Origin of the sequence: Streptomyces sp. NPDC059092 (assembly GCF_042756365.1) — a bacterium.
GTDB lineage: Bacteria > Actinomycetota > Actinomycetes > Streptomycetales > Streptomycetaceae > Streptomyces.
This window is the reverse complement of sequence record NZ_JBHZEJ010000021.1, coordinates 1-44,330: the sequence shown is the minus strand read 5'-3', so window position 1 is coordinate 44,330 and position 44,330 is coordinate 1. Positions and strand designations below refer to the sequence as shown.

The 44,330-nt window shown below is 69.5% G+C and carries 29 protein-coding genes and 8 pseudogenes; 17 read left to right on the top strand and 20 right to left on the bottom strand.

The annotated features are described in order from the left end of the window. Positions 1 to 131 precede the first annotated feature (131 nt). The 5 genes from upp to ACFXPL_RS15170 form a co-directional block, all read right to left on the bottom strand. Entirely contained in the window at positions 132 to 848 is a 717-nt protein-coding gene (gene upp / locus ACFXPL_RS15190; protein ID WP_384918245.1) for a uracil phosphoribosyltransferase, read from the bottom strand. Between the two features lie 58 nt (positions 849 to 906). After that, the gene (locus ACFXPL_RS15185; RefSeq protein ID WP_384918242.1) at positions 907 to 2,889 is read right to left on the bottom strand and encodes an HAD-IA family hydrolase; all 1,983 of its coding nucleotides are present in this window, start codon (positions 2,887 to 2,889) and stop codon (positions 907 to 909) included. After that, positions 2,886 to 3,839 carry a pseudouridine-5'-phosphate glycosidase gene (locus ACFXPL_RS15180; RefSeq protein WP_384918239.1) on the bottom strand — a complete coding sequence of 318 codons (954 nt, stop codon included), beginning with the start codon at positions 3,837 to 3,839 and terminating at the stop codon, positions 2,886 to 2,888. The genes ACFXPL_RS15185 and ACFXPL_RS15180 overlap by 4 nt, the downstream gene beginning before the upstream one ends. A gap of 34 nt (positions 3,840 to 3,873) precedes the next feature. Beyond that, positions 3,874 to 8,007 carry an amino acid adenylation domain-containing protein gene (locus ACFXPL_RS15175; RefSeq protein WP_384918236.1) on the bottom strand — a complete coding sequence of 1,378 codons (4,134 nt, stop codon included), beginning with the start codon at positions 8,005 to 8,007 and terminating at the stop codon, positions 3,874 to 3,876. Between the two features lie 365 nt (positions 8,008 to 8,372). Beyond that, a complete protein-coding gene (locus tag ACFXPL_RS15170) occupies positions 8,373 to 9,620 on the bottom strand; it encodes a CynX/NimT family MFS transporter (protein WP_384918233.1) in 1,248 nt (415 codons plus the stop codon). 91 nt (positions 9,621 to 9,711) lie between these two features. Between ACFXPL_RS15170 and ACFXPL_RS15165 the strand changes: the two genes are divergently transcribed. Continuing rightward, on the top strand, positions 9,712 to 10,365 hold the full coding sequence (locus tag ACFXPL_RS15165) for a FadR/GntR family transcriptional regulator (protein ID WP_384918230.1): 654 nt from the start codon (positions 9,712 to 9,714) through the stop codon (positions 10,363 to 10,365). A gap of 137 nt (positions 10,366 to 10,502) precedes the next feature. Here the strand turns inward: ACFXPL_RS15165 and ACFXPL_RS15160 are convergent. Beyond that, a pseudogene (locus tag ACFXPL_RS15160) lies at positions 10,503 to 10,784 on the bottom strand (SDR family NAD(P)-dependent oxidoreductase); the annotation flags it as partial. Between ACFXPL_RS15160 and ACFXPL_RS15155 the strand changes: the two are divergent. Further along, positions 10,785 to 11,441 (top strand): annotated as a pseudogene (locus tag ACFXPL_RS15155) (LysR substrate-binding domain-containing protein); the annotation flags it as partial. A 148-nt stretch (positions 11,442 to 11,589) separates the two neighbouring features. Here the strand turns inward: ACFXPL_RS15155 and ACFXPL_RS15150 are convergent. Beyond that, a complete protein-coding gene (locus ACFXPL_RS15150; protein ID WP_384918227.1) occupies positions 11,590 to 12,168 on the bottom strand; it encodes a TetR family transcriptional regulator in 579 nt (192 codons plus the stop codon). A 349-nt stretch (positions 12,169 to 12,517) separates the two neighbouring features. Between ACFXPL_RS15150 and ACFXPL_RS15145 the strand changes: the two genes are divergently transcribed. Together ACFXPL_RS15145 and ACFXPL_RS15140 are read left to right on the top strand one after the other, a co-directional pair. Beyond that, positions 12,518 to 13,294, top strand: coding sequence for an SDR family NAD(P)-dependent oxidoreductase (locus ACFXPL_RS15145; protein ID WP_384918224.1), 777 nt, complete (start codon positions 12,518 to 12,520; stop codon positions 13,292 to 13,294). Between the two features lie 91 nt (positions 13,295 to 13,385). Next, a complete protein-coding gene (locus ACFXPL_RS15140; protein WP_384918222.1) occupies positions 13,386 to 14,321 on the top strand; it encodes a zinc-binding dehydrogenase in 936 nt (311 codons plus the stop codon). Positions 14,322 to 14,944: 623 nt separating this feature from the next. Here the strand turns inward: ACFXPL_RS15140 and ACFXPL_RS15135 are convergent. Next, positions 14,945 to 15,199, bottom strand: a complete 255-nt coding sequence (locus tag ACFXPL_RS15135) for a hypothetical protein (protein ID WP_384918218.1) — start codon at positions 15,197 to 15,199, stop codon at positions 14,945 to 14,947. Between the two features lie 651 nt (positions 15,200 to 15,850). After that, positions 15,851 to 16,300 carry a hypothetical protein gene (locus ACFXPL_RS15130; protein ID WP_384918215.1) on the bottom strand — a complete coding sequence of 150 codons (450 nt, stop codon included), beginning with the start codon at positions 16,298 to 16,300 and terminating at the stop codon, positions 15,851 to 15,853. A 318-nt stretch (positions 16,301 to 16,618) separates the two neighbouring features. Between ACFXPL_RS15130 and ACFXPL_RS15125 the strand changes: the two are divergent. Further along, positions 16,619 to 16,726: pseudogene (locus ACFXPL_RS15125) on the top strand (hypothetical protein); the annotation flags it as partial. Between the two features lie 356 nt (positions 16,727 to 17,082). On the opposite strand, the gene ACFXPL_RS15120 reads toward ACFXPL_RS15125, so the two are convergent. The 5 genes and pseudogenes from ACFXPL_RS15120 to ACFXPL_RS15100 all read right to left on the bottom strand — a co-directional run bounded on the left by ACFXPL_RS15120 (position 17,083) and on the right by ACFXPL_RS15100 (position 22,583). Beyond that, a complete protein-coding gene (locus ACFXPL_RS15120) occupies positions 17,083 to 18,654 on the bottom strand; it encodes a hypothetical protein (protein WP_384918212.1) in 1,572 nt (523 codons plus the stop codon). 554 nt (positions 18,655 to 19,208) lie between these two features. Further along, a pseudogene (locus tag ACFXPL_RS15115) lies at positions 19,209 to 20,001 on the bottom strand (aminoglycoside phosphotransferase family protein); the annotation flags it as partial. A gap of 393 nt (positions 20,002 to 20,394) precedes the next feature. Beyond that, a pseudogene (locus ACFXPL_RS15110) lies at positions 20,395 to 20,550 on the bottom strand (HAD family hydrolase); the annotation flags it as partial. Positions 20,551 to 20,986: 436 nt separating this feature from the next. Beyond that, positions 20,987 to 21,316 carry an antibiotic biosynthesis monooxygenase family protein gene (locus ACFXPL_RS15105; RefSeq protein WP_384918209.1) on the bottom strand — a complete coding sequence of 110 codons (330 nt, stop codon included), beginning with the start codon at positions 21,314 to 21,316 and terminating at the stop codon, positions 20,987 to 20,989. A 196-nt stretch (positions 21,317 to 21,512) separates the two neighbouring features. Beyond that, positions 21,513 to 22,583 carry a medium chain dehydrogenase/reductase family protein gene (locus tag ACFXPL_RS15100; protein ID WP_384918206.1) on the bottom strand — a complete coding sequence of 357 codons (1,071 nt, stop codon included), beginning with the start codon at positions 22,581 to 22,583 and terminating at the stop codon, positions 21,513 to 21,515. A 144-nt stretch (positions 22,584 to 22,727) separates the two neighbouring features. Here ACFXPL_RS15100 and ACFXPL_RS15095 point away from each other — a divergent pair, with 144 nt between their 5' ends. From ACFXPL_RS15095 to ACFXPL_RS15085, 3 genes are all read left to right on the top strand, one after another. Continuing rightward, positions 22,728 to 23,453 (top strand): TetR/AcrR family transcriptional regulator, encoded by a 726-nt coding sequence (locus ACFXPL_RS15095; protein ID WP_384918203.1) that lies wholly within the window; start codon positions 22,728 to 22,730, stop codon positions 23,451 to 23,453. Between the two features lie 377 nt (positions 23,454 to 23,830). Further along, a complete protein-coding gene (locus tag ACFXPL_RS15090; protein ID WP_384918200.1) occupies positions 23,831 to 24,211 on the top strand; it encodes a VOC family protein in 381 nt (126 codons plus the stop codon). Positions 24,212 to 24,289: 78 nt separating this feature from the next. Then, positions 24,290 to 24,763, top strand: coding sequence for a nuclear transport factor 2 family protein (locus ACFXPL_RS15085; protein ID WP_384918433.1), 474 nt, complete (start codon positions 24,290 to 24,292; stop codon positions 24,761 to 24,763). 144 nt (positions 24,764 to 24,907) lie between these two features. Here the strand turns inward: ACFXPL_RS15085 and ACFXPL_RS15080 are convergent, their stop codons facing one another. Beyond that, positions 24,908 to 26,200, bottom strand: coding sequence for an MFS transporter (locus ACFXPL_RS15080; protein WP_384918197.1), 1,293 nt, complete (start codon positions 26,198 to 26,200; stop codon positions 24,908 to 24,910). A 297-nt stretch (positions 26,201 to 26,497) separates the two neighbouring features. On the opposite strand from ACFXPL_RS15080, the gene ACFXPL_RS15075 reads away from it, so the two are divergent. Then, the gene (locus ACFXPL_RS15075) at positions 26,498 to 27,349 is read left to right on the top strand and encodes a phosphotransferase enzyme family protein (protein WP_384918194.1); all 852 of its coding nucleotides are present in this window, start codon (positions 26,498 to 26,500) and stop codon (positions 27,347 to 27,349) included. Between the two features lie 208 nt (positions 27,350 to 27,557). On the opposite strand, the gene ACFXPL_RS15070 is transcribed toward ACFXPL_RS15075, so the two are convergent. The 3 genes and pseudogenes from ACFXPL_RS15070 to ACFXPL_RS15060 form a co-directional block, all read right to left on the bottom strand. Further along, positions 27,558 to 28,049, bottom strand: a complete 492-nt coding sequence (locus ACFXPL_RS15070) for a DUF6461 domain-containing protein (RefSeq protein ID WP_384918191.1) — start codon at positions 28,047 to 28,049, stop codon at positions 27,558 to 27,560. A gap of 158 nt (positions 28,050 to 28,207) precedes the next feature. Beyond that, positions 28,208 to 28,392 (bottom strand): annotated as a pseudogene (locus ACFXPL_RS15065) (aldo/keto reductase); the annotation flags it as partial. 126 nt (positions 28,393 to 28,518) lie between these two features. Continuing rightward, positions 28,519 to 29,367: pseudogene (locus ACFXPL_RS15060) on the bottom strand (family 16 glycosylhydrolase); the annotation flags it as partial. A gap of 257 nt (positions 29,368 to 29,624) precedes the next feature. Here ACFXPL_RS15060 and ACFXPL_RS15055 point away from each other — a divergent pair. From ACFXPL_RS15055 to ACFXPL_RS15045, 3 genes are all read left to right on the top strand, one after another. Continuing rightward, positions 29,625 to 31,070 (top strand): WGR domain-containing protein, encoded by a 1,446-nt coding sequence (locus tag ACFXPL_RS15055; protein ID WP_384918188.1) that lies wholly within the window; start codon positions 29,625 to 29,627, stop codon positions 31,068 to 31,070. Positions 31,071 to 31,252: 182 nt separating this feature from the next. Continuing rightward, a complete protein-coding gene (locus ACFXPL_RS15050; RefSeq protein ID WP_384918185.1) occupies positions 31,253 to 32,149 on the top strand; it encodes a 3-hydroxybutyrate dehydrogenase in 897 nt (298 codons plus the stop codon). Positions 32,150 to 32,286: 137 nt separating this feature from the next. Next, positions 32,287 to 34,218 carry a helix-turn-helix domain-containing protein gene (locus ACFXPL_RS15045; protein WP_384918183.1) on the top strand — a complete coding sequence of 644 codons (1,932 nt, stop codon included), beginning with the start codon at positions 32,287 to 32,289 and terminating at the stop codon, positions 34,216 to 34,218. 91 nt (positions 34,219 to 34,309) lie between these two features. Here the strand turns inward: ACFXPL_RS15045 and ACFXPL_RS15040 are convergent, their stop codons facing one another. After that, on the bottom strand, positions 34,310 to 35,719 hold the full coding sequence (locus tag ACFXPL_RS15040; protein WP_384918180.1) for an MFS transporter: 1,410 nt from the start codon (positions 35,717 to 35,719) through the stop codon (positions 34,310 to 34,312). A 1,665-nt stretch (positions 35,720 to 37,384) separates the two neighbouring features. Here ACFXPL_RS15040 and ACFXPL_RS15035 point away from each other — a divergent pair. After that, positions 37,385 to 38,770: a DUF6056 family protein gene (locus ACFXPL_RS15035; RefSeq protein ID WP_384918177.1), complete on the top strand. Its 1,386-nt coding sequence runs from the start codon at positions 37,385 to 37,387 to the stop codon at positions 38,768 to 38,770. A gap of 29 nt (positions 38,771 to 38,799) precedes the next feature. On the opposite strand, the gene ACFXPL_RS15030 is transcribed toward ACFXPL_RS15035, so the two are convergent. Next, positions 38,800 to 39,333, bottom strand: coding sequence for a hypothetical protein (locus tag ACFXPL_RS15030; RefSeq protein ID WP_384918174.1), 534 nt, complete (start codon positions 39,331 to 39,333; stop codon positions 38,800 to 38,802). A gap of 857 nt (positions 39,334 to 40,190) precedes the next feature. Between ACFXPL_RS15030 and ACFXPL_RS15025 the strand changes: the two genes are divergently transcribed. The 4 genes and pseudogenes from ACFXPL_RS15025 (at position 40,191) to ACFXPL_RS15010 (ending at position 44,299) form a co-directional block, all read left to right on the top strand. Beyond that, the gene (locus tag ACFXPL_RS15025; protein ID WP_384918171.1) at positions 40,191 to 41,480 is read left to right on the top strand and encodes a DUF4157 domain-containing protein; all 1,290 of its coding nucleotides are present in this window, start codon (positions 40,191 to 40,193) and stop codon (positions 41,478 to 41,480) included. Positions 41,481 to 41,753: 273 nt separating this feature from the next. Beyond that, entirely contained in the window at positions 41,754 to 42,200 is a 447-nt protein-coding gene (locus ACFXPL_RS15020; protein ID WP_384918168.1) for a transposase, read from the top strand. A gap of 676 nt (positions 42,201 to 42,876) precedes the next feature. Then, positions 42,877 to 43,877: pseudogene (locus ACFXPL_RS15015) on the top strand (DUF6192 family protein). A gap of 2 nt (positions 43,878 to 43,879) precedes the next feature. Continuing rightward, positions 43,880 to 44,299, top strand: coding sequence for a RacP protein (locus tag ACFXPL_RS15010; RefSeq protein ID WP_384918430.1), 420 nt, complete (start codon positions 43,880 to 43,882; stop codon positions 44,297 to 44,299). Positions 44,300 to 44,330 lie beyond the last annotated feature (31 nt).

Below are 44,330 nucleotides of genomic sequence, written 5' to 3'. Positions count from 1 at the left end.
GGGCGTGTAAACGGGCCCCCCCGGCGCCGGCTCACCCCTCCAACAATCTACCCCCGCTGTTTCCCGGGCCCCGCCTTTTCCCCCGGTGTGTCGCGGGGCCAACGGCCCCCACTTCTCCCCGGTTCGGCAGGCTAACGTTCCGTTCCGAAGTAGCGGTCGCCGAAGTCGCCTATGCCCGGCATCATGTAGGCGTTCTCGTTGAGCCCCTCCTCGACGGCGGACGTCACGATCCGGACCCCGGGGTAGCGCTCGCCCACGGCGGCGATGCCCTCGGGGCAGGTGATGAAGTTGACGAAGAGGATGTGTTCCTCAGGAACGCCGAGATCGCGCAGGACCTCGATGGCCGCGAGAGCGGTGCCGCCGGTCGCCAGCATCGGGTCGAGGAGGAGGACCTGGCGTGTGGCGATGTCCTCGGGGAACGCCGTGTAGTACAGGCGCGGCTGCTTGGTCGTCCTGTCGCGCTGGATGAGGATCTTGCCGATTCTGATACCCGGGACGACGGCGCGCAGTTCGGCCTCCATGCTCTCCCCGGCACGCACGATCGGCACCCCGATCAGGTTCTCGGCGAAGCGCAGCCCCCGGTAGGTCCGGCCGACAGGCGTGGTGATGTCGCAGGGCTCGAAGGGCAGGAGGTTCAGGGCCGCCTCGGTGAGCAGGCGGATGATCCGGCCGGCGTAGAAGACGAAGTCCTCGCGGCGGGCGTCCCGGTCCCGGACGACGGTGTGCAGGGCGCGCAACTGGTCGGTCTGCGGCAGCAGATGGACGTTGGCGCCGAAGCCGTGGTGGTACGTGCTCGTGGCAGCGGCCGGCTGCGCGACGGCGGTCCTGGGCTGTGTGGCAGTGGTCATCGGAGGCTCCTCGGGTGGGGGAGGGACGGGGGAGGACGGGGAGGACGGCGCGGACGGTTCAGTCGGCCGGGGGCTTCTCGAAGGTGGCCGGGAGCTCCGGTGTGGTGGTGAACTGCCCGGCGGCGACGCGGTACACGGACCTGCCGCCCGACCGACGCCACAACTCGCGCATCACGTAGACGAGTTTGGCGTTGTGCTCCTCTTCCTCCTCGACGGCCCGCGCGATGTGCCACTCCCATTCCCGGGCCCAGCGCGGGTCGTCCAGGTCGTCCAGGGCGGTGTCGAAGAGGTTGTCGATCGCCGTCAGCTTCGACGGGGTGACGAAGTGGCCCCGGGAGAAGAGCACACCGAGAATGCCGGTCCAATAGCACCCGACCGCGCGTCGGCGCTCCTCCACCGGCAGGGCGTCCGAGATGTGCCGCATCGCGTGGAGCGCGGTGACCAGGTGCAGCAGGAGGAAGTCTCCCGGCTCGGTCAGGTAGAGGACGGTGACGAGGTGGGCGAGCTGGTCCCAACTGGCGTCGGGGTCCTGCGCGGCGATCCAGGAGGGCGTCTCGTACATCAGCGGATGGCCTTCGCCGAGCATCCGGGCGATCCGGTACTGCAGCCCGGACCGCAGCAGTTCGGGGTGGATACCGGTGCTCCTGCCGTCGACCAGGTCCTCGACCCAGGCGCCGAGCCGGGGCTGGTTCTCCTCCCAGTGGCGGGCGATGCCCAGCAGCGAGTCCCCGGGCAGGTCGGTGCCGGAACCGTCCGAGGGCAGGGCGCGCTCGGGGTGGCAGTCGACGTACGCGAAGGCCAGGTAGGCGATGCCCTCGATGGTCATCCGGCGGTTGCCGGCGTCCAGGCCCCAGCCCAGGTGGATGGTCGCGTGCTGGAGCGCACCGGCCCAGCCCGCGAGCAGGTGCGGTACGTACCGCCGCAGCAGACCCGCCATGCCCAGTTCCTGTTCGCGGCGGTCGAAGAACGCGTAGTACGCGGCGAAGTCCTGCCGCTGACCGAGGAGTTCGAGCCAGTTGTCGTCGTCGATCACGCGCTGAGGAGCCCTGGCCGGCTCCACGCGGCAGCCGTACGGGGTGAGGGCGATGTAGTTGTCGTGGTACGCCTTGATCCGGCCGGGTTCGACACCGAGGCCTGAGAGGGCGACGACGGCGTGCTTGATGTGGTTGGTGAGGTGGCCGTTGAACTCGATGTGGTAAGTGCTGTCGTCCAGGAGGCCCTCGACGGTACGGGTGTCGGCAGGGCCGCCGTCGGCCGGTCCGCCGCCGCCCGGTTCGCCGTCGGCCGGCAGGAGGGCGAGGATCTCCTCCACGACCTGGGCGAACGTGTCGGCGACGTGGGTCGGTGAGACCGCCTCCAGCTCCGCCCGCTCGTGCACCCCGTAGGTGACCGCCACGGACGCCAGACCGGCCGCCGACGCCATCTTCAGGTCGTGGGTGGTGTCGCCCACCATCACGGCGTGCTCGGGCCGGGCGCCGAGCCGTCCGAGGATCAACAGGCCCGACTCGGGGTGCGGCTTGGGGCAGGTGACGTCGTCGGCGCCGACCAGCGTGGTGATGTGGTCGCGCAGGCCGGCCGCGGTGAGCAGGGCGTCGGCGCTGGCATGGAACTTGCTCGTGGCCACCGTCACCACCACGCCCCGTCGGCGCAGTTCGGCGAGGCCCTCGGGGACGCCGGGGAAGACCAGCGAGCGGGCGCGCGGCAGGATGACGGTGCGGAACGCCTCCTGGTAGCGAGCCACGCCGTCGGCGACCGAGGGGTCGTCCTGCTCCACCCCCAGCAGCTTCCCGAACGCCTGCTCCAACGGCAGGCCGATGGTGGCCCGGACGTCCGCCGGATCCCGGGGCGCCAGGCCCATCGCCTCGAAGGCGGCGGCGAACGCCTCCACGATCGCCCGGGGCGAGTCGACGAGAGTTCCGTCCAGGTCGAACATCGCGACACGGGTCGGCACCGCCTTCGCCGTACCGGCCGGGACCGCCGGGGCCGTTGCCGGGACGGTCGGGGCCGTTGCCGGGACGGCCTCGGTCAGGGTCGTGTTCACTGGTCTTCCTCTCGTCGGAGCCGGGCGTGGGCCGCCGCGAGCCGGCCGCCGATCCGCGCGGTGTGGATGAGTACGGCGGTGTTGGCCCGTGCGGAGCGTCCCTCGGTGGCGCGGTCCACCGCGCGCATGACGTACTTCGTGACGGCGCCGCCCCGGACCCCGTCCGCCGTGGCGCCGCGCAGGGCGTCGGCGATGGCCGCCTCGACGTCCTGTTCGTCGATGGCGTCCTCCGGGCGCGTCGGGCTGGTGACGAGGACGCCGCCGGGGTTGCCCAGTGCCCAGTGGGTCTCGACGGCGCGGGCGATCACGGCCTCGTCGTCCAGACGCTGGGGGGCGCGCAGCCCGCTGGAGCGGCAGTAGAAGGCGGGGAAATCGTCGGAGCCGTGGGCGATGACGGGTACGCCGTGGGTCTCCAGGAACTCCAGGGTCAGACCGAGGTCCAGGATCTTCTTCGCTCCGGCGCAGACCACCGCCACCCTGGAGCGGGTGAACTGGATCAGATCGGAGGAGATGTCCATGGTGGTCTCGGCGCCCCGGTGGACACCGCCGATGCCGGCGGAGGAGAAGAACGGGATGCCGGCCAGCTCCGCGGCGACCAACGAGGACGCGACCGTGGTGGCGCCGGTGCCGCCCGACGCCAGGACGACCGCCAGGTCCCTGCTGCTGACCTTGGGAATGCCCGGGGTGGCGGCGAAGCGCTCGATGTCGCCGTCGGTCATCCCGACCATGATGCGGCCGTCGTCGATGCCGATGGTGGCGGGCACGGCGCCGCCGGCCCGTACCGCGTCCTCCACCTTGCGGGCGGTGGCAGCGTTGTCAGGGTACGGGAGCCCGTGAGTGATGACGTTCGATTCCAGGGCGACCACGGGGTCGCCGTCGGCGAGCGCGGTGGCCACCTCGTCGGTGAACACCAGGGGCACCGAACGGTGCCGGGGGGCGGGGATCGTCATGGGAGGGGTCCTTCTCGTCGGCTGCGGGCGGCGGTCAGTAGTTGGGCGTCTTGCGCAGCAACTCCTGCCGGGCGACGATCTCGGGGATGTAGACCCGCTCGTTCCACACGTCCTGGGCGACGGGCTCCAGGGCGATGGAGACGACGTCCTCGTTGCAGCCGAAGGCGTTGCGCACGGCGGTGGTGACCGCGGCGACCAGCTCCAGCTCCTTCTCCTCGGTGATGGGCACCGGGAAGTGCTTGATGTTGATGTGGGGCACTCCGACCTCCTGGACCATGGCTTGCGCCGGCTGGTTGTGACGGGGGGACGCGCTGGGACCGGCGGGCAGCCGGTCGTTCAGGACAGCGGCGAGCTGAGCGACGTGCGGCTCGCGCAGCAGTTCGTAGTGGCCGGCCCGCAGTTGGTGGACGGCGGGCGGCCGGGCGGAGTACCCGCCCTCGTGCTCGATGAAGGAGTAGTTGTCGTCGACGGCCCTGACCAGGGTCACCGGGGCGTCGAGACGGCGTCCGCGCAGCTCGTGGAACTCGTAGGTGAGGGAGTACGTGCGCCGTACGATGCCGGTGACCGCCCGTACCAGGTCCTCGCCGAGCCCCGGGAAGCACGCGGTGACGAAGGCGACGAAGCCGTCCTCGTCGCCGACGGTGGACAGGCACTGGTCCAGTCGCGGACCGCTGAGCGTGCCGGCGAAGACGGAGAAGAGCAGGGCGAGGAAGGCACGGTCCCCGAAGTCGGGCCGGCCGGTCGCGCCGACGGCGTCCTCGGGGCGCAGCCGCGGCTGGCCGGGAGCCACGAGGAAGAGCTGCTCCACCCGCTCGCCCGCCTGCTCCAGTTGGCGTGCGGCCTCGAAGGCGACCCGGGCGCCGAAGGAGTAACCGCACAGCAGGTAGGGGCCGTGGGGCTGGATTTCCCGGATCGCCTCGACATCGGCGGACGCCATGGCGCGGACATCGTCGTAGGGGTGCTCGCCGCGGTTGATGCCGTGGGCCTGGACACCGAGGACGGGCCGCTCCGTGCCCAGGGCCGCGGCCAGCGGACGCAGGTTCATGGGGTAGCCGCCGAGGCCCGGCCAGCAGTACAGCGGGGTGCCCCTGCCCTCGGGCTGGAGCGGCACCAGGCGGGAAGCGGGCCGGGGGGACGCGGCTTCCAGGGCCGCGGCGAGCCTTTCCACGGTGGGGGCCTCGAACAGGATCTGCAGCGGGATCGCGCCGCCGAAGTCGGCGTTCAGACGGCTGACCAGGGCCACGGCGAGCAGGGAGTTCCCGCCCAGCTCGAAGAAGTCGTCGGTGACGGAGAGCTGGTCGCGCTTGAGCACCGCCTGCCAGACGTCGCGGATCCGCCGCTCCAGCGGGGTGCGGGGGGCCATGAACGCCCGGTCTCCGACGCTCAGTTCGGTCTCCTGGGTGGCCTGCAGGGCCTTCAGGTCGATCTTGCCGTTGGCGGTCTGCGGCAGCCGGTCCAGGACGACGATCCGGTTGGGCAGCATGTAGCGGGGCAGCAGCGCGGTCAGATCCTCCTTGATCAGCTCGGCGGGCCCCTGCATGTGGACCACGTCCTCCTTCATGTCCTCGCCGTGCCACTGCGCGTCGCTGACCCGCCCGCCGACGCAGAAGTACGACGGTCCGGCGGGCAGCGCGTGGTCGGCGAGGATCCGGCCCAGCCGCTTGGCCGACGGCAGGTCGTTGCCGGACTTCGAGCTGTAGCCCGACGACATGAAGCCGAGGTGCAGGTCGTTCATCTGGAGGCGTTGGAGCCTGCGGCCCAGGTCGAGGTAGTGCCGCCACGAGGCGGCACCGGTGGCGACGAGGCTGATACCGAAGTCGGAACGTTCGTAGACCCGCTGGTTGATGGCGATGACGTGCTTCTTGAGGATCACGTCGTCGCCGACGCGGACGAGGCCGGCGCCGGTGTACCGGTACTGACCCGGCGGCAGGCCCTCGACCCGGGTGGAGTGGGCCTGGACGTAGATGTCGAGGGCGTCGGATTCCTCGGACGCGCCCTGCCGCAGCGGAAGGAGATCGAAGCTGCCCAGGTAGTGGTCCTGCGGCGCGCAGTCGAGACGGTGCCTGACGGCGGGCCGGTACTCGGCCGCGGCGATGCGCAGGCCGTGAGCCGGCAGCACCTCGTCGAACAGGCCGATCATGTGGCCCGCCTCGATCTCCAGGACCTCGCGGACGTTGTTGCGGTAGACCGGCTCGATGGCGCCGTGCTTGCCGAGGAAGTGGATCCGTACCCCGGAGGCCGTCGCCCCGTCGGCGGGGCCGACGAGCACCAGCCGGTGGTGGAGCGGGTGGTAGTAGTACAGGCCCGTGGGGAGGTCGTGCCCGCCGCCGATCTCGACGTGGAGCTGCGTGGCGTACAGGGAGCCGGGTGAGGCGTAGGCGTACTTGGGCAGCAGCCTCTGGTCGCTGAGGTGGCGGCCGAAGTTGCGCAGGATCGTGCCGAGTTCGTCACGGCCGACGACATCGGAGGCACGGGCGGACGGCTGCGGCCGGGGCCGGGGGCCGAGCAGGTGCAGGATGTCGTCCCGGGTCACCGTGGAGCCCTCGTAGAAGCGGTACGTCTTGCGGGAGAAGGCGAGGGCCCGCTGCTCGAGGGTGGCCTCGGCGCCCGGAAGGTCCACGGCCGCCCGGCCGGCCAGGTCGGCGTCGTCGCGGCAGCCGGGGTGTGCGAGCTGGGCTCTGACCTGGAGTCTGCTGTGCTTGGACTGGTGGTGGGAGCCGTGGTTGCCCTGGTCCATCAGGGCGGCTTCCTTGGGGTTGAGTTCGACGAAGGCGACGAGGTTCTGGAAGCCCGTCGCGGCGTCGTCGCGGAGCAGGACGGCCGCGGCGCGGACCCAGTCGTGCGTCTCGACGGTCTGGCGTATCTCGTCCAGTTCGACGCGGTAGCCGCGTAGCTTGACCTGGTTGTCGGCCCGTCCGACGAACTGCACCGTGCCGTCGGCGTTGACGTGGGCGAGGTCGCCGGTCCGGTAGAGGCGGGAGCCGGGCGCGTCGGAGAAGGGGTCGGCCATGAACCGGTCACCGGTCAGGTCCGGGCGGCCGAGGTAGCCGCGGGCCACCTGCGCGCCGCCGATGTACAGTTCGCCGATCTCTCCGGCGGAGACCGGCTTCCCGTCCGGTTTCAGGACGTGCAGGGAGGTGTCGTGCACGGGGGTGCCGATCGGCATGACGAGCGGACCGTCCTCCAGCGCGGCGCGGTCCACCACGAAGGACGAGGCGTTGATGGTGCACTCGGTGGGGCCGTAGAGATTGACCAGGCGGGCTTCCGGCATGGTGTCCAGGCACTGCGCGGCGAGGCTCCGGGAGAGCGCCTCGCCCCCGCTGAAGATGCGGCGCAAGGACCGGCAGGCGGGGAACTTCTCGGTGTCCAGGAGCGCCTGGAGCAGGGTGGGCACGCACTGGAGGGTCGTGACGCCGTGCCGTTGGATGGTGGCGATGATCGCCTCGGGGTCGCGGTAGACGCCCGGGGCGCCCATCACCACGGTGCTGCCGCAGGCGACGGCGAGTAATTCCCACTGCGCGGCGTCGAAACTCATGGGGGTCTTCTGCAGCACCGTTTCGTGTTCGTCGATACCGCACTCGTCGTGCAGCCATCGCATTTGGCTCACGATGCTCCGGTGCTCGACCATCACGCCCTTCGGCTTTCCTGTGCTGCCGGAGGTGTAAATGACGTACGCGAGATCGTCCGGCCGTACCTCAGGCTCCGGCCGGGCTGACCGGAGTCCTTTCTTCTCCGCCGTTTCCCATATCTCGTCGAGAGTGAGAACACCGACTCCGGCCGGAGCCAACTCCTGAAGAGTCGACCGAAGGAATTCCTGTGTGAGAACGATGTCGACGCCGGCGTCCGCCAGCATGTACGCGATTCTCTCCTCCGGGTATTCCGGGGAGAGCGGTACGTAGCAGCCGCCGGCCCACAGAATTCCCCAGGTACCCGTCAACAGGTCGAGCGACGGCTCCATGAACACGCCGACCCGGCTGTCCCGGCCCACTCCGGCCCGTCGCAGGAGCGCTCCTACAAGGGAGCTGCGCTCCGTCAGCTGGGCGAAGGTCAGGCTGTGGTGCTCGTGGACCGCGGCGATCCGGTCCGGGGTGGCCTGTGCCTGCCGGCGCAACAGGTCGGGCAGGCCGAGGGCGGCACGACGAGAGCAGGATACGGTCTCTACGCTCATGGGGGGGATTCCTTTTTCCGCGTCTTGGGAGGATGGCGTCCGTTGTTCGGACAAGACGCCGCGTCGAACTAGGCGTTCTTTCCTGGTGCGGTACTCAGAATTGCTCGTCGGCCAGTGCGGTGGGCGACCTGTGCGGAATGCGAGCAGAACTTCTGCGGATCAAATCAGAATTCCAGTGGAAGTTCTGAGCGGGCGTCGCGCAGTTCGTCGAAAATTTACCACGAAGAACCGATGCGCGCTACATCCGTGCGATACCGAATGCTATCTCCCCAAGTCATTTCCCTGCGGATATCCGGGGAAATGAAAGGTGAAATGCGGGAGATGGTTCGTTTCTGTGGAGCGTTTTTCTGCCGAGCCGGTCCGATTTAGCCGATCTGGCGGTCGCGGCCCGCGGGCACGGCGACCGCGATCTGAACCAGCGTCAGCAGCAGGACGAAGGCGAGGGGCAGTCGCCAGCCGCCGCCGTGGTCGTAGAGGACGCCGACGACGAGGGGGCCGGGAATGGACAGGGCGTAGCCGAAACTCTGCACGAAGCCGGAGAGCCGGGCGACGGTGGCGCCGTCGCGGCCCCGCATGCCGATCATCGTCAGGGCCAGCGGGAAGGAACAGTTGGCGATGCCCAGGAGCACCGCCCAGAGCCAGGGTGCGGCGGCGGGATCGAACCACAGCCCGGCGAACCCGGCGAAGCCGCACGCGCCGATCGCGACGGCGAGCCCGCTCTGGTGCCGCAGCCGGCCGGCTACGGCCGACAGCGCGAGGGACAGTGGTACCCCCAGCAGGGACGATACGGAGAACAGCAGCCCAGCGGTGCCGGCGGACAGTCCCGCGTCCCGGAAGATCTGGGGCAGCCAGCCGATGATGATGTAGGCGGAACTCGCCTGAAGTCCGAAGTACGCGGTCAGCGCCCAGGCCGTCGGGTCACGGGTGAGCCGGCCGTCGGCGACGGCCGGTGGAGCGGCCGTGCCGCCGATGTGGCCCGCGGGCGGCTCCGTCCGGCGGCGCGCCAGGATCAGCCAGGGCGGTACGGCCAGCGCCGCCAGCACCGACCAGGCGCCCAGGCCGTACCGCCAGTCGCCGCCGAACGCCTGCGTCAGAGGCACCGTCAGCGCCGCGGCGGACGAGGCTCCGACGTTCAGCGCCATGGAGTACAGGCCGGTCATCGCGCCCACCCGGTCGGGGAAGCGCTGCTTGACGACCATCGGCAACAGCACGTTGGCCACGGCGATTCCGGCCAGCGACAGCGCCGTCAGGACGACGAACAGCACCGGATCGAAGGCGAACGGCCGCAGTACGAGTCCTATGGCGAGCACCGCACCGGCGACCGCGATGACTCCGCTCGCGCCGAAGCGCCGGGCCAGCAGGGGGGCCGTCGAGCCGACCACGGCGAAACACACCGCCGGGATGGAGGTCACGAGCCCGGTCACCGAACCGCTCATGTCGAGGCTGTCCCGGACTTCCTCCAGGACGGGGCCCAGGCTGGTGACCCCGGGGCGCAGATTGAGGGCGGCCAGGACCAGCGCCACCACGGCTGTGCGGCGCACCCCGCGCAGCGTGGTGCTGGGCGGGTCCGCGGCGGAACGGGGGGTGCTCTCGTCGACCTCATCCGTTGTCATAGACCCCATCATAGAGTCATCCCATGACTCTATGTCCAGTGATTCTCGTAGAGTCATGGGATGACTCTAGGTCTGTCGTAGGCTGTGCGGCATGAACATGGATCCCGTCCGCCGCCAAGCACTGGGCGACCAAGTGATCACCCGGCTTCGCGAGCAGATCACGTCAGGCGCCTGGCCTGTCGGCAGCCGCATCCCTACCGAGACCGAACTCGTCGAACAGCTCGGCGTCGCCCGCAACACCGTGCGCGAGGCCATCCGGGCCCTGGCGCACACCGGGCTCCTGGACATCCGCCACGGTTCCGGCTCCTACGTCCAGGCCACCAGTGAACTCGCCGGCATGATGCGCAACCGCTTCGAGAAGGCCAAGACGGAGGACATCGCCGACGTCCGCAGCGCCCTTGAGGTGCGGGCCGCCCGTCTCGCCTGCCAACGCCGCACGGAGGACGACCTGGAACGGCTCGACCACGCGCTCCGGCAGCGACAGGACGCGTGGGCCGCCGGTGACCGGGTCGCCTTCGTCAACGCCGACGTGGCCTTCCATCTGGCCGTCGTCACCGCGTCCCGGAACACCGTCCTCGCCGGACTCCACGCCGACCTGGGGGAGGTCATCCGCGACTCCCTCCTGGAGCACTTCGGTGACGCGTTGCGTTCCGAGCAGTTCCAGGACCACGCGACCCTCGTCGACGCCATCCGCGACCGCGACGCCGACCGCGCGGCCCGTGAAGCCGGCTCCTACATGGACTGAGGAAACGCGATCCGTCTGCACCGCGAGGCCGACGCGCGGGGGTGCTCCGATGGCCGCCCCCGCCCCCGGCACCGACGGTGGCTTTCGCCTCCGGGCTGCCACAGCGGTGTCGCGTGTCCGGAGCGGACGATGGAGGTGCCGTCGTCCTCGAAGAACGAACCGGTCGGGCGGCCGTCGGGCAACGTGGCGAGGCGGATCGCTGTGGCCGCGCCCTGCTCGGGAGTTCGGGGCGCCTGGAAACCGGTGAAGTCGGTCGCGACCAGGCCCGGGCAGGCGGCGTTGACCAGGATGTTCGTGCCGGCGAACTGCCGGGCGTACTGCACGGTGACGGCGTTGAGGAACGACTTCGTCGGCGAGTAGGCCGCCATGATGGGGCCGATCTCGATGTCCGGGTCCTGCCGGGTCAGGGAGGCGACGGAGAGGGCCGCGCGGCCCTCGACACGACCACCGCTGCCGCTCGCCGCGCCCGCCGCGCCGGTGGCGCCGACCATCCGGGCGGCCCCCGCGACCGCCTGGTGCTGGCAGTGAAGGCCGGCGCGTCCCACGAGTTGCTGTACAGGCTCCTCGACGCCTACGAGGCCGAGCCGGACGCCGCCGAGATCGACGTGCTGCCGAGCGGCACGTGCGAGCAGGAAGGGATGCTGCGCGACGGCCGCGCCGATGTGGCGCTCATGCACGCGCCGTTCAACTCCCTCACCGGGTTCGACAGCGAGGAACTGATGACCGAGGGGCAGATCGCCATCCTGCCCACCGGGCACCCCCTCGCCGCGCACAAGACTCTGTCCGTGGCCGATGTCAGCGACATCCCCGATCTTCCGCTCGCCCGCTGGTCCCGCCACGGCACCTACCCACCCGGCCCGGGCCCCGAGATCCACGACCAGACGCAACTGGCCCAGCTGATCGCCCTCGGACGCACCCTGGCCGTCTTCCCCGACTCCGCCCGCGCCTGGCTATGGGCCGAGCACACCGCCGTCCCCCTGACCGACGCACCCCCCGTCGTCACCCACATCGCCTGGCCCGCACACAGCCACTCCCTCCCACTCGCCGGACTGGTCCGCACAGCCGCACAGCTATGACCCGCTCCGGCAGCGCGAGACCACCCTTCGCTGTCAGTGCCCTTTGGCGCGATGCCGGTATGGATTTCGACCTTGTTGCCCCTGCCGGCGTCGGCCCACCGGCGCTACGGTCGTGGCAGGCGAGGCTCAGGTCCGGTGCGGCCCCTGTTCACCTGGTGGTGTCGAGCCATGTCTGCAGAAGGTCGCAGAGCGGGGCGAGCGCGTGGTCGAGGTCCGGGAGGAGGGCGGCGGACGGCGACGGTTCGGTGAGCCAGATCCGTAGCACGGCGAGGAACGCCGCCTGCGTGGCGCCGCCGATGCTCTGGGCCATCACACCGCTCTCGGGTATGCCGTGCCGGCGGGCGACGAACGCGGTGACGGCGGCCGCCCAGCTCAGCCAGTGCGCGGACTCCTCGGACCGCAGGTCGGGCGAGGTGTCGAGGAGCGCGAAGCGTTCCATCCACAGGCTGGAGTCCTCGATGGACAACGCGAGGTTCCTGACGACGCACGTGCGCACGGCGCGCATCGTCGGCTCCGCGGGGTCTGTGGCGTCGAGCAGGTCGGAGAGGCGCCGGGTGTGGATGTCGAAGGTGCCCCAGACGATCTCCGACTTCGTCCCCCAGTAGCGGAACACGCTTGTCCGGCTCACCCCGCTCGCCTTGGCGATCATCGGGATCGTGGTCGCCGCGTAGCCGTGGTCGAGGAAGAGACGGATCGCGACGCGCTCGATGTCCTCCCGGGACGACACCGCGGGCCGACCGGGGGACCGTCGCCGCGGCGGCGGTGGAGTCGCGTGCATGCCAGTCCTGTCCCCCGCCCCTGTCAGGGGGCGAGTACATTGTGATACCCAGTACCAGAATAGAAGGCGCACCCCGTGCGGTGCTGAGGGGACCGTACTCGACGGAGAGAGGAGCCCCGTGGAACGGAAGAACGAACGGAGCCCCGGCCGGCCACACCGCCGGCGGACTCGGCGTCGGCTGACCTCGCAGTAGGCCGGTGACCCACCACGGGCCTATGACGTACCACGGGACGGACCGCTCCCGCGCTCGGCGCGGCACGGTGCGGCGCCCACAGCAAGGGAAAGAGAGAGCTCAACCATGCAACTCGACGGCAAGCGCGTCATCGTGACCGGCGGCTCCCAGGGCATCGGCGAGTCCGCCGTGCGCGCCTTCGCGCGCGAGGGCGCGCGGGTGTGGTCGTTCGACCTCGCCCCGGACGCCGGTGAGCGCGTCGCGGCCGAGGCGACGACGGAAGGTCCCGGCACGGTCACGTTCCGTCGCGCCGACATCGCCGACAAGGACGCCGTCGACGCCGCGTTCGACGAGGCCGTCGGCGTGCTCGGCGGCCTCGACGTGCTGGTCAACGTGGCCGGCCTGCAGCGCAGCTCGCTCGCGGCCGAGATCACGGACGAGCTGTGGGAGACGGTCTTCCGGGTCAACGTGCTGGGTACGATCCACACCAACCAGGCGGCCTACCGGGCCATGCGGCCGGGCGGCACGGGCGCGATCGTCAACTTCGGCTCGATGTCCGGGTTCACCGGCGAGCTCACCAACGCCACCTACGGGGCGTCGAAGGCCGCCGTCCACACCTGGACGCGCACGGTGGCCCGCGAGTGGGGACCCGACGGGATACGGGTGAACGCGGTGCTCCCGTACGTCAACACCCCGATGTTCGACAAGTACCGCGGCTCACTCGGCCCGGAGGAACTCCAGGCGTACGACGCCGAGATCGCGAAGTCGATCCCGCTCGGCGGCAAGTTCGGCGATGCCGACACCGATCTCGCACCCGTGCTGGTGTTCCTCGCGAGCGACGCGTCGCACTTCATCACCGGGCAGCTCCTGCCCGTCGACGGCGGCCTGACCAGCGTCCGCTGACGATCACCACCGGCCCCGGCGGGCCCGCCACCGCCACCGCGATGCGCTCCCGCCCGGCCACCACGTATCACCAGAGGAAGAAGAAACACCCATGAGGGCATGGCAGTTCACCGGTGTGAACGAACCCCTGCAGCTCGTCGAGCTGCCCGAACCGACCCCGGCGGCAGGCGAGATCGTACTCGCCGTCAAAGCCGCGGGAATCTGTCACAGCGACGTCAGCTTCATCGACGGCACGATCACCTCGCTGCTCGGACACATTCCGATCGTGCTCGGCCACGAGACCGCCGGGATCGTCACCGCGGTCGGTGAGGGCGTCACCGGCTTCGCCGTCGGCGACCGGGTCGGTGTCCCGGCCACCACCGAGGGACCGGGCACCGCGGTCAACGGCGGATTCGCGGAGTACTGCGCGGTCGAGGCGCGGCTCGCCGTCCACGTGCCCGAGGCCGTTGGCTTCGAACAGGCCGCACCCGCCATGGACGCGGCGCGCACGGCCTACCGCGCCGTCGAGACATTCGGACACGTCGAGGCCGGGATGAACGTCGGCATCATCGGCTTCGGCGGCCTCGGCTCGCTCGGCGCGCAGATCGCGAAGGCCGTCGGCGCCACCGTGTACGTGGCCGAGGTGAACGAGTCCGCCTGGGAGCGGGTCAGGGAACTCGGGGTCGGAGGCGTCTCCGCCGACATCCGTGACTTCGAGGACACCGGACTCGACGTCGTCATCGACTTCGCCGGGTTCGGTACGACCACCGCCTCCGCCGTCGACGCCGTCAAGCACGGTGGTCGGATCGTGCAGATCGGCCTGGCCCGTGAGACGGCCACGATCTCCATGCAGAAGATCACGATGAAGGAGATCACCCTCGTCGGGGCGTCCAACGGAGAGAAGTCCGAGGCGGAGGCCGTTCTCGGCCTCATCGCCACCGGCGGGCTGCGCTCCCACACCGTACCGATCTCGTTCGACCAGATCCCCGAGTACATCACCAAGCTCACGACCGGCGAGCTGCCCGGCCGCGCCGTCGCCCTGTTGTAATGCCTGCCGCCGCCTGACCTGGGAAGCATCAGGTCAGGCGGGAACGCGGTGCGAATGGCGCGCAGGTCAGGCGGTCCGCGACAGTGCGGTGGGGGAGGCCGGCGAGGGTGGCTGCGGCGCGCTGCCCTCACAGCCGATGGAACACCGTGAGGGCGTGCGCGATTCGGGCCGCTTCAACGAGGATCCGCTCCGGGTGATCGTTCTGACCCCTGGTACAGCATCCGGTGCAGCGCCAGGGGGCAGAACCTCGAACGTATTCCCCGTAGCGCACACCCTCGCCGGGAGTCCTGGGGAAACGATCAGCGTCTCGTGGCGACGTGCCGCCGTATCTCCACGGACCGGGAGCCCCGGCGGCGCGGCGCGAGGTGGTGCGAGGGCCGGGTCTAGGGCGTGTCTCGAAAGTCCCGCCTGGCCCGCGACGCCTGGCACGCACGCTCGCCGCGTTGTCGGAGTCGTCCACGTACGTCCGGGCCGTTGAGGGTGCCGGTCCTCCGCCTTGCGATCGCGCTCGGCATCCAAGGGAGGATTCAGTGTGCCGAGACGGAGCGAGCGGAGCGAGTGCAGTGCACCGGACGCCGCAGGCCCCGCCCTACGTGCGGACGGCGCTACTTTCGAAACACGCCCTAGAAGTCGGCCATCCAGCTGGCGGGGTCGATGAGGGCGGCAGCCGCGGGCGCGGTGCCGTTGTGGGAGCCAACGGTGTTGTCGCGGCCCGCGTTGAAGTTGTCGTCACCGGCGTACTGCACGTTCTTGCTGCCGACGATGTAGACGTTCGTGTCCGCGCCGACGGCGAGCGCCGGGGTGGCCACGGAGGCCAGGGCCGCGGCGGCGAACACGGTGAGGGTGGCCAGGGCGGGGCTGCGCAGGGATCGCTTCATGACGGTGCCTTCCGGAAGGAGCCAGGGGTTACGACGCAGAAGGTAGGGGCTGCCGGCGTGCGGCGCGCTCCGACACACAGGCGTCGGACGTCGATGGCGCCGTTCGGCGCAGACACCTCGCTCGTCTCGGTACGGTCGGCCTCGGCCGGGCCCAGGTTCGTCCGAGGTTCTGGCCGTCGCGGGGGAGCCGCCCGGGTTCTCGGCCCAGCCGGGCGGCTTCTCCCGTACCCCGGTGGCAGCACTCGTACGTCCGGGGCTGGGGCGGCAGGGAGGGGCAGCTGGTCGTCTCCAGCGCGACAGCGGGCCGTGCGGGCGATCTCGGGGCCCGGGAGAATCGCGGCAGTCACCTCGCCGGCCGCGAATCCGCTCGCCCGTGCTGTGACGACCCGGCGCCCCCGCCCCGGGGAGGTGACATCGCCCCCGCCGCATGCGGCGAAGGCCGGGCGACGCCGGGTGAGGGCTATCGCCGCGCGCTCGCCGCACGGTGGAGAAGGGGGCAGGTCCGCACGTGTTCCGCGCCGATCGGCACAAGGCGCGGCTGTGCAGCGTCGGGCAGAACGTTCTCACCTGGACACTCCCGCACCGCCGCTGGACACACCGTTGGGCGCGTAGTGGCTGGTTTCGGTCGCCGTGTGCGGTCTCTTCCGCACGTCACACCGTGCCCTGTCGGTCGACGACCATGACGTCGGTGGTGGCGGCGCGCAGGGCGGCCCACTGCAGGACGGCGAAACCGGCGACGGTCAGCGCCTGCAGGGGGATCCAGACGGCGCCGGCCGTGGTCGGTTCGAACCAGAGGGTCAGCGCGGCGATGCTGAGGACGGCCCACAGCAGATTCGCGTCGACGACGGCCTTCACGGGCGGATGGGGAGGCTGCTGACGGGTGGCGAGACAGCCGACTCCGGCACCGAACAGAGCGAGAAATACGCCGAGTCCGGCCAGAAGGGTGTCGTCGATCCCGAGCAGCCGGCCGAGCGGTCCGGACGCCGTGACGTACGCCAGTCCGTTGACACCGGTGACGAGGGCGTCGAGAGCGAGGAACCGGCGCAGCATCGTCCGCGGTTCAGTGGTGCGGGAGATACCGGCGAGCAGAGTTGCGGACATGGCGAATCGGCCTCCATCGAGGTCATACGGGCTGGTCGAGGAAACCGGTGCTCGGACGGAGTGCGTCGCCCGAGCTCCGGTACCGCAAGGGTGCCGAGTCGAGCGGGAGGCGTCGATTACGTGCGAGGTAATGGAGGCAGAGGGGTGGCCGTCCCGGCCGCGGCCCCGCCCCCGATCCCGGAAGCAGCTCGGCGGACCGTCACCTCGGCCGTTCTGCGTCCGGGAGTTCGGGGGAGGGACAGGTGTCCGCGGTGTGAGTGACGACACCGCCGTCACCAGGTCAACCATGCCCAGGCCGACCACGGCCGGCAAGCCCGCGCGCACGTCGGGGACACCGGCCCGGTCGCGCCGGCGCTCCGCCACATCGACCGGACGGCGCACGACCGCGCTGTGGGTGAGGGACCGGTTGGACGGGCTGTGGTGTGACGAGGACTTCGGCGACTGGTACCCGCACGACGGGCCGGCCTCTCGCCCGCCCGGTCGGCCACCGTCTGTGTGGTGCGGTTCCCGCCTGGCCTGTCGGACGGGCAGGCGGCCGAGGCGGTGCGGTGCCGCATCGGTTCCAAGAACTCGTCGGCACCGTCCCGCACCTGTTGGCCGGTCTGGTCGAGGGGGAGTGGGGACGCCGCTACGGCCGCCCGGTCCGCCTGGGCAAGAACCCCGCCCGGCCCGCCACGACCGCTCCCGCGCGAAGGCCGCCATCGCGAACCGTAACCCATGAGCACACACGCGTCCCAGTGCCATGACAGGCAGCGCGACGGTCACGCGGTCGTGCCTCCCGGTCAGGCGGAGGACAGCTGTTCTGCTATCTCTTTGATCCAAGCGGCGCTCTTCGCCGGGTCGTTGAGGGAATTCGCCCACTCGTCCGGGGGCAGCCGGTGGTTGGTGGGGCCTGCTTTGAGCGCGACGAGAAGCGCTCTGGCCGAGTCCCGCATCTCGGCCTTCGTGCTGCCGCTCCCGCCGATGTCCGCGCCCGCGGCCAATCCGTAGATTTTACGCGCCATGGCCTGGCGTTCCCCGTTCTCCACCTTCTTCCAGAACTTCAGGGCCTCCTTCAGCGCGTCCTCGCGGGAGGCGGGCTCCTTCGGGGTGTCGTCCGCCGCCCAGCGTTCGGGGTGGCGGGCCCCGTCGTAGCGCTTCATGCCGGCGCGGCCCGCCTTGTAGGCGGTGACGCCGAGGATGAGGCCGGCCGCACCCGCGGCGAGGCCCCAGCCGACCGGGTTGCTCGCGAGTCCGGCTCCTCCCGCTGTGGCGGCGACCGCCGTCACGATGCCGCCCGCGGCCTTGGTGGACTCGCCCACGGCGGTGAGCGCCTGCTTGCCCATCTTGTTGCGCTGCTTGCCGAGTGCGTACGTGTGCACCGTGTCCATCGTGTTCACGTCCTCGGCGCGCCGGAAGTTCGTGGCCGCGTCGCGGGCGGCGCCCATCGCCTCCCAGGCCGCGTCGATGGCCTCGGAAACACGCTCCAGCCGGTCATCGCCCTCGTTGCCCCAGTGGGCGTCCAGCGCGACATACGCCTCGGCCGCGGCCCATTCGGCATCCTGCCGCGCCTGGTTCAGCTGGCCCAGCGCCTCCTCGCCGACGCGATCGGACTTCCCGAGCCCCTTCAGGGCACGGTATTTGCGGGCCGTCAGACCGAAACGGCCCGCCGCGCGGGCGCCCTTCGCCGCGCCGACAACACTGGAGCCGATGCCGCTCGCCTCGGACACTGTCGCGGCGTTCGCCACCTTCTGGGCTTTCGTCAACTCCTTGGCGATACCGAGGGCGTAGTTTCCCGCACTGGCGGCGCCGACGACCGCGTCGGCCGTTTTGGAGTTGGCCTTCTTGTCCGCTCCGTGGAAGGCGGCCCCGTCCTTGTGCTTCTTGGCGTCCTTCTTGGCCTTGGCCGCCTCCATGCCACTGAGCAGGGCGCCGGCGGACTCCGTGACGATGTTCTCCGACGCGGCCGCGGTCCCCGAGGAAGCGGCGGAGTGCTTGAGTCCCTCATTGGCGGTGGCGGCCGCTTGCTGGGAGAAGCCCGCGTTGGCGGGGACATGGACGCCCTTGACGAAGGTGTCGATGACCTCGAGATTCTTCTTGAGCTTGTCGAGGACCGCGGCGATCCGGTCGCGATAACTCTTCGATCCGGTGGACGTGTTGCCGTTCTCCGGCGCCTTTCCTTTCGCCGTGCCCCTGGCGCGCTGCACCGCGGCGGTCGCGGCTCGGTTGCCGGCGCTGGACTGGATTTCGAGGAGGGCGCGCTCCGCCGAGTTTTCGGACGGGCTCCCGGACCGACTCCGGTCCCGGCGCTGCCGGGCCGGCGTCAGGCCGGCCGCGGACTGCCGAGTTGAGGTGCGGTAGACCGGGGTGCTCATGGACGTACCTCTCCTCTGCCGGACCAAGGCGAGTGGAAAGTATCCAGGCAGGGCTAACAGAAGGGGTGCGGCGGGAAAATTCTTCGCGGACGGCGCGGAACGAGTTGTGGCGGATCGATGGGGAGAGCAGCTCATGCTTCCCTCACCGAGTCCAGCTGAGCGAACTCGCCCGAGAGGCAAGACCTTTGCCACGACGCCGCACGACAGGGCTCAACCGATGAGCGCCTCGGTGATCTGCCTGGTGGTCTGCGTGGCAACCCGAGAGTTGACGGCAGCGTAGGAGATGTAGGCGTTCAGGCCGGTCGCCAGGGCCCAGGGCGTGTTTCGAAAGTCCCGCCTGGCCCGCGACGCCTGGCACGCACGCTCGCTGCGTTGTCGGAGTCGTCCGAGTACGTCCGGGCCATCGAGGGTGCCGATCCTCCGCCTTGCGATCGCGCTCGGCATCCCAAGGGCAATTCAGTGCGCCGAGACGGAGCGAGCGGAGCGAGTGCAGTGCACCAGACGCCGCAGGCCCGCCCTACGGGCGGACGGCGCTACTGTCGAAACACGCCCTTGCCGCGACCCCGCAGCCACCGTGGCGTCGTCCACACCGAGCACGACACGGAAGGCATCCCTGCTCGCGGCCGACATCAGGGTGAAGGCAATCGTCAGATCGCAGGCCGGGTCGCCGATTCCGAGCTCGCCGAAGTCGATGACCGCGCTGAGGCGGCCACTGACAGTCAGCAGGTTGCCGGTGTGGAAGTCGCCATGGAGCCAGACCGGCGGGTGATCCCGCCCAGGAGCGTTCACCGCCGCGTCCCACAACTCGGTCATCGACGCGCCGTCGAACGCCCCGCCGGCCGTCTCGATGGCGGCCCGCGTGGCACGTTCCCGGTCGGCCAGCCGCCGGCCGGCGAGGTCATGGCGGGTGCCCCCGTCCGGAACGCGCTCGGGCGCGAACTGCTGAAGGGCGATCAGGAACTTCGCCAGTTCTACGGCGGCTTCGGACGAATCTGCCAGCGCCTCAACGGTCGCCACTTCGCGGTCCAGCCAGCGGGACACCGCCCATGGCCATGGATGGCCGAAGCCGGGTCCTCCCACCACCACCGGTACCGGGATGGCCAGGGGCAGGTGCGGGGCAAGCCGGGGCAGCCACTCAAACTCTTTTCCGGCCTGCCCGGCTGCCCCTCCGTGGCGGGGCAGCCGGACGGACAGCTCGTCCCCCAGCCGGTAGATCACATGGTCCGAACCGGCCGGATCGAGCAGTCCCAGAGGCAGATCGGCCCACTGCGGGAACTGCTTGTCGACCAGGCGCCTGACCAGTACGGCATCGATCGTGGGGCGGGCATCCGGGATCTTCCCCGTCACCAACGGCAACTCCTGAGGTCGGCCCGCTCCATGCGGCAGGCAGCCGGAGCCATCACAGTGCACCGCGCCCTCGTCTGGCGGCCGAATTCCCCGACCCACCGGGCGTGGGGAGCTGAACGACAAGCTCAGCAACCGCTGCGCGAGATGGAGTTCGTCGGGAGCGCGGTCGCTGGGGGTGCGGACACCCGCTCGATGCCCCGAATCATCGCGAGCGAGGCGCCCGAGACCCATGAGGGGACCGCCCGCGTCATACGGCGGGCACAGAGCGGGTAGCGGTGCGGTACGCGGTGTGCGTGCGGGCGGAAGCCGTGTGAGCTCCTCGGGGCGATTGCTCGCACCGTACCCGCGCGGGCGGACCTCGGTGACGGGACGCAGGCGGCGCACCGGGACGGTTCAGCGCACGATGCCGAGGAGATCGTGCAGGCCGTCGATTCGCCAGTCGGCCTCAGCGGCCTCCGGCGCGTCGGCCCAGAGATGCCCCCACGGGCCGCGGCGCAGATGGACGGTCAGCAGGCCCGCCTGCTTCGCCGGGCCGATGTCGTTCGCCGGCCGGGAGCGAAAACGTCACCGAGTCGCAGCTACGGAGCATCGCAACCGAAGGAGGGGTACTTCACCAACAAGGCCGGCTGGTCGAGTTCACGAGGCGGGGTGGCGGTCGAGCGGGCGGCCTGTGATCCGTCCGGATTACGGCTCGGGGGTGAGCCGTAGTCCGGTGACGGTCAGGGTTCCGGCGGGGATGACGTAGCAAACGATCACTCGCAACACGAACGGCTTCACGCCGGTCCGGTCGGCTCAGGAGCAACTTGTCGCCGAGTGCAGCGAAGCCGGCTGCGAGGTCGGGCGGGGGGCGGCCTCGCAGGAAAGGCCGCAGGACGGATTTCTGCTCAGGCCTGCGACGCGTACCGCTCCGCCGCAGGCCTGACCCTTCATCCGCTGGGTACCGCGAGGCGGGAACAGGCGCGGAGCTGTCTGCGTGACGGCCCGTTCACGAGTCTGTCGGCGCTGCCTGCTGCACGACCTCGAAGGACCACAGGGTGGAACCGCTCGCGGCCGGCTTGGGCCGTTCACCGCTGTCCGCGCCACCGCCCTGGTGAGCCGCTTTCATGGGGCCTTCCATCCAGGCCTGGAAGGACTCCTCGTCCTGCCACCGCGTGTAGACGAGGTAGTTGTCGGTGCCTTCCACGGGTCGCAGGAGTTCGAACCACTCGAACCCGTCGGAGTTCTCGACGGCATGGGCACGGGAGGCGAAGCGCTTCTCCAGCGTCTCGCGCTGCTCGGAGGGGACAGTCAGTACGTTGATCTTGACTACGCTCATGGACCCCATCCTGCCGCACGGCGGGCGGCAGGCGAGGAGCGGCTCGTGCATGCCGCGGTTTCGCGGTCTGAAATCCGCACCGGCTCCGGGCACGTGACAGGCCCCGCGATTTCGTGTCGGCCGTTGGCGTTGGCGGAGGGCCGGCCAGGATCGGCCTGGTCCGTGGCTTGCCAGGTCCCCTGGCCAGGGCGCGGCTTCAGGGAATGAGGACGACCTTGCCCCGGACGGTGCGCGACTCGGCCAGCTTCATCGCCTCGCTGACCTCCGTGAGGGGGAAGCGGGCGCCGATCTCGGCGGTCAGGACCCCGTCGTCGAGCAGGCCGAGGACCGTGCTCATGTCCTGGTGCAGGCGGGCGCGGAAGCGGGCCGGGCGCAGCCGCTTGCCGCCCCAGACGTCGTAGAAGGCGGTGCGGCGCCCCTTGTTGGGGAGCACGGTCCACAGGGTCAGGCGGGCCAGGTGGGAGAGGAACTGAGGCACCAGGGCCCCGGTGCCCTGCGCCGCGGCGGAGATGGCGTAGCTGACCAGGGTCCCGCCGGGCGCCAGGAGCTGCCAGGAGCGGCGCAGGGTGGCCCCACCGATGTTGTCGAACACCGCGTCCACGCCGCCCGGCGCGAGTTCCCGCACCCGGGCGGTCAGGGCGTCGGGGTCGGCGTAGTCGACCGGCTCGACGCCGAGGGCGCGCAGGGCTTCGTGGTGTCGCGGTGAGGCGGCGCCGATCACCCTCACCCCTGCGTGCCGGGCGAGCTGGGCGAGAACGGTGCCGACGCCGCCGTTGGCGCCGTGCACCAGGACGGTCTGGCCGCGGCGGACCTGGGCCTTGCGGTGCAGCATCCCCCACGCGGTCAGCCCGTTGACGACGACGGTCTCGGCCTCGGCCGGCCCCACCCCGGCCGGTACGGGGACCAGCATGTCGGCGGACAGCACCGCGTGGGTGGTCCAGCCGCCGGTCTTGGTGAGCGCGGCCACGCGCTTTCCGAGGAGTGCTGCGTCGACGCCCGGCCCCACGGCGGCGACCGTGCCCACGAGGTCGTAGCCGGGTACGAAGGGGAACTTCGGCTGGCCCGGGTAGCGCCCTCGTCGCATGCCCTGCTCGGCGAAGGAGACCCCGCTCGCCTCCACGCGGACCAGTACCTGCCCTGCGGTGGGGTTCGGGACAGGCCGCCGACGGGTGATCAGGCCGTCGGGCTCGACGAGTCCCGGCAGCACGATCTCGGTGGCGGTCTCCGTGCTCGCGGTCTCCGAACGCGACTGCATCTGACTGTTCATGGCCCACGTCCCTTGTTCCGCCTGAGCGGTCCGCTTGTTCTGCTGTTCCGCCGAGCATCTTGTAGATGCCATCAGCAAAGTTAATAGCCATCACAGTATGGATGCCTCGTTATGATGTCAAGGCGATTACAAAGCGAATGGGTGATGCGGGTGGCGGCAGGGGCGGTCGGGCCAACCCGGCGCGAGCAGCGGCGCGAACAGACGCTGCGGGAGATCAAGGACCTGGCGATGGAGCAGATCGCCACCGGGGGCCCGGAGGCGGTCTCCCTCAACGGCATCGCGCGGACCATGGCCATGTCCCCGGCAGCCATCTACCGGTACTTCGACAACCGTGACGCGCTGCTGGCCGACCTTGTCGTGGAGGCCTACGGCTCCCTTGCCGATGCCGTCGAAGCCGCCGGCCGGCGCCCCGGGGCGCCGACGCGCCGGCTCACCGCGGTGGCCACGGCCTTCCGGACCTGGGCCCTGGAGCACCCGAACCCCTACCGGCTGATCTTCCAGACCACCAGCGGATCGGGCCAGGACCTCGCCCCCGAGCGCACGATCCCGGCCGCCTCACGCACCATGACCGCCCTGCTGGAAGCCCTGCTCCCCCTCGTGGACACCGCGGCCGGCAGCGACGATCCGGACGGGTTCGATCCCGCGCTACGTGAGCAGGTCCTCGCGTGGTCCGGGCGGCTCGCCATGCCGGACCTGCCGGTGCGGGTCCTGGCCCTGGGACTGCTGTGCTGGACCCGGCTGCACGGAGTGATCAGCCTGGAACTCGGCCACCACCTGGCCTCCACCGGAATCGACCCCGGCCTGCTGTACCAGGCGGAGATCGACACACTCATCCACCACTCCGTCCACCCTCGATCACCGACGGGTTGACCTGACGCCGTGACGTCTCCGTGTGAGTGTCCGTCGGCGCGGTCCGACGCGTCCGTACCCCCGTTCTGCCCAAGCGGTGAGGACCCGCGCGAGCGCGGCCGGTGGAAGGCGTCGGCGGTCGACGACAGCCACGCACGGGCCCTCAAGTACCTCGCCGACGAACGAGCCGGCCGCGTCCAGGGCTTGCCTCAAAGCCAGTTGCCCTGTCGCGCCCCTTGCCCGGCCCTGCCTGGCGGCCCGGCCGGGCAGGGGGCCGAAAACGCGTCGCCCCTGCTCGCCTCGCCAGGTACGGTCGACGGATTGTTCTCACTGCGGGAGCCCACGGGATTCGCGCGCGGTCACCCTGGCAGATCCCCGACCGAGAGTGGGTTTCGTCAATGGCATGCCGCATCAGTGAGCTCGTGCTCAAATGCCACGACCCCGAGGCGCTCGCGCGGTTCTGGTGCGAGGTTCTGGACTTCACGGTCCTCGATCGCGAGACGGAGGGCTGCGTCGAGATAGGGCCGCGCGAAGGGTTCGGCGGCGCGCAGCCGACGATCTTCCTCATCCGCAACGACGAGCCGAGGAACGGGAATCTCCGGCTGCACATCGACGTCAATGCCACCGACCGCGATCAGGACGCCGAGCTCGAACGCCTGCTGGCCGCCGGGGCGGAACTCGTCGACATCGGTCAGCCGGGGGAGGCGTCCTGGCACGTCCTTGCCGATCCCGAAGGCAATGAGTTCTGTCTGCTCAAGAGCCGCCTTGCCGCACTCTGACCGCACGCGTCGGCAATGTGGGCCCGCGGCGGCAAAAAGCCGTCGCGACGCCCCGTACAGGGCTGGTAGTAATCGATGATGTCGACTGACGCCCTTGAACCGATGGAACATCTCTTCGTCGAACGAGCCTGCGAGAGGCTGATCGTCGAGTTCGTACGCCGCCTTGACCTGGGAGACCCGAGCAGTGTCGCGGACCTCTTCACGCCTGACGGGGTGTGGGAGTGGCCTCACGGAGACCGCAGAGTGGAGGGGCGTGAGGCGCTTCGCAGTTACTTCGGTTCGCGACCCCAGGACCGGCTGTCACGCCGTATGTCCACGAACATCCTGGTCACGGTGGATTCTGCGTCGGCGGCCACTGCCACCTCATACTTCGCCACTTACCGGGTCGACGGCCATACCGGCGGCATGGTGCCCCCGAGGCATCCCGCGAACGTGGGCCACTACGAGGACACGTTCCGGAAGGTCGAGGGCACCTGGCTCCTCGCCGGCCGAGTCACCCACCTGCCCTTCGGCGGGGACACGGAGCGTCTGAGCCACCCCGACCGGTCCTGACCGCGGGGCCCAACCCGGCCACGTCCACCCGCCGCCGTCGCGCCACCCGCCGCCGTCGCGCCGGCCGGCGGCTTCACCGCGAACCCACGGATCCAACTTCGCGAGGCCCCGCGACAGAGGCTCGGGCTCCCGCCCGAGAAGCCTTCAGTCGCTGCTCCGGTTGATTTCCATCCGTCGTAGTGACGGCACGAGCAACGGCATGAGCATCGCCGCCGCCGCCACCCCGCCGCCGGTGACGGCGACCGCCGCCGTCCCGAACGCCGCAGCGAGGATCGGCACGGACAGTTGGCCGACGGGGATGGACGAGAAGGACAAGCATTCGTCGTAGGCGCCGACCCGGGAGAGCAGCCGTTCCGGGACATGCGTGTAATTCACGGTCTCCCACACGACGGTGAAGAATTCGCCGACCACTCCCGACACGAACGCGGCCACGGCCAGCCAGACCATGTGCGCACCGGTGCCGAGGAGGATCATCGGGACGGCGGCCAAGGCCATCGAGGCCAGGGCAGGCACCATCGGTCGCCGCATGGTCAGCTTCACCATGATCACGCTGGCCAGCAGCGCCCCGACGCCGCGGGAGCTCAGTACCAGGCCCCAGCCCTCGGCACCGATGGTGTCGTTCGCGATCACCGGGCCGAGGATCTGCCAGATGCCCACATTGGCGGCGTTGAAGACGGCGAAGGCCAGCGTGACCGTCCAGATCCACGGCTTGGAGCTGAAGTAGTCCCAGCCCTGCCGCAGTTCGTCGAGCATCGTCGGGCCGCCCTCGGCGCGCGGCTCAAGGCTGGGCAGGGAGATCCGGGAGAAGAACGCAGCCGCCAGGAGGAAGGCCGCGGCGTCGGCGGCGATCGCCCAGCCGCCTCCGACGGAGACGGTCAGCAGGCCGGCGGCGGTCGGGCCGAGGATCCGAGTGGTGTTCTTGACGGAGGCCAGCAGGGAACTGGCCTTCTGGAAACCACGCCCCGCCACCAGATTCGGGACGATGCCGCGCAGCGCGGGCGTGGTCAGTCCCTGGAAGGTGCCGTTGAGGGCGGACAGTGGAAGCAGCAGCGCCGGGTTCTGGTGGGTGAGGAGGAGAACCGCCACGGCGGCCTGGCTGAGGCCGGCGCCCAGGCTGGTGAGGCGCAGCACGGTGTCGCGGCGGTAGCGGTCGGCGATGCCGCCGCCGAGGATCATCGTGGCGATCATGGGGACCATCGAGGCGGCGGCGACCGCGGACAGCCAGGTGGCGCTGTCGGTGACCTCCAGGACGCCGAAGGCCAGGGCGACGGGCGACATGGCGTTGCCGGCCATGGAGATCGAGCGGCCGGCGAAGAACCACCGGAAGGCGGGGGAACGGAAGGGGTGTTCAGCCGCGAGGCCGGTGCCGGATACCGGCGTTCCGGCGTTTTCGGACGGCTCGGTCTCCCGGCCTTCGGTCGCATCTGTCTCGGGCACGAGGGGCCACACTGCCAGCGCGTACCGGATGCATCAAGTGGTTTCCGGAGAGCGGCCGAATCACCTGCCGGCCGCGGTCCCCGCGAGCACCGGACCGTGTCCAGTACGATGCCGGCCCGAACGGTCCGTGCGGCAGCGCCTCCGCCGTGCGACACCATGGGCCGGGCGGATCGGCCGATTCCGTCGCGCCGTGCCCGCCGCGCCACCGAGGCTCTCCATCGACAACTTGGTAGGGTACGCGGGCTCATTGCTCGGAGAGTTGTAGCAGCGCTCAGGAGAGAGAGGGGGCAGGCGACGATGCAGGCGTCAGAGCTACCGCGCGCGGTGGCCGCGGCCATGGCGACCGCCTCATCACTTGGCCTGACGGCCAACGACGTGATGGTTCTTCAGGACTCGAACAAGCTCACTCTGCGTCTGCTGCCGTGTGACGTCCTGGCCCGGGTGGCACCTGTAGCGCATCAGGTCGCACAGTTCGAAGTCGACCTCGCTCAGCGGCTCGGCGAATCCGGTTGCCCTGTGGCTTCTCTTGAGCCTGGAGTGGAGCCACGCGTCCATGAGCATGATGGCTTCGTGGTCACGCTATGGACCTACTACGAATCCGTGCCCCCCGGAGAGATCTCACCAGCCGACTACGCCAATGCGCTGGAGCGGCTGCATGCGGGCATGCGCGAGCTCGACGTCCCGGCGCCGCATTTCACGGATCGGGTCGAGCAGGCTCAGCAACTCGTGGCGAACCGCGACCGCACTCCGGCGCTCGCCGACGCGGACCGGGAACTGCTCGGCGACACGTTGCGAAGGCTGAGAGGAACGATCGGCGAGCGCGGCGGCGTCGAGCAACTGCTGCACGGCGAGCCGCATCCGGGCAACGTGCTCACCACGGAGAACGGGTTGCTGTTCATAGACCTTGAGACGTGTTGCCGTGGGCCCGTCGAATTCGACCTCGCCCATGCCCCCGAAGAAGTCAGTGAGCACTATCCGGGTGTCGATCAAGACTTGCTGCGCCAGTGCCGGGTCCTCGTGCTGGCGATGATCACAACGTGGCGCTGGGATCGAGGAGACCAACTCCCGAACGGACGACAACTGGCCACAGAGTGGCTCAGCCAGATCCGAACAGCGGTCGATCGCGACGGCTTCGACACCCATGGCTGATCGCGGACCTTCGAGGTCGTAGCCGGCCGGCTGCTGATGCCGGAATCCACCGTGACCCTGGCCTTGGCCGGTCGTGGGTGACATCCAGTGGCACGTGCCGACGGCTCGATTGCCGATGCGGACCGCGTCGCGACAAGGTGGACGGTGCCCGGCCTGCGCCTGACGTGCCGCCCCTACGACACGGAGGAGCGCGTGATGGGCGGGCCGGTCACTCGATCTTCGCGCTGCCGCAGGTGAAGGTCGTTTCCTGGAGGAGCTCCGGCGTGACGCGCACACCGGTCAGATGCTCGGCCGGCGCGAACGCCGCTTCTGCCGCAAGATTCTCCGCCGTGTCAGAGGTCTCCTCCCAGAACTGGAAGCCGAGGTGACGCATGGGCTCCAGGAGTTCGTCCGGGGACGTTCCCCATCGGCTGTCGGGGAATCCCGGCTCGAACGTCAGACGATTCGTCCCGTCCTCGGCCCAGAGGAACGAGCCGACGCCGTTGATGTTGACGAAGTGCGAGACCCTCTCCAGGTGGTCGAAGGCTGCTTCGACCACCTCCTCGACCCCGGTCCGAGGCGCTTCCTCACGTCCTCCGAGGCGGCGCAGGACCTCGGCAGGCGGCAGGCCGTGCACCAAGGTGAAGCAGTACGCCTGCCCGAGCTCGGGGTAGCTGTCCCTGAACCACACATAGTCAGCAGCGGTCGTAGTCGTCGTCATGCCGAAATCTTCGACGATGCCACTGACATCAGCAGCCGAACGCCTGTGGTGACTTCCGCGCCGCCACGGACAAGGACCGGGCCGGCCGGGCAGGGCACCGGCCGCACCTGTACGAGCGTGCTCTCCGGCCTCGGGGCCCCGCCGGAGAGCCGAGGCCGGTTCCCCACGCAGAGGCCGGGCATGAACGCGGACGGGTATCGGTCGCCGCGCGCCGTGCCCGGTGGCACCGCCTCCTCGACCTCGGTGAGGTCGTCCGCGGTGAGGTTCAGCTCCATCGCGGGCAGCGCCTCGGCCGGCCGCTCGCGGGCGCGGCCCCGACCAGCGGCACGATGTCCTCGCCCTGGCCCGGCGGGCCGTCCCGGAGCACGGGCGCGGAAACGTACCGCTCGCTGACCCTCTCCCCGTTGTGACCGTGTGCCGCCACGCCCGCCCCGGATCCCGGACGCGGCGGCACACGAGTGTCACGTCAGTCGCTCGTCGTCACCTTCACCTCGTCGACCACCAACTGCTGGGGGAAGGAGGTCGATCCGTCGGGGTCGCCCGGCCAGTAGCCGCCGACCGCGAGGTTGAGGATGAGGAAGAACGGCTTGTCGAAGACCCACCGGTTGCCGCCCAGGTCGGCCGGGGTACGGGTCTGGTAGACGGTGCCGTCGACGGACCAGGTGATCTTCTCCGGCGCCCAGTCCACCGCGAAGGTGTGGAAGTCATCGGCGAACGCCTGCCCGTCGGGCAGCGAGTACGAGGAGCCGATACCGCCCGAACCGGAGTAGCCGGGGCCGTGGAGAGTGCCATGGACCGTTGACGGCTCGAAGCCGACATTCTCCATGACGTCGATCTCACCGGAGTCGGGCCAGCCGACCTCCCCGATGTCCTGGCCGAGCATCCAGAAGGCGGGCCAGATGCCCTGGCCGCGCGGTAGCTTCATCCGGGCCTCGACCTGCCCGTAGGTGGCGGTGAACTTGCCCGAGGTGTTGAGACGCGTCGAGGTGTACTCGCATGTTCCGTACCAGCACTGGTAGTTGGCCGGGTTCTCGCGACGGGCCTCGATCACCAGGTGACCCTGGCCGTCGAGCCGAGCGTTGTCGGTTCCCGGTGTGTAGTACTGCCGCTCGTGGTTGCTGACGTTGTCGCCGGTCTCGGTCTGCCACTTGGCCGGGTCGACCCCGGACCCGGCGGCGCCGTCGAAGGTGTCGGAGAAGGTGACGGCGGCTGCCGCCGGCCGGGGGGCCGCGTGGGTGGGGGCCACGGCGGCGGTCGCGACGAGCGCGACGGAGAGGGTGGTGAACAGACAGCCGCGCAGCAGCGTCGAGGATTTCATGTCTCGGCCTTCCGTGGGGGGAATGGTCCCTTCCGTTTCTAGGAAGGGAACGTGGTCCGCGTCAAGAGGCAGGTACAGACCTTCTGTTTCCCCGTCGGCTCTCCTGGACGCACCACTCATTCATCTCGCTTCTCCCCGTGGCGTCCGGCGCGGCCCGTCGCCCGGGTCTCCGAGGCGGTTGTCAGTGGTGGCGCATACGGTTCGATCAGTGGGACCGGCCGGGCAGGCGGCGGGTCCGTCCTGGGGAGGGAACTGCCATGTCAACCGGATCCGCCACGACGTATCTGGAGCTGTCGATGGACGGCGAGGGCGCTCACAAGTTTTACGAAGTTGCCGTGGACGGGGCGGTGGTGACGGTGCGCTACGGGCGCATCGGCGCGGGCGGACAGACCCAGACGACGACCTTCCCCACGGCGGAGAAGGCCCGGTCCGCCGCAGCGAAGAAGGTGGGCGAGAAGATCCGCAAGGGATACGCCCCGGCGGTTCAGGGACAGCGCGCCGCACGTGCGGTGACCCGACGCCAGGTGATCTCGGCGCCGTCCACCGCGCGCGCCGCGGCCCCCGTGCTGTGGCGGTTCCGTACCGGCTCCTCGGCGTTCGGCATCCATGTCGACGCAGAGCACTGCTGGGTCGGTAACCAGGCGGGCGACGTGTACACCCTGGACCATGAGGGCAACACACTCGCCCGGTTCAATCTGCCGGACGGCGTGAAGTGCCTGGTCGCCGACGACTTCTGGATCTACGCCGGGTGCGACGACGGCAAGGTGTACGACCTGTCCTCCAAGCTGCCCTTCGCCGCCTACGACATCGCGGCGGACGTCGACATCTTCTGGCTGGACATCCACGAGGGCGTTCTGGACGTCTCGGACCGTGACGGCCGGCTCACCGTCATCGACCACGAGGACGAGCACCAGTGGTCCCGGCGCAGTCAGGGCGAGCACGCCTGGATGGTCCGCGCCGACAACCGGGCCGTCTACCACGGCCACGAACAGGGCGTGACCGCCTACGCGCCGGACGGTGGCCAGGAGCTGTGGCACACGCCCACCCGCGGCGGTGTCCTGTTCGGCTGGCAGGAGCACGACGTCGTGTACGCCGGTACGGCGCACCGGGTGGTCCAGCGACTGTCGAAGCGGACCGGCGCGATAGAGGCCACGTACAAGTGCGACAGCGCGGTGTACTCGTGCGCCACCTCTGCCGGCGGTCGGTTCGTCTTCGCGGGTGACTCGTCGTCGTCCGTCTACTGCTTCGACCAGGACGGCACGCGTCTGTGGAAGCTCGGTACGGGCGGCGGTTCCGCGCTGTCGATGCAGTACCGGGACGAGCGGCTGTATCTGGTGACCACCGACGGCTCGCTGGTGTGCGTGGACGCGAGCGAGGCGGCTGTCGCCGCGGCCCAGCAGGGCACGGTGCCGGTGGCGCGGGACGTCAAGCTGGCAGCGGCCCTGCCGACCTACGAGCCGGCCACGGCCGTGGGTGCGGTCGCCACCGTCGCCCAGGCCCCGACGGGATCGGTCGTCGTGGAGTGCGTCAGGGAGGCGGGACGCGTCCGTGTTCACGTGGTGTCCGAGGGGTACGATCCGGCACTGAACGTCCAGTTTCCGCACGCGATACGGGAACCGGGAGCGCGCTACGTCGTGGACTCCCTCCACACGGCGGCGGGCGGTTTCTACCGGGTCCGCGGGGACATCCGACGGCTGCTGTGAGGCAGCCGAGCCGGTCGCCCGGGCGGGGTGGACCAGGGTAATTCCTCCACACCCGCAGGCCCGTCCCCGCATCAAGCAGCCGCTCGCCGATGCACCCACATGGTTCGAACCCACCACCCCATAGTGAAGTGTGGGCGCTGACCATATCGGTGGGGCCCCGAGCGCTGCTTAGGGTGCGGAATATGACCGCGCCCACCACACCAGGCCCTGCCCCGCATACGCCGGGCTCCCGCACCGCGGACAGCCCGGCCGCCCGTGGCCCCGCCACCGCCGGCATCGCCGCCGCTCCCGGCGGGCTCGCTTCCGTCGCGCTCGATCTTGAGGGCCGTATCGCGCTGGTCACCGGCGCCGCGAGCGGCATCGGCCGCGCCTGCGCGCTGCGGCTCGCGGCGGCCGGGGCCAGGGTCAGAGCGGTGGACCGGGACGGCGAGGGGCTGGCGTCCCTGGCCGGGGAAGCCGAAGGCGCCGGGACGGCGGCGGGGGCCTTCGACACGCTGGTCCTCGACCTGACCGACCTCGACGCGGCGGAGAAGGCGGCCGAAGACGCGGACCTCCTGGTCAACAACGCCGGGCTGCAACTGGTCCGCCCGATCGAGGACTTTCCACCCGATGTGTTCCACACCGTCCTCACCGTCATGCTGGAGGCGCCCTTCCGGCTGATCCGGGGCGCGCTTCCCCACATGTATGCCGAGGGATGGGGCCGGATCGTCAACATCTCCTCCGTGCATGGGCTGCGCGCCTCCCCCTACAAGTCGGCATATGTGGCCGCCAAACACGGTCTCGAAGGACTCTCCAAGACCGCAGCCCTTGAAGGCGCCTCGCACGGAGTCACCTCCAACTGCGTCAACCCCGGCTATGTGCGTACGCCACTGGTCGAGAAGCAGATCGCGGACCAGGCACAGACGCACCAGATCCCTGAGGAGAGAGTCGTCGCGGAGGTCCTGCTCCAGGACTCCGCCCTGAAGCGTCTCCTCGAACCGGACGAGGTCGCCGAGGCGGTCGCCTATCTCTGCACCCCACAGGCGTCCTTCATCACGGGCACGTCGTTCACGCTCGACGGGGGCTGGACCGCGCATTAGGTCCGGCCCGGCGGATCCTGCCGGGCCGGCGACGTCCGGCACGCCCGCTCGCCGCCTTGCCGGAGCCGAGTTGTCCCCATCGCCTCCGTTGTCCACAGGCCGACGCGGCTGACAGAACGACAGGTAATGCTGTGTCCATGTCTCAGCCCCAGCCCGACTCCCACGTTCCCCACCACGATCAGGTCTCCTACCTGGAACTCCTCGCGCGCGGCGCGGCGGCGGAGGCGTACGACCGGCCCGCGCTGCTGGCCCGCGCGGACGGCGGGGGCCCGGAGGTGCTGGCCGCACTGGAGCACGCCAAGCGGCTCGCCCTGAGGGTGCGGGCCGAGCTGGTGGAACGACGGCGCCGGGAGGCCGAGCTGTCGGCCCTCTTCGAAACCGCGCACGACCTCGCGGGACTGCGTGATCTCGACGCCGTGCTCCGGGCGATCGTGCAGCGCGCGCGCTCCCTGCTCGGCACCGAGGTCGCCTATCTGTGCCTGAACGACCCGGCCGCGGGTGACACGTACATGAGAGTCACCGAGGGGTCGGTGGCGGCCCGCTTCCAGCAGCTGCGGCTCGGGATGGGGGAGGGGCTCGGCGGGCTCGTCGCCCAGACCGCGCGGCCCTACGTCACCGACAGCTACTTCGACGACCCGCGTTTCCAGCACACCAGGGCCATCGACTCCGGCGTACGCGACGAAGGGCTGGTCGCCATCCTCGGCGTACCGCTGATGCTCGGCAGTCAGGTCATCGGGGTGCTCTTCGCCGCGGACCGCCACGCCCGGGTCTTCTCGCGTGAGCAGATCTCACTGCTGGGCTCGTTCGCCGCCCACGCGGCGGTCGCCATCGACACCGCGAACCTGCTCGGTGAGACCCGCTCGGCCCTCGCGGAGCTGGAGAAGGCCAACGAGATCATCAAGGAACACAGCGCGGCCATCGAGCGCGCCTCGGACGTGCACGACCGGCTCACCGAACTGGTCCTGGGCGGAGGTGGTGTCCATGACGTGGCGAGCGCGCTCTCCGAAGTGCTGGACGGCACGGTGGAGTTCGCAGGACCGGATTCCCCATCCGTGACCGCGCTGGACCTGACCGGCACCGAAGGCCGTGCCACGCGCCACGGCGGGGTCTGGGGAGCCGCGGTCTGGGCCGGCGGCGAACTGCTCGGCGCGCTCGTCCTGCGTGGCCATCCCGGTCTCGACTCCGTCGACCGGCGCACCCTGGAGCGGGCCGCCATGGTCACCTCCCTGCTGTTGCTGGCCCGTCGCTCCGTGGGAGAGGCTGAGCAACGGGTGCGGGGCGAGTTGTTGGACGACCTCCTCGACGCCCCCGACCGCGACCCCCGCCTGCTGCGCGAGCGGGCCGTCCGGCTCCACGCGGACCTCGACGCGCCGCATGTGGTGCTGGCCGCCCGGATCGACGGCCCCGCCCACGGCTCGCCCGGAGCGGACGAACGGGAGACGGCCGACCGACGCAGGCTGTGGTCCGCCGCGTCCCATCTCGCCGCCACCGGACAGGGACTGGCCGCCACGCGCGACGGAGGCACCGTTCTGCTCCTGCCGCTCGCCCCCGACGACACCGCCGCCGACCTCGCCCGCCGTACGGCCAAGCAGCTCGGCGGGGCCCTGCGCGAGCCCGTCACCGTAGGTGCCTCCGCGACTGTTGAGTCACCCGCCGCGCTTCCGGGCGCGATTGCCGAGGCATACGCGGAGGCCCGGCGCTGCCTCGACGCGCTCCGGCTGCTCGGCCGCTCGGGCGACGGCGCCGCCGCCCAGGACCTCGGTTTCCTCGGGCTGCTGCTCGCCGACGCCCGGGACATCGAGGGTTTCGTGGACCGCACCATCGGTGAGGTCATCGCCTACGACCTGCGTCGCGGCACCGGTCTGGTCCGCACCATGCGGGCCTACTTCGCGTCCGGGATGAGCCCGGCCCGTACGAAGGACGAACTGCACGTCCACGTCAACACGGTCGCCCAGCGACTGGAACGCGTCGCCCGGCTGCTCGGCACGGACTGGCAGTCACCGGCCCGAGCCCTGGAGATTCAACTGGCCCTGCGGCTGCACGCCATGTCCGAAGCCGTCGTCCGCTGAACGGCAAACAGCAAACGGCAAACGCCGAACGGCGGGCGGTGAACACGCAGTTCACCGTCCACCGTCCATAGTCCACCGGCGGTAGGACGCGTCAGGCGCTGGGGGTACGGGAGTCGGCGTCGACCTGTCGCGGTGCGGGCACCCCCGACATCGCGGGATCCGCGTCGACGTCCGTCAGATCGCGGTGCCGGGTCTCCCGCGCACACGCGATGGCCACGACCGTGATCAGCGCGGCGGCGATGACGTACAGGGCGATCGGCGTCGAGCTGTCGTACTCGGCGAGCAGCGCCGTCGCGATGAGCGGCGCCGGGGCACCTGCCGCGACCGAGGAGAACTGCGCGCCGATCGACGCACCCGAGTAGCGCATCCGGGTCGCGAACATCTCCGAGAAGAAGGCCGCCTGCGGCGCGTACATCGCACCGTGCAGGACCAGGCCGACCGTGACGGCAAGGACCAGATTGCCGAAGCCCGCACTGTCGATCAGCGCGAAGAACGGGAACATCCAGGCCCCGACCCCGACCGCGCCGATCACGTACACGGGCCTGCGGCCGATACGGTCCGACAGCGCACCCCACGCGGGGATGACCGCGAAGTGGACGGCGGAGGCGATGAGTACGGCGTTGAGAGCGGTCTGTTTGCTGAGCCCCGTCGAGTTCGTCGCGTACACCAGGATGAACGCGGTGATCACGTAGTAGCTGATGTTCTCCGCCATGCGCGCGCCCATGGCCACCAGTACGTCCCGCCAGTGGTGCCGCAGAACGGCGACCAGCGGCATCTTCTCGGCCTCGGCCTCGGCCCCGCCGGCTGCGGCCTTGCGCTCGGCCGCCTGGGCCAACGCGGCTTTGAAGACCGGGGATTCATCGACGGAAAGCCGGATCCACAGGCCGACGATCACCAGAACACCGGAGAGCAGGAACGGTATGCGCCATCCCCACGAGACGAACTGATCGTCCGAAAGCAGCGCGGTCAGAGCCGAGAGCACCCCGGTGGCGAGCAGTTGTCCCGCCGGAGCACCGGTCTGCGGCCACGAGGCCCAGAAACCACGCCGCTTGGCGTCCCCGTGTTCCGACACCAGCAGCACGGCCCCGCCCCACTCACCACCGAGTGCGAACCCCTGGATCAGCCGCAGCACGGTCAACAGCACGGGAGCGGCCGTACCGATGGTGGTGTGAGTGGGCAGCAACCCGATGGTGAACGTCGCCCCACCCATCATCAACAGACTGAGAACCAGCAGCTTCTTACGCCCGATCCGGTCCCCGTAGTGACCGAACACCAACGCCCCGAGCGGCCGCGCGGCGAAGCCCACGGCATAGGTGAGAAAAGACAGCAGCGTTCCGACGAGCGGATTGGAGTCGGGGAAGAACAGCTTGTTGAACACCAGAGCCGCCGCGGATCCGTACAGGAAGAAGTCGTACCACTCGATGGTGGTGCCGATGAGGGACGCGGCGACGATGCGCTTGAGGTTGTTGGGCGTCGGTGGAGCGGTTGCTGCAGAGGCCATGTGCGCCACTTCCTCGCGTGCGCTGGGGACGGGTACGTGTCGGCACACGGTAGAAACACGCAGGTCAGGCGCACATATGGTGGGGCAACATAGTTCGAGGGTTAGCTATGCGTGCAGCCACCATGACGGCTCACGGAAGGGCGGTTCAGGGGCTCGTAGGCGGTCGAAACGAGTGCTGTCCGGGACGCGCAGTTCGGGCTGATTTGGCGGTGCGGTGCCGACTCCCGTGCTGACTTGGTGCTGACTACGCTCCGTTGAAGTAGGACATCTTGGGGCTGATCGACTCAGGGCCGTTGCGTGGTGGCGACCGGACCGCGAGGCCGACCCGGCCTTGCCACTCAGCTCTGCGGCACGAACGAGGTGTTGCGCCTGCGCGTGGTGCGCGTTCGTCCCAGCAGATTCTTCGTCTGCTGGTGGTACACGGCTCAGATGCAGTTTGACCAGCGAAAACAGCTCCGATCGCCACAAGCTGCGGACGGCTGGTCCGGGTATGGTCCGGATCTTGGTTCGAAGGTTCGTGGTGATGAGCCCTGCCCGCATGTTGCGCTTGTACGACGATGACGGCCTCGGCACTGGTTCGAGAGGCGACGACGGGCCGCAGAAGACTGTCCTGATCGGGCTGCACCAAGACTGGATCCGGCGCTGGTGGAGGACAGCGGCGGTTTCTTCGGCCCGGCCCTACAACCGTGGCGCTGTCCTCGCAGGACCGCGACGACACCGCGTTGAGAATTCGTCCCGTGGGGGCTCGGTTGGCCGAGGCGTCGCGGCGGCGGGTTGATCATCAGTGCCTACCAGTGCCTCCCGACCCTGTGACGCTCCTGGGTCACGGTCGCAGAACCACGGTTCGAAGGGGCGGCGTCGGCGCACTATGGCTGTGGGTGCGCTTCCGCCGCTTTTCGCCATTCGTCGGCAGAGCTCCGCTTGGCGTAACCGGGGTTGTTTTCGCAGGTGAGAGACGGACGGTCACGCGCCGCGTTAGGGCTGGCGGAAAGGGCCATGGTGAACCGCTTGGGAGCTGAGAAGGGCGTTCGCCCAGCTGAGCTGCCTCAGGCTCGCTGCCCCGAGAATTGGCCTAAGGGTGTGGGGTCAAGGCCCCGCCTGGCGGTCGAGGAACAGACGCTGAAGACGCACGTCGGCCGCATCCCAGCTGGGGCTGCGGGGCCGCACGCAGGCGGCGGCGTTCGCCTCTGAGCCGGCGGCTCCGTTGTTGCCGAGGTTCACGTCCCGTCCGCACGGTGGTGGTACGGCTTCGGTGGGCGAGCGGGCGGTGTTCACACGGTGAGCTGGGGCTGGTCGTCCGTGATCGTCGATGCCGCGTCGGTGCGGGCGGAATCCGGTCGATCGCGGCAAGAAGGGCAACCGCACGTGCGGTCCGAGACGCAGGACCTCGGCACCGAATGAGTGAAGCCGCCGGGGCAATTTCCCGGACCGGCCCGGGGATCGCGACTCCGGCCGTTCGAGAGCCGCAAGCTGTATTCCTGCGTCGAGGAAGCTCTTCCCTTCGCCGACTTCAGCAGCCCGTTCGCGCCGCCGGGCGGTGGCACCTCGTGATTCCGACGTGGCGGGAGACCAATCATGGAGCGCGTGCCGGAGAAGTCCGTTCAGCCGCGACGCACCGGACGCGTTCGGACCACGAGGACGAGAGGGGGGTGGCCACCGTTCTGGATGGGACTGCTCTCGCTTCCGCCGGTCGCCCTTCTCGCGGCGGCGGCGTGGTTCGGGCGTCTGGTCCGTCCCGGCGGCGACGACTGGTGCTTCCTGCCACTTGTCGGTGACGGCGGGTTGTCCGCGATCGTGGAGAAGTTCTACTTCGTGGACAACGGGCGTATCGCGAACGCCGTGCTCGTCTGGTCCTACGCGCGGTTCGGCGTCGCCGGTCAGCAGTGGTTCGGGCTGTTCAGCGGCGTGCTGGTCCTCGCGCTCCTCTGTGCGTTCATCGCCACGGTGCTGCCCAGGACGGGGATGCGAGTCCCGCGGGGAGTCCCGTTCCTGGTGGCGTCCATAGTGACGGTCCTGTTCCTGCTCGGGTCCCCCAACACCTACAAGACGTTCTACTGGCCGGCCGCCTCGGTCTCGCACACACTGCCCCCCGTGCTCGCCTGTGCCGCGGCCATCCCCGTACTGCGTGCCACGTCACGGCGGAGCAGGCTGCTCGCTCCGCTCGCGGTCTTCGTCACGGGGCTGGTCCTGGGCACGCTCTCGGAGGAGACCAGCGTCGTCGCGGTGGTCGTACTGGGCGGCGCGCTGCTGGTCAGCGGCCGTGTCTTCCCCGGAGCGCGACGTCGCTTCCTGCGGTTCTGCTGCGCGGCCGGGATCACGGGCACCGTGATCGGAAGCCTGATCCTCTTCACATCTCCGGGCGCGGAGCGTCGCCGTGAACGTCACCACTCCGTCTCGGCCCTCGCCCCCGAATCGCTCCTCGCCTCCCTGCGCGGCTTCGCCCATATCGTCATCACATGTCTCACGACGTGGCAGTACCTGGGCGCCGTCGCCGCCGGCGTCCTCCTGGGCCTGCTGGCCCGGGCCCCCCGAGGCAGCCTCGTCCCGGTGAAGAACCAGGCCTTGTGCGTCACGGCCGGAGCCGGGGCGCTCCTTGTCTCCGGCTACCTGTGCACGTTCATCACTTATCCCGTTTTCGGGCCCGCCGTCGCGACATCGACACGTCTGTGGAACGACTACCTGCTGTTCTACATCCTGTTCCTCGTCTTCGCGGGCGCACTCGTCGCCCGCGCGTGGCGACACCGCGTACGACGGACCGGGCCGTCCGTCGCCGCCGGGGCGGCGGTGTACGCCCTCGTCTGCCTCTCGCTCGCGGTGTCGCTCACAACCCTCGAAACCAACATGGCCGTACGGGCCGGGAAATGGGACCACCAGGACAGCCGTCTGCGCGGCGGGGCCGCGGCAGGCGCCCGGGTCCTTCCCTACAAACGCATGCCCCTCAGCAAGATGACCGAACCGTTCGGCGCCGACGAACGCGTCACCTGGCCGGCCGTCTGCGTCGCCGCCTACTACGGGCTGGAACACGTCACCCGGGCCGCCGGGCGACCCTGACAACGAAAGGCCCAGAAGTGCCGCGGTCCTCAGTCGGGGAGTGACGCCCAGAAGCGGCGCAGCACGTCGGCGCCCCGTTCGGGGTCCTGGAGCATCCAGTAGTGGGTGAGGCCGTCCAGTTCCGTCAGCTGGGCCCCGAGCCGGGCGGCTACGTCCCGGTCCTGCGCGGGCTGCGCCATGGGGTCGCCGGTCGGTGCCAGTATCAGTCCCGGGGCGGCGGCGGGACGGTCGAAGTCCTTGCCCCGGTCGGCGTGGAAGTTGGGCCAGGCCGAGAGGTAGAGCGCCAGGATGGCCGCGCTCATTTCCTCGTCGTGAACTCCATCGGAGGGAAGAGCCGTCGGGGTGGCGTAGGCGGGTGGGGTGTGCAGGTCCAGCTGTCCGGTCTCGGGGTGGAACGCGACGGCCGTCACGTGCGTGGGAAGGCGCGGGGCGACGGTTGCGGCGATGTCGGGCCAGGGGTCCAGGACGCGGCCGCCGGCGGCCGGGAGCTCCCAGGCCCGGTCGGCCATCAGCCAGGCCAGTAGGGTACCGAACCCGGAGGGCTCGGGCGCGTCCCGCTTCACGGAGGTGGAACCGCCGGCGAGGGGCGCGGGCTTCGAGGCTGTTGTTCTTCGCGGCCACGCGTCGCTCGCTCGGAGGTACGGCCTGGCTGGGTGCCGCCGGACAAGGGCCGGAATCCGATTTCACCGGGAGGGGCTTCCCGGCAGGATGTTGGCATGACCAGTCCAGGGGAATTATCCCCGCTTCATGCAGAGAATTCGGCCGAGTTCGTCGCCTTGCTGGGAAAACTCAAGAGCCGCTCGGCTTTGATGTTTCGGCAGTTGGAGAAACGTGCGGCCCGGCCGGGTGATGTAAACCCACAGAGCTTGATGGCCGACGCACTTGGCGGCAGCGCGCTTCCGCCCCGGGAACTGTTGGCCGCCTTCGTGCGTGCCTGCGCGGGTGAAAGCGAGATGGCGGTCTGGATTGAGGCAGGGGAAAGGCTCGTCGGCCGGTCGGCGGACAAGGCGGGTTCGGCCGGGAACGCTCCGCCGATCAGCAGGCACCGCGGTGGGGCTGACGAATTACCCGGGGAGTTACAGGAATCTCCTCATCGTACCCCGTCAGCCGCGAGACCGGGTATCGCGCAGTCTGCCCCTGACCCCGCCGTGCTGGCACGGCTGGCGTATTTGCAGAGCACAGCGGGTAACGGATCCGTTGCGCGACTGCTGAAACCACCGGTATCTGGCGAGAGCAACAGCGGCGATTAATATGCATACCTCGCGAACTTAGACAATGACGCCTGAACGGCGATAAATCCGAGGCGACTGCTCCGGTATGCCCGAACGTGCGCCGAGGCTGCCCCGGAAGTCATTATTTCCCGCCGCCCCATGATGTAGGAACACACAGTGGGACTCCTGCTGTCTAGATAGGAAACGGTATGTATTCATCTGAACGTGAACGTGGGAACACCAAGGGCCGCACTTCGCCGGGCTCCAGGCCCGGTGCTCAGAGCGTGGGGGGCCTGACGGGTCCCTGGCTGCAGCACCTGCAGCGTGTGGCGAACGGAGGTCGCGGGGCAGCCGCCCTTGAGGAAGCGGTCGATCCGGCCCAGGTGCAGCGCGCTGCCGTGGACGAGGCCCTTCGGTCGCCTGCGAAGCCCCTGGAAACGGGCTTACGCAATGAAATGCAGGCCCGTTACAACGGTGCCGATTTCAGCCACATCAAGGTGCACGACGGATCCGCGGCCCGGAACGCGGCGGTGACCGTCCAGGCAAAGGCATTCACCACTGGTCACCACATCGTTGACGGAGGGGGAATGAGCAAGAAGGACTGGGCGCACGAGCTGGCGCACGCCCAGGACCAGGAAGAAGGCTCTGTCCCCGGCGTCGACAACGGAGCGGGTCTACGTATCTCGGATCCGGACGATTCGGGCGAACGTCGAGCGGTCGCCAAAGCAGATGAGGTCATGGACGGGCCTGCGCCAGTCCAGCGCATCGCCACGGCCTCACACGATGGCAACGAGCGGCATCAGCACGGCGACTCCTGCGGCCACCACTCGCAGTCCACCGCCCCCGGCACCGGGCCCGTCCAGCGCGCCAAGGCCGGATCGCACGGCCTTTCCGCCGCCCCGTCGATCCAGCGCGTCAGGCGAATGACCCAGGAGGACATGGAAACAGCCCGAAGTCAATCGGTGTTGAGCAGAACCGCTAAAATGATGCGCGACAAAAACATGACGGATAAAGCGGAGATTCTGGAAAAACAACTCGAAGCGGATCATCCTATGCCGATGCAAGGGACGGTCGTATTCGGGAACGACCGGCCTGTGCAACAGCGGAACGGAGGCCGTTTCAGGCTTTCTTTCGACCTTTCGAGCATGCTGTTCTCCGTCGAACCTCACCTGGGGAAGAAGTCCTACGGAGCGTCGCAAGTAGCCAACGGAAAGTTCAACTTCGTCATCCCCGCGCACAAGCCGAACAAGATCATGGCTTCACAGGTCGGCGGCGAACAAGAAGAAGGGCATTCGGCGCTGGCCAAAGCCAAGAAGGCCAGTGGCGGAGACGGTCACGTGTACTGGGCGGGCACTGCCACGTTCAAAAACGGCGAGCTGGAGCAGTGGACAAATGACAGCGGTCATTACATGCCCACTGCTCAAGATGCGCCGCAGGTCGCAACGATGACCGGTGGAGCCTTCTCCATGGACAAATTCAGCAACGCGGCTCCGAATTAGGCTGCCGTTCCGCATCGCCGGAATCCTCCCTCGTTCCAACGATGTTCCCGCGTAAGCCCAGCCCCGGCCTTACGCGGGAACACCCGAGCAGCAGGTGCTGGATCCGCCCGCGGTGCTGTGGTCACGTGTGGCAGGCGGGCTGCGCACTCCATCGCCTCGGTGAGCCAACACGCCCTGCCGACGAATCTCCGACTCAGGACACTAGGGCCTGTGTGGAGTTGTGATCTCGTGGGGCTCCGGCTTGGGGTGGGGTCCTTGGGGTAGAACGGTGGGGTGTCTCGACCTCAACTTTCGGAGGCCGAGTGGGAGTTCATTTCCCCGTTTCTGCCGGTCGGTGAGTACGGGCCGTATCCGGAGAACCTGCGGGCGCACTTCGAGGGCGTCGTGTGGCGGTTCCGGAACGTGGCGAAATGGTGGGACTTGCTCGAATGGTTCGGGCGCTGGTCCACCGTTTACGGCCGGTTTCGGCAGTGGCGGGATGCCGGGGTGTTCACTGCGGTGTTCCAGGGTGCGATCGCCGAGGCGGCGAAGCGGGGCCTGGTGGACTTGTCGCTGGTCAGCGTGGACTCGACCACGGTCCGGGCCCATCATGATGCCGCGGGGATGATCATGGAGCCCGGGACCCTGGACGCGGTGGAGAAGGCCGCTGCGGAAAAGGGGGCACCACCGAGGAACAAGACGGGCGATCAGACCCAGGGCGAGAAGAGCGACGACGCGTGAGGCGTCGCCCAGTCCGTCCGGAACAATCCAACTCCACGTATCCCGCCCCATGCACAGCTCAGCGAGCGATCACCACATAGGACACGGTCTAATACTGCAACGGTGTTTGCCGTGACGGGTGGTCACGGCAATCGTTGTTGGTGTCATGGGCTGTTTCTGATGCCCGGTTCTCGGTAGCCTTGGGTCCTACGCTGGCGTGGTGTCCAAGGGCACCGGGCAGGCCGGGGACAGGGGCTGTCGGGCTTGTGGCGAACGGCTGAGGCCGGGGGCCCGGCCCGACGCGGTGTTCTGTTCTTCGGCGTGTCGTGCCAGGCAGTGGCGTACGGAACGCCGGTTGTGCAAGCGCCTGGCGGCTGTTCGGACCGGGGTCGGCGAGGTCGAGTGTCCCGAGTGCGGCGCCCGCTGGGTCGCGGGCGTCGACCGGCGCTCGAACGCCGTGTACTGCTCGCGCCGGTGTGTGGTGAGGGCCTGGCGGCGCCCGAAGGAAACGTTCGGCGAACAGTCACAGTGACCGCATCGCGAACGCATCCGCGGCCCAACTTCTTTCAGGAATCGGTCACTTACGGTCATTCATTGCGATCGGTGGATTATCGGTCTGACTCTCGGTGATGAGCGGATCGTGTCCACGTCACGGGCTTCAGCTCCGTGCCTCGCCCCGCACAGGTGGTGACACACCATGCCGGAGGAAGTCGAGAACGTCGGAAACGTCAGCCAGTCCCGTTACGAGCAGATCGTGTCGGAGCTGCGGGACGTGGTGGAACAGCAGACGCGCGGCAGTTCACGATCGGGGACCGCGCCCTGGAGATCGAGCCGATGCGGGAGCCGGGAGGCAACAACGCGGTGGATCCGGAGTGGTCGGTGACCGCGACGCTCACGCGGCTGGCCGAGGACATCGGCCTGAAGTTCAGCACGGTGAAGTCGGCGCGGTGGACGTCCTCGCGCTGGCCGGCCGACCGCCGCCGGAAAGGCGTCTCCTACACCGTTCACCGGATCCTCGCCTACATCGAGGACGAACAGGAACGGTTCTCCGCGATCCTCACTCCGCCTCTGGGCCGTGCCCGGTGGACGCCGGACGACGCCCGCCGGCGGGTCAGCAACCGGGTCGAGACGCCGGTGACGCCGAAGGAGAAGATCATCGCGATCCACACGCTCGCTCAGGACGACCAGGTCGCCGCAGCGGTGACCAGCGACTTCCTGATGCGGCCCGAGGTGACGGCCAAGGTGACCCAGGTGGACAAGGCCCGGGTGGTGGAGGAGTTCACCCGTGACGAGCAGGTGGCCACCGCGGCGGCCACGAACCTGTTGCGCAGGCCGGACGTCGCGTTCAAGGCGATGAGCGACGACCATGCTCGCTTCCAGGTCAACCATGCCCAGGTCGAGCGGTCCCGGCAAGCCCGCGACCACTTCGAGGACACCAGCCCCGTCGCGCCGGCGGTGAAGAAAATCGACCGGACGGTGGAGTTCCTGGACCTGGTCACCGCCTGCCATACCTTCGTCGCCTCGGCCGGCCGCACGGTCCCGGGCCTGCGGGAACGTGCGCTGGACGATCACGAACGCACGATCGTGCAGCAGAACATCGCGAAGGTGAGGGCGACGCTCGACTGGATCGAAACGGCGGTCGAAACCGGGAAGGTCGACATGGACGACGAGCTCGCCCGCATGCTGAAAGGCGAATGACGATGCCCCGCGCCTCACGGCGACGGGGAGACGCCGCCCGGCGGCACTCGGACACCATCCGGTTCGTGCTGTTCGAGGCCAGGCCCGCCGGCCTGCTGTTCCACCAGCTCGTGCGGGCCAGCGGACTGTCGGCCAGCCAGGTCAGATCAGGGCTCGCGGCCCTGCGGGACGAAGCCGCCTCCAAGGGCTGGCCCCCGCTGATCTGGACCAGGCAGGACGGCTACCAGCTCGGCGCCGAACGGGCGGCGCTGGAGGCATACGAACGGGCTGTGGTCAGGGAGAGACTGACCGGGTTCCGCCGGTTCATCACCGGCACGGTCGCCCAGCACGCCGCCGCTCACCCGAACGACAAATGGGTACGGCACATCGTCGTCCAGCTCAACTCCATCGGATCCACCCTCGACCTCATCGCCAGTGCCTGACCGTCTCTTCGCGGGGTCCGACCGGCTTCGC

What these genes read in the sequence shown, in the direction of transcription:
- ACFXPL_RS15100 (WP_384918206.1), bottom strand. Translation starts at nt 22,583, where the DNA reads ATGAACAGTCAGATGCAGTCGCGTTCGGAGACCGCGAGCACGGAGACC.
- ACFXPL_RS15170 (WP_384918233.1), bottom strand. Translation starts at nt 9,620, where the DNA reads ATGACAACGGATGAGGTCGACGAGAGCACCCCCCGTTCCGCCGCGGAC.
- ACFXPL_RS15035 (WP_384918177.1), top strand. Translation starts at nt 37,385, where the DNA reads ATGGGACTGCTCTCGCTTCCGCCGGTCGCCCTTCTCGCGGCGGCGGCG.
- ACFXPL_RS15055 (WP_384918188.1), top strand. Translation starts at nt 29,625, where the DNA reads ATGTCAACCGGATCCGCCACGACGTATCTGGAGCTGTCGATGGACGGC.
- ACFXPL_RS15090 (WP_384918200.1), top strand. Translation starts at nt 23,831, where the DNA reads ATGGCATGCCGCATCAGTGAGCTCGTGCTCAAATGCCACGACCCCGAG.
- ACFXPL_RS15130 (WP_384918215.1), bottom strand. Translation starts at nt 16,300, where the DNA reads ATGTCCGCAACTCTGCTCGCCGGTATCTCCCGCACCACTGAACCGCGG.
- ACFXPL_RS15165 (WP_384918230.1), top strand. Translation starts at nt 9,712, where the DNA reads ATGAACATGGATCCCGTCCGCCGCCAAGCACTGGGCGACCAAGTGATC.
- ACFXPL_RS15175 (WP_384918236.1), bottom strand. Translation starts at nt 8,007, where the DNA reads ATGAGCGTAGAGACCGTATCCTGCTCTCGTCGTGCCGCCCTCGGCCTG.
- ACFXPL_RS15105 (WP_384918209.1), bottom strand. Translation starts at nt 21,316, where the DNA reads ATGAGCGTAGTCAAGATCAACGTACTGACTGTCCCCTCCGAGCAGCGC.
- ACFXPL_RS15120 (WP_384918212.1), bottom strand. Translation starts at nt 18,654, where the DNA reads ATGAGCACCCCGGTCTACCGCACCTCAACTCGGCAGTCCGCGGCCGGC.
- ACFXPL_RS15025 (WP_384918171.1), top strand. Translation starts at nt 40,191, where the DNA reads ATGTATTCATCTGAACGTGAACGTGGGAACACCAAGGGCCGCACTTCG.
- ACFXPL_RS15045 (WP_384918183.1), top strand. Translation starts at nt 32,287, where the DNA reads ATGTCTCAGCCCCAGCCCGACTCCCACGTTCCCCACCACGATCAGGTC.
- ACFXPL_RS15070 (WP_384918191.1), bottom strand. Translation starts at nt 28,049, where the DNA reads ATGACGACGACTACGACCGCTGCTGACTATGTGTGGTTCAGGGACAGC.
- ACFXPL_RS15180 (WP_384918239.1), bottom strand. Translation starts at nt 3,839, where the DNA reads ATGACGATCCCCGCCCCCCGGCACCGTTCGGTGCCCCTGGTGTTCACC.
- ACFXPL_RS15140 (WP_384918222.1), top strand. Translation starts at nt 13,386, where the DNA reads ATGAGGGCATGGCAGTTCACCGGTGTGAACGAACCCCTGCAGCTCGTC.
- ACFXPL_RS15095 (WP_384918203.1), top strand. Translation starts at nt 22,728, where the DNA reads ATGCGGGTGGCGGCAGGGGCGGTCGGGCCAACCCGGCGCGAGCAGCGG.
- ACFXPL_RS15040 (WP_384918180.1), bottom strand. Translation starts at nt 35,719, where the DNA reads ATGGCCTCTGCAGCAACCGCTCCACCGACGCCCAACAACCTCAAGCGC.
- ACFXPL_RS15085 (WP_384918433.1), top strand. Translation starts at nt 24,290, where the DNA reads ATGTCGACTGACGCCCTTGAACCGATGGAACATCTCTTCGTCGAACGA.
- ACFXPL_RS15075 (WP_384918194.1), top strand. Translation starts at nt 26,498, where the DNA reads ATGCAGGCGTCAGAGCTACCGCGCGCGGTGGCCGCGGCCATGGCGACC.
- ACFXPL_RS15050 (WP_384918185.1), top strand. Translation starts at nt 31,253, where the DNA reads ATGACCGCGCCCACCACACCAGGCCCTGCCCCGCATACGCCGGGCTCC.
- ACFXPL_RS15145 (WP_384918224.1), top strand. Translation starts at nt 12,518, where the DNA reads ATGCAACTCGACGGCAAGCGCGTCATCGTGACCGGCGGCTCCCAGGGC.
- ACFXPL_RS15135 (WP_384918218.1), bottom strand. Translation starts at nt 15,199, where the DNA reads ATGAAGCGATCCCTGCGCAGCCCCGCCCTGGCCACCCTCACCGTGTTC.
- upp (WP_384918245.1), bottom strand. Translation starts at nt 848, where the DNA reads ATGACCACTGCCACACAGCCCAGGACCGCCGTCGCGCAGCCGGCCGCT.
- ACFXPL_RS15010 (WP_384918430.1), top strand. Translation starts at nt 43,880, where the DNA reads ATGCCCCGCGCCTCACGGCGACGGGGAGACGCCGCCCGGCGGCACTCG.